49 protein-coding genes and 2 pseudogenes (2 of these 51 cut by a window edge) are annotated in these 56,494 nt (G+C 67.0%); 22 read left to right on the top strand and 29 right to left on the bottom strand.

All coding sequences use genetic code 11. From position 1 onward, the window contains the following. Window positions 1-297 carry the 5' end (the start) of a TetR/AcrR family transcriptional regulator gene (locus GSQ87_RS11460; RefSeq protein ID WP_158915568.1) on the bottom strand. Its footprint begins 933 nt before the window's first position, so 297 of the gene's 1,230 nt are visible here — the first part of the coding sequence; its start codon is at window positions 295-297; its stop codon lies off the left edge, out of view. Between the two features lie 168 nt (window positions 298-465). Here GSQ87_RS11460 and GSQ87_RS11455 point away from each other — a divergent pair, with 168 nt between their 5' ends. The 4 genes from GSQ87_RS11455 (at window position 466) to GSQ87_RS11440 (ending at window position 6,782) form a co-directional block, all read left to right on the top strand. Beyond that, window positions 466-2,514, top strand: a complete 2,049-nt coding sequence (locus tag GSQ87_RS11455) for a 3-hydroxyacyl-CoA dehydrogenase NAD-binding domain-containing protein (protein WP_254062894.1) — start codon at window positions 466-468, stop codon at window positions 2,512-2,514. 64 nt (window positions 2,515-2,578) lie between these two features. Further along, entirely contained in the window at window positions 2,579-4,375 is a 1,797-nt protein-coding gene (locus GSQ87_RS11450; RefSeq protein ID WP_158915566.1) for a class I adenylate-forming enzyme family protein, read from the top strand. Further along, entirely contained in the window at window positions 4,372-5,568 is a 1,197-nt protein-coding gene (locus tag GSQ87_RS11445; RefSeq protein WP_158915565.1) for an acyl-CoA dehydrogenase family protein, read from the top strand. The genes GSQ87_RS11450 and GSQ87_RS11445 overlap by 4 nt, the downstream gene beginning before the upstream one ends. 56 nt (window positions 5,569-5,624) lie before the next feature. Next, a complete protein-coding gene (locus tag GSQ87_RS11440; RefSeq protein WP_158915564.1) occupies window positions 5,625-6,782 on the top strand; it encodes an acyl-CoA dehydrogenase family protein in 1,158 nt (385 codons plus the stop codon). Between the two features lie 152 nt (window positions 6,783-6,934). Here GSQ87_RS11440 and GSQ87_RS11435 read toward each other — a convergent pair whose 3' ends face one another. The 3 genes from GSQ87_RS11435 to GSQ87_RS11425 all read right to left on the bottom strand — a co-directional run bounded on the left by GSQ87_RS11435 (window position 6,935) and on the right by GSQ87_RS11425 (window position 10,000). Next, window positions 6,935-7,660 carry a hypothetical protein gene (locus GSQ87_RS11435; RefSeq protein WP_158915563.1) on the bottom strand — a complete coding sequence of 242 codons (726 nt, stop codon included), beginning with the start codon at window positions 7,658-7,660 and terminating at the stop codon, window positions 6,935-6,937. Between the two features lie 275 nt (window positions 7,661-7,935). Next, window positions 7,936-8,532 carry a YcxB family protein gene (locus GSQ87_RS11430; protein WP_158915562.1) on the bottom strand — a complete coding sequence of 199 codons (597 nt, stop codon included), beginning with the start codon at window positions 8,530-8,532 and terminating at the stop codon, window positions 7,936-7,938. Between the two features lie 58 nt (window positions 8,533-8,590). After that, a complete protein-coding gene (locus GSQ87_RS11425; protein ID WP_158915561.1) occupies window positions 8,591-10,000 on the bottom strand; it encodes an MFS transporter in 1,410 nt (469 codons plus the stop codon). A 182-nt stretch (window positions 10,001-10,182) separates the two neighbouring features. Here GSQ87_RS11425 and GSQ87_RS11420 point away from each other — a divergent pair, with 182 nt between their 5' ends. Beyond that, window positions 10,183-11,427, top strand: coding sequence for an FAD-dependent oxidoreductase (locus GSQ87_RS11420; RefSeq protein ID WP_158915560.1), 1,245 nt, complete (start codon window positions 10,183-10,185; stop codon window positions 11,425-11,427). Between the two features lie 12 nt (window positions 11,428-11,439). Here the strand turns inward: GSQ87_RS11420 and GSQ87_RS11415 are convergent, their stop codons facing one another. Genes GSQ87_RS11415 through cyoA form a run of 7 tightly spaced genes read right to left on the bottom strand, consistent with a single transcriptional unit; the run spans window position 11,440 to window position 18,192 of the window. After that, entirely contained in the window at window positions 11,440-11,973 is a 534-nt protein-coding gene (locus GSQ87_RS11415) for a response regulator transcription factor (RefSeq protein WP_158915559.1), read from the bottom strand. Next, a complete protein-coding gene (locus GSQ87_RS11410; protein WP_216839235.1) occupies window positions 11,963-13,270 on the bottom strand; it encodes an ATP-binding protein in 1,308 nt (435 codons plus the stop codon). The genes GSQ87_RS11415 and GSQ87_RS11410 overlap by 11 nt, the downstream gene beginning before the upstream one ends. After that, complete coding sequence (locus GSQ87_RS11405) at window positions 13,267-14,040, bottom strand: SURF1 family protein (protein ID WP_158915558.1); 774 nt, start codon at window positions 14,038-14,040, stop codon at window positions 13,267-13,269. The genes GSQ87_RS11410 and GSQ87_RS11405 overlap by 4 nt, the downstream gene beginning before the upstream one ends. 28 nt (window positions 14,041-14,068) lie before the next feature. Next, window positions 14,069-14,458 carry a cytochrome o ubiquinol oxidase subunit IV gene (gene cyoD, locus GSQ87_RS11400; protein ID WP_158915557.1) on the bottom strand — a complete coding sequence of 130 codons (390 nt, stop codon included), beginning with the start codon at window positions 14,456-14,458 and terminating at the stop codon, window positions 14,069-14,071. Further along, on the bottom strand, window positions 14,455-15,048 hold the full coding sequence (cyoC, locus tag GSQ87_RS11395) for a cytochrome o ubiquinol oxidase subunit III (protein WP_371416694.1): 594 nt from the start codon (window positions 15,046-15,048) through the stop codon (window positions 14,455-14,457). The genes cyoD and cyoC overlap by 4 nt, the downstream gene beginning before the upstream one ends. Before the next feature lie 46 nt (window positions 15,049-15,094). After that, window positions 15,095-17,098 (bottom strand): cytochrome o ubiquinol oxidase subunit I, encoded by a 2,004-nt coding sequence (gene cyoB / locus GSQ87_RS11390; RefSeq protein ID WP_158915555.1) that lies wholly within the window; start codon window positions 17,096-17,098, stop codon window positions 15,095-15,097. A gap of 5 nt (window positions 17,099-17,103) precedes the next feature. Then, window positions 17,104-18,192, bottom strand: coding sequence for a ubiquinol oxidase subunit II (gene cyoA, locus GSQ87_RS11385; protein ID WP_158915554.1), 1,089 nt, complete (start codon window positions 18,190-18,192; stop codon window positions 17,104-17,106). Between the two features lie 212 nt (window positions 18,193-18,404). On the opposite strand from cyoA, the gene GSQ87_RS11380 reads away from it, so the two are divergent. From GSQ87_RS11380 to GSQ87_RS11365, 4 genes are all read left to right on the top strand, one after another. After that, window positions 18,405-19,736 carry an MFS transporter gene (locus GSQ87_RS11380; protein ID WP_158915553.1) on the top strand — a complete coding sequence of 444 codons (1,332 nt, stop codon included), beginning with the start codon at window positions 18,405-18,407 and terminating at the stop codon, window positions 19,734-19,736. A gap of 106 nt (window positions 19,737-19,842) precedes the next feature. Further along, window positions 19,843-20,883: a flagellar hook-length control protein FliK gene (locus GSQ87_RS11375; protein ID WP_158915552.1), complete on the top strand. Its 1,041-nt coding sequence runs from the start codon at window positions 19,843-19,845 to the stop codon at window positions 20,881-20,883. Continuing rightward, window positions 20,880-21,179 carry an EscU/YscU/HrcU family type III secretion system export apparatus switch protein gene (locus GSQ87_RS11370; protein ID WP_158915551.1) on the top strand — a complete coding sequence of 100 codons (300 nt, stop codon included), beginning with the start codon at window positions 20,880-20,882 and terminating at the stop codon, window positions 21,177-21,179. The genes GSQ87_RS11375 and GSQ87_RS11370 overlap by 4 nt, the downstream gene beginning before the upstream one ends. Before the next feature lie 71 nt (window positions 21,180-21,250). After that, a complete protein-coding gene (locus tag GSQ87_RS11365) occupies window positions 21,251-21,544 on the top strand; it encodes a hypothetical protein (protein WP_158915550.1) in 294 nt (97 codons plus the stop codon). 21 nt (window positions 21,545-21,565) lie between these two features. On the opposite strand, the gene GSQ87_RS11360 is transcribed toward GSQ87_RS11365, so the two are convergent. Next, window positions 21,566-21,778, bottom strand: a complete 213-nt coding sequence (locus GSQ87_RS11360) for an alkylphosphonate utilization protein (protein ID WP_254063139.1) — start codon at window positions 21,776-21,778, stop codon at window positions 21,566-21,568. A 271-nt stretch (window positions 21,779-22,049) separates the two neighbouring features. Between GSQ87_RS11360 and GSQ87_RS11355 the strand changes: the two genes are divergently transcribed. After that, entirely contained in the window at window positions 22,050-23,204 is a 1,155-nt protein-coding gene (locus tag GSQ87_RS11355; RefSeq protein ID WP_158915548.1) for a zinc-binding dehydrogenase, read from the top strand. Window positions 23,205-23,210: 6 nt separating this feature from the next. Here the strand turns inward: GSQ87_RS11355 and GSQ87_RS11350 are convergent, their stop codons facing one another. From GSQ87_RS11350 to GSQ87_RS11345, 3 genes and pseudogenes are all read right to left on the bottom strand, one after another. Beyond that, entirely contained in the window at window positions 23,211-23,915 is a 705-nt protein-coding gene (locus GSQ87_RS11350; RefSeq protein WP_254062892.1) for a LysR substrate-binding domain-containing protein, read from the bottom strand. Between the two features lie 33 nt (window positions 23,916-23,948). Then, a pseudogene (locus tag GSQ87_RS23100) lies at window positions 23,949-24,149 on the bottom strand (LysR family transcriptional regulator); the annotation flags it as partial. A gap of 260 nt (window positions 24,150-24,409) precedes the next feature. After that, on the bottom strand, window positions 24,410-25,060 hold the full coding sequence (locus GSQ87_RS11345) for a TetR/AcrR family transcriptional regulator (RefSeq protein ID WP_158915546.1): 651 nt from the start codon (window positions 25,058-25,060) through the stop codon (window positions 24,410-24,412). A 73-nt stretch (window positions 25,061-25,133) separates the two neighbouring features. Between GSQ87_RS11345 and GSQ87_RS11340 the strand changes: the two genes are divergently transcribed. Continuing rightward, a complete protein-coding gene (locus GSQ87_RS11340) occupies window positions 25,134-25,508 on the top strand; it encodes a darcynin family protein (protein WP_158915545.1) in 375 nt (124 codons plus the stop codon). Window positions 25,509-25,574: 66 nt separating this feature from the next. Here GSQ87_RS11340 and GSQ87_RS11335 read toward each other — a convergent pair whose 3' ends face one another. Together GSQ87_RS11335 and GSQ87_RS11330 are read right to left on the bottom strand one after the other, a co-directional pair. Then, window positions 25,575-26,396 (bottom strand): alpha/beta fold hydrolase, encoded by an 822-nt coding sequence (locus GSQ87_RS11335; RefSeq protein WP_158915544.1) that lies wholly within the window; start codon window positions 26,394-26,396, stop codon window positions 25,575-25,577. A gap of 187 nt (window positions 26,397-26,583) precedes the next feature. After that, window positions 26,584-27,450 carry an aldo/keto reductase gene (locus tag GSQ87_RS11330; protein WP_158915543.1) on the bottom strand — a complete coding sequence of 289 codons (867 nt, stop codon included), beginning with the start codon at window positions 27,448-27,450 and terminating at the stop codon, window positions 26,584-26,586. A 367-nt stretch (window positions 27,451-27,817) separates the two neighbouring features. Here GSQ87_RS11330 and GSQ87_RS11325 point away from each other — a divergent pair, with 367 nt between their 5' ends. Continuing rightward, window positions 27,818-28,732, top strand: a complete 915-nt coding sequence (locus tag GSQ87_RS11325; RefSeq protein ID WP_216839233.1) for an alpha/beta fold hydrolase — start codon at window positions 27,818-27,820, stop codon at window positions 28,730-28,732. A 44-nt stretch (window positions 28,733-28,776) separates the two neighbouring features. Here the strand turns inward: GSQ87_RS11325 and GSQ87_RS11320 are convergent, their stop codons facing one another. Beyond that, window positions 28,777-30,183: a M20/M25/M40 family metallo-hydrolase gene (locus GSQ87_RS11320; RefSeq protein ID WP_158915541.1), complete on the bottom strand. Its 1,407-nt coding sequence runs from the start codon at window positions 30,181-30,183 to the stop codon at window positions 28,777-28,779. 213 nt (window positions 30,184-30,396) lie between these two features. Between GSQ87_RS11320 and GSQ87_RS11315 the strand changes: the two genes are divergently transcribed. Then, window positions 30,397-30,840: a cupin domain-containing protein gene (locus GSQ87_RS11315; protein ID WP_254062890.1), complete on the top strand. Its 444-nt coding sequence runs from the start codon at window positions 30,397-30,399 to the stop codon at window positions 30,838-30,840. Between the two features lie 51 nt (window positions 30,841-30,891). Beyond that, window positions 30,892-32,037: a Gfo/Idh/MocA family protein gene (locus tag GSQ87_RS11310; RefSeq protein ID WP_158915540.1), complete on the top strand. Its 1,146-nt coding sequence runs from the start codon at window positions 30,892-30,894 to the stop codon at window positions 32,035-32,037. A gap of 6 nt (window positions 32,038-32,043) precedes the next feature. Here GSQ87_RS11310 and GSQ87_RS11305 read toward each other — a convergent pair whose 3' ends face one another. From GSQ87_RS11305 to GSQ87_RS11295, 3 genes are all read right to left on the bottom strand, one after another. Then, complete coding sequence (locus GSQ87_RS11305) at window positions 32,044-34,083, bottom strand: trehalase family glycosidase (RefSeq protein WP_158915539.1); 2,040 nt, start codon at window positions 34,081-34,083, stop codon at window positions 32,044-32,046. Between the two features lie 105 nt (window positions 34,084-34,188). Then, complete coding sequence (locus tag GSQ87_RS11300) at window positions 34,189-35,190, bottom strand: NADP-dependent oxidoreductase (RefSeq protein WP_158917585.1); 1,002 nt, start codon at window positions 35,188-35,190, stop codon at window positions 34,189-34,191. Window positions 35,191-35,299: 109 nt separating this feature from the next. Continuing rightward, complete coding sequence (locus tag GSQ87_RS11295; protein WP_158915538.1) at window positions 35,300-35,443, bottom strand: hypothetical protein; 144 nt, start codon at window positions 35,441-35,443, stop codon at window positions 35,300-35,302. A 300-nt stretch (window positions 35,444-35,743) separates the two neighbouring features. Between GSQ87_RS11295 and GSQ87_RS11290 the strand changes: the two genes are divergently transcribed. Further along, window positions 35,744-37,366 (top strand): NAD(P)/FAD-dependent oxidoreductase, encoded by a 1,623-nt coding sequence (locus GSQ87_RS11290; RefSeq protein WP_158915537.1) that lies wholly within the window; start codon window positions 35,744-35,746, stop codon window positions 37,364-37,366. Between the two features lie 10 nt (window positions 37,367-37,376). Here the strand turns inward: GSQ87_RS11290 and GSQ87_RS11285 are convergent, their stop codons facing one another. The 3 genes from GSQ87_RS11285 to GSQ87_RS22745 are packed head-to-tail and all read right to left on the bottom strand — an operon-like array spanning window position 37,377 to window position 43,133. Then, on the bottom strand, window positions 37,377-40,805 hold the full coding sequence (locus GSQ87_RS11285) for an error-prone DNA polymerase (protein ID WP_158915536.1): 3,429 nt from the start codon (window positions 40,803-40,805) through the stop codon (window positions 37,377-37,379). After that, on the bottom strand, window positions 40,802-42,295 hold the full coding sequence (locus GSQ87_RS11280; protein ID WP_254063138.1) for a DNA polymerase Y family protein: 1,494 nt from the start codon (window positions 42,293-42,295) through the stop codon (window positions 40,802-40,804). The genes GSQ87_RS11285 and GSQ87_RS11280 overlap by 4 nt, the downstream gene beginning before the upstream one ends. After that, window positions 42,246-43,133 (bottom strand): ImuA family protein, encoded by an 888-nt coding sequence (locus tag GSQ87_RS22745; protein ID WP_254062889.1) that lies wholly within the window; start codon window positions 43,131-43,133, stop codon window positions 42,246-42,248. The genes GSQ87_RS11280 and GSQ87_RS22745 overlap by 50 nt, the downstream gene beginning before the upstream one ends. Window positions 43,134-43,264: 131 nt before the next feature. On the opposite strand from GSQ87_RS22745, the gene GSQ87_RS11275 reads away from it, so the two are divergent. From GSQ87_RS11275 to GSQ87_RS11265, 3 genes are all read left to right on the top strand, one after another. Next, window positions 43,265-44,719, top strand: coding sequence for a deoxyribodipyrimidine photo-lyase (locus tag GSQ87_RS11275; RefSeq protein ID WP_158915534.1), 1,455 nt, complete (start codon window positions 43,265-43,267; stop codon window positions 44,717-44,719). 289 nt (window positions 44,720-45,008) lie between these two features. Beyond that, complete coding sequence (hpnI, locus tag GSQ87_RS11270) at window positions 45,009-46,256, top strand: bacteriohopanetetrol glucosamine biosynthesis glycosyltransferase HpnI (protein ID WP_158915533.1); 1,248 nt, start codon at window positions 45,009-45,011, stop codon at window positions 46,254-46,256. 20 nt (window positions 46,257-46,276) lie between these two features. Then, entirely contained in the window at window positions 46,277-47,383 is a 1,107-nt protein-coding gene (locus tag GSQ87_RS11265) for a lysylphosphatidylglycerol synthase domain-containing protein (protein ID WP_158915532.1), read from the top strand. Window positions 47,384-47,471: 88 nt separating this feature from the next. Here GSQ87_RS11265 and GSQ87_RS11260 read toward each other — a convergent pair. Together GSQ87_RS11260 and GSQ87_RS11255 are read right to left on the bottom strand one after the other, a co-directional pair. Further along, window positions 47,472-49,058: pseudogene (locus GSQ87_RS11260) on the bottom strand (ABC-F family ATP-binding cassette domain-containing protein); the annotation flags it as partial. 3 nt (window positions 49,059-49,061) lie between these two features. Next, a complete protein-coding gene (locus tag GSQ87_RS11255; RefSeq protein ID WP_158915530.1) occupies window positions 49,062-51,116 on the bottom strand; it encodes a DEAD/DEAH box helicase in 2,055 nt (684 codons plus the stop codon). Window positions 51,117-51,270: 154 nt separating this feature from the next. On the opposite strand from GSQ87_RS11255, the gene GSQ87_RS11250 reads away from it, so the two are divergent. Then, window positions 51,271-51,720 (top strand): YaiI/YqxD family protein, encoded by a 450-nt coding sequence (locus GSQ87_RS11250; RefSeq protein WP_158915529.1) that lies wholly within the window; start codon window positions 51,271-51,273, stop codon window positions 51,718-51,720. A 40-nt stretch (window positions 51,721-51,760) separates the two neighbouring features. On the opposite strand, the gene GSQ87_RS11245 is transcribed toward GSQ87_RS11250, so the two are convergent. Beyond that, the gene (locus tag GSQ87_RS11245) at window positions 51,761-53,302 is read right to left on the bottom strand and encodes a methyl-accepting chemotaxis protein (protein WP_158915528.1); all 1,542 of its coding nucleotides are present in this window, start codon (window positions 53,300-53,302) and stop codon (window positions 51,761-51,763) included. Window positions 53,303-53,543: 241 nt separating this feature from the next. Here GSQ87_RS11245 and GSQ87_RS11240 point away from each other — a divergent pair, with 241 nt between their 5' ends. The 3 genes from GSQ87_RS11240 to GSQ87_RS11230 all read left to right on the top strand — a co-directional run bounded on the left by GSQ87_RS11240 (window position 53,544) and on the right by GSQ87_RS11230 (window position 55,308). Then, entirely contained in the window at window positions 53,544-54,101 is a 558-nt protein-coding gene (locus GSQ87_RS11240; protein WP_158915527.1) for a sigma-70 family RNA polymerase sigma factor, read from the top strand. Beyond that, entirely contained in the window at window positions 54,098-54,796 is a 699-nt protein-coding gene (locus GSQ87_RS11235; RefSeq protein WP_158915526.1) for an anti-sigma factor domain-containing protein, read from the top strand. The genes GSQ87_RS11240 and GSQ87_RS11235 overlap by 4 nt, the downstream gene beginning before the upstream one ends. Before the next feature lie 155 nt (window positions 54,797-54,951). Continuing rightward, window positions 54,952-55,308, top strand: a complete 357-nt coding sequence (locus tag GSQ87_RS11230) for a VOC family protein (RefSeq protein ID WP_158915525.1) — start codon at window positions 54,952-54,954, stop codon at window positions 55,306-55,308. A gap of 26 nt (window positions 55,309-55,334) precedes the next feature. On the opposite strand, the gene GSQ87_RS11225 is transcribed toward GSQ87_RS11230, so the two are convergent. Next, complete coding sequence (locus GSQ87_RS11225; protein ID WP_216839229.1) at window positions 55,335-55,826, bottom strand: VOC family protein; 492 nt, start codon at window positions 55,824-55,826, stop codon at window positions 55,335-55,337. 212 nt (window positions 55,827-56,038) lie between these two features. Then, window positions 56,039-56,494: the 3' end of a cyclopropane-fatty-acyl-phospholipid synthase family protein gene (locus GSQ87_RS11220; RefSeq protein ID WP_158915523.1), read on the bottom strand. 777 nt of this gene lie beyond the right edge of the window; 456 of the gene's 1,233 nt are visible here — the last part of the coding sequence; the start codon falls outside the window, past its right edge; its stop codon occupies window positions 56,039-56,041.

The raw sequence follows: 56,494 nt of genomic DNA, 5'->3' as shown, positions 1-56,494 counted from the left end.
GGCGAAATAGAGCTCCAGGAAGCGGGTCAGCCGGGCCGGCGCGGACCCGGCGGGTTCCGCTTCCGTCACCAGGGCGTCCATGACATCGATGGCGCGCAGCAGGCAGGCGGCCGCCAGGTCCTCCTTCTTGCGGTAGTAGTAGGTGACGCTGGCGGTGGTCAGCCCCACGGCCTGGGCCACCTCCGCGATCGTGGTTCCGCCAAGCCCGCGCGCATTGAACAGCTTGGCCGCAGCTTCCAGCACGGCTTCCTGCTTGCGCTCGTAGCGCGAGGTCTGGCTGGGGACGGCAGCGGTCATAGTCTGGCGGACCTAACGTTCTTTGTATTTTCCATCAACGCAACATGGCCGGAAGCGACGTCGCAGGCTTGATTCGAACGTATCGTATGTTGCACTATCCTTTTCAATCAAGGATATCGGTCTACAATTAGGATTTCCACGATGCAAATTGGGTCGGAGTTGGCGAGCATGACGATTGTGGACGATGTGGCGGTCGTCACCCTGAATTCGCCCCCGGTGAATGCGATGTCGACGGCGGTTCGCCAAGGCATGGTCGACGCGCTCAAAGCCGCCGAAGCCGATCCCGCGGTGAAGGCCATCGTCCTGATCGGCGCCGGCCGGGTCTTCTCGGGCGGTGCGGATATCACCGAATTCGGCAAGCCTCCGATGTCGCCTACCCTGCAGGACGTGCTCGACACGGTCGAAGCCTCCGCCAAGCCCGTGATCGCCGCGGTGCATGGCGTCGCGTTCGGCGGCGGCTTGGAGCTGTCGCTGACCTGCACCCATCGGGTGGCGGCGCCCGACGCCAAGCTCGGCCTGCCCGAGGTGAAGCTGGGCTTGCTGCCGGGCGCGGGCGGCACCCAGAGGCTGCCGCGTGTGGTCGGGCCCGAGCGCGCCCTGGAGATGATCGTGTCCGGCGATCCGGTGAGCGCCAAGACCGCGCTCCAGACCGGCCTGGTCGACGAGATCGTCGAGGGGGAGCTCAAGGCGGCCGCGGTGGCGTTCGCCAAGCGGATCGTGGCCGAGGGCCGCCCTCTGGTGCGTACGCGAGATCGCGAGGACAAGATCGCTCCCGCCCGCGCCGACCTGGCCCTGTTCGACCGCTTTAAGGCCGCCAATGCGCGCCGCTTCCGGGGCTTCATCGCCCCGGCCAAGTGCCTGGAGGCGGTGAAGGCCGCCGTCGAACTGCCCTTCGACGACGGTATCGCGCTGGAGCGCAAGCTGTTCATGGAACTGCTCCGGGGCGAGCAGTCCGCGGCCCAGCGCTACGCCTTCTTTGCTGAGCGGCTGGCGGGCAAGGTTTCGGACGTGCCCGATTCCATCCAGCCCCTGCCGATCCGTAAGGTGGGCGTGATCGGCGCAGGCACCATGGGCGGCGGCATCGCCATGAACTTCCTCAACGCGGGCATCCCGGTGGTGATGGTCGAGGCCAAGGCCGAGGCGCTGGAGCGCGGCCGGGCGACCATCCGGCGCAACTACGACAACACCGCCAAGAAGGGCCGGCTCAGACCAGAAGACGTCGAGACCCGCATGGGCCTGCTCGACCCCAGCCTGGAGTTCGAGAAGCTGGCGGACTGCGACCTGGTGATCGAGGCGGTGTTCGAACTGATGTCGGTGAAGAAGGAGGTCTTCTCCCGGCTCGACCAGATCGCCAGGCCCGGCGCGATCCTCGCCAGCAACACCTCGTATCTGGACATCGACGAGATCGCGGCGATGACCTCGCGGCCCGAGAGCGTGATCGGCCTGCACTTCTTCTCGCCGGCCAACGTCATGCGGTTGCTTGAGGTCGTGCGCGGCCACAAGACTGACAAGGCGGTGGTCGCCACGGCCATGGCGCTGGCCAAGAAGATCGGCAAGGTCGCGGTGCTGGTCGGCGTCTGCCACGGCTTCGTCGGCAACCGCATGCTGTCGGCCCGCCAGCGCGAGGCCAGCAAGCTGATCCTCGAAGGCGCCATGCCCTGGGATGTGGACCGGGTGATGACCGACTTCGGCCTGCCGATGGGACCCTTCGCCATGGCCGACCTGGCGGGACTGGACCTGGGCTGGACCAAGGAACGCTCCACCAGCAGCAACGTGCGCGAAATCCTGTGCGAGAAGGGTCGCTACGGCCAGAAGACCGGTGGCGGCTTCTACGACTACGACGCCGACCGCAGAGCCACGCCCTCGCCGGTGGCCGAGCAGGCGATCCGTGCGTTCGCCGCCAAGTCCGGCGTGCCCCAGCGCGATATTTCCGACCAGGAGATCCTGGAGCGGCTGGTCTATCCGATGATCAACGAGGGGGCGAAGATCCTCGACGAAGGGATCGCCCAACGCGCCTCCGACATCGATGTGGTGTGGATCAACGGCTATGGCTGGCCGGTCTATCGTGGCGGCCCGATGTTCTATGCCGATAGCCTGGGCGCCAAGGCGGTGCTCGAGCGCCTGCGCGCCTATCAGGTCGAGGGCGGCGACGACTTCAAGCCCGCGCCCCTGCTGGAACGCCTCGCTGCGGAGGGCAAGCGCTTCCAGGACCTCTGACCTCAACGAAACAAGGCGAGGCCGCGCCGATGTAGCGCGGCCCGTTCCTCGGGTGGAAACGATCATGAGTCAGGCGACGCTTTTCTCGACTTCCCCGCACGGCGCGGCGGCGCCGCCTTGGCCGGCGATGAGCCTGGCCCAGGCGCACGCCCTGCTGACCGCCCCCGGTGCGACCTTCGAGATGGAGACGCTGGAGATCGACGGCCTCACGGTGCGCGCGTGGAAGAATGGGCCGAAGTCGCTGGTGGAGGTGTTCTACGCCGCCCATGCTTTCGGCGAGCGCATCTTCATCGTCCACGAAGACGAGCGGATCAGCTTCGACGGCTTCGCGCGCGCGGCCATGGCCTTCGCCAAGGACCTGATCGCGCGCGGCGTGCAGCCGGGGGATCGGGTGGCGCTGGCGATGCGCAACCTGCCGGAATGGCCGGTGGCCTTCTACGGCGCCGCCCTGGCCGGGGCGATCGCCACGCCGCTGAACGCCTGGTGGTCGGAGAGCGAGCTGATCTACGGGTTGAAGGACTCCGGCGCGACGGCGGCGGTGTTCGACGCCCAGCGTTACGTGCGTGTCCGCGACCGCCTGTCCGAGTGCGCGGACCTGCGCCAGGTCTATCTGTGCCGCCAGACCCCCGAGACCGTGATCGGACAGGGCGTGGTGGAACTGGAGCGCCTGATCGGCCGACCCCAGGACTGGGCGGCGTTGCCGGCGGTCGGCGAGCCACCGCGAACGGTTCAGCCCGAAGACGCCGCGACGCTGTTCTACACCTCCGGCACGACGGCCGAGCCCAAGGGCGCCCTGGCCTCGCACCGGGCCGCGACCACTGCGATCCTGGCCACCCTGCTGTCCCAGGCCAGGAGCTTCCTGCGGCGGGGCGAAACGCCGCCCGAGCCCGATCCCGACGCCCACAGATGCTATCTGGTCGGCATCCCCCTGTTCCACGTCACTGGCTGCTTCTCGCTGCTGAACCTCGCCATGGCGATGGGCGTGCGGTTGGTGCTGATGCGCAAGTTCGAGCCCGAGGCCGCAATGGCCTTGATCGAGCGCGAGAAGGCCACCTCCATCGGCGGCGTCCCGGCCATCCCGTGGCAACTGCTGGAGCACCCGGCGCGTGCCAAATACGACCTGTCGAGCGTGGAGACGGTGAGCTACGGCGGCGCGCCGGCGGCGCCGGAACTGGTGCGGCGGATGACCGACGCCTGGCCGCAGTCGCAGAGCGGTACCGGCTGGGGCATGACCGAGACCTGCGCCACCTTCACCCATCATATGGGCGAGGATTACGTCCACCGTCCCGACAGTTGCGGTCCGGCGACGCCCGTGGGTGAGATGAAGGTGGTGGACGCCGAGGGGCGCACCCTGCCGCCCGGCGGGATCGGCGAGCTGTGGGTCTTCGGCCCGCATGTGGTGCGGGGCTATTGGAACAAGCCCGCGGCCAACGCCAAGTCCTTCCAGGACGGGTGGCTGAAGACCGGCGACCTGGCGCGGCTGGACGAGGAGGGCTTCTGCTACATCGTCGACCGCATCAAGGACGTGATCATCCGAGGCGGTGAGAACATCTATTCGGTGGAGGTCGAGGACGTCCTCTACACCCACCCGGCGGTGATGGACGCGGCCCTGGTTCCCATACCTCATCACATACTTGGCGAAGAGCCTGGGGCGGTAGTGACCCTTAAGCCGGGCGCCGAGGCCGACGAGGCCTGCCTGCGAGACCATGTCCGCGCCCAGCTCGCCAGCTTCAAGGTTCCGGTGCGCGTGGTGATCCGGCGCGAGCCGTTGCCCCGCAACGCCAATGGCAAAATCATGAAATCCGAGCTGAAGCGCCTGTTCACGGCGCCCACCTCAACATCCGACGAGCGCCCCCGATGAACCTGGATTTCTCTCCCGAAGACCTGGCCTTCCGCGACGAGGTGCGTCGCTTCATCGAGGAGAACTACCCCGCCGCCGTGCGTTCCAAGCAGGAGAGCGGCGAGGAGCTGGGGCGGGAGGACTTTCTCGCATGGCACCGCATCCTGGGCGCGCGCGGCTGGTCCGCGCCGGCCTGGCCCGTGGAATACGGCGGCCCCGGCTGGAGCTCGATCCAGAAGTTCATCTTCGCCGAGGAGTTGGCGCGCGCCGGTACGGTCCCCATCCTGCCGTTCGGGATCAACATGGTGGCCCCGGTGATCCAGGCGTTCGGCACGCCCGAGCAGAAGCAGCGCTTCCTGCCGCCGACGCTGGCGGGCGAGATCTGGTGGTGCCAGGGCTATTCCGAGCCGGGCGCCGGATCGGACCTCGCCGGCCTGTCGACCCGTGCGGTGCGCGACGGCGACCACTACGTGGTCAACGGCCAGAAGACCTGGACCACCCTGGCCCAGTTCGCCGACTGGGGCTTTTTCCTGGTGCGCACCGATCCCGCCGCCAAGAAGCAGGAAGGCATCAGCTTCCTGCTGATCGACATGAAGTCGCCCGGCGTCACGGTGCGCCCGATCATCACCCTGGACGGCGCCCACGAGGTCAACGAGGTGTGGCTGGAGGACGTCCGGGTCCCGGTGGAGAACCGCGTGTTCGAGGAGAACAAGGGCTGGACCTGCGCCAAGTTCCTGCTCGCCCATGAACGCACCGGCATCGCCGGTGTGGCCCGCTCCAAGCGCGCCCTGGAGCGGTTGCGCGCGACCGCCGCGACCGAAGCCGGCGACGATGGCCAGCCCCTCGACCAGGACCCCTTCTTCCGCCGCAAGATGACCGAGCTCGAGATCGAGCTGATGGCGCTGGAATATACCGAGCTGCGCACCCTGGCCCGCGAGGCCCAGGGCAAGGGGCCGGGACCGGAATCCTCCCTGCTCAAGATCGAGGGCAGCGTGATCCAGCAGCGCCTGGCCGAACTGGCGCTGGAGGCGGCCGGCCGCTACGGCGCGCCCCACCTCAAGGATGATCCGCCGGGCGAGAACGCCCCGCCGATCGGACCCAAGTCCGCGCGCGGCGCCGCCGACGTCTACTTCAACATGCGCAAGACCTCGATCTACGGCGGCTCCAACGAGATCCAGCGCAACATCATCGCCAAGGCGGTGCTCGGCCTGTGAGGTCGGTACGCCCCAATAGTTTCGTATCCCAAGACCTTTAAGCGGGGATCGCGTCCATGGACTTCAGCTTCAGCGAAGAGCAGCGCCTGCTCCGCGATTCCTTGGCGAGCTTCCTCGCCGACACCTACAGCTTCGAGGCGCGCCGCAAGGCCATCGCCACCGAGGCCGGCTGGCGGCCCGAGATTTGGCGCGCCCTGGCCCAGGACCTGGGCGTGCTCGGCGCCGCCTTGCCCGAGGAGCTGGGCGGTCTGGGTGGAGGGCCGGTGGACAATCTCGTCGTCATGCAGGCGCTGGGTCAGGCCCTGGTGGTGGAGCCCTATCTGGAGACCGTGGTCATCGGGGCGGGTCTGCTCAAGCGCATCGACAGCCCGGCGGCCAAGGCGGCGGTGGAGCAGATCATCGCCGGCGAGCTGATCACCACCCTGGCCTGGGGCGAGCCGACCAGCCGCTACGATCCGGCCGACGTCTCCACCACTGCGCGCCGCGACGGAGCGGGCTGGCGGCTGGATGGGCGCAAGGCCGTGGTGTCGGCCGCGCCGTGGGCGTCCAAGTTGCTGGTCACGGCCCGCACGTCCGGCGCCCGCCGGGAGGGGCAGGGGATATCGCTGTTCCTGGTCGGCAAGGATGCGCCCGGCGTGACCTTGCGTGACTACCCCACGGTGGACGGCCGGCGCGCCGCTGAGATCACCCTGGACGGGGTGATGCTGGGCGCGGACGCTCTTCTCGGCCAGGAGGGCCAAGCCCTGCCGGGGATCGAGGCGACGCTGGACGAGGCGCGCGCGGCCCTATGCGCCGAGGCGCTGGGAGTGATGGGCGAGATGGTCCGCCAGACGGTGGACTACGCCAAGCAACGCCGCCAGTTCGGCCACGCCATCGCCGACTTCCAGGTGCTGCAGCACCGGATGGTCGACATGTTCATCCGCCAGGAACAGTCGGTGTCGATGACCTACATGGCCACCCTGAAACTCGACCTGCCGCCGCTGGAGCGGGCGAGGGCGGTGTCGGCGGCCAAGGCCCATGTCGGGCGCGCCTGCACGGCGGTCGGGCAGGCGGCGGTGCAGGTCCACGGCGGCATCGGCCTGACCGAGGAGCTGGCGCTCAGCCACTACTTCAAGCGCGCGGCGATGATTGAGCAGGCGCTGGGCTCGTCGGACTTCCATCTGCGCCGGTACGAGATGCTGGATCGATCCGGGGAGTTGGAAGCTGTGGGGTGAGCCCGCCTACGGTTTTGAACGTCCAGTTTGCGTTGCGCTATGCTTAGCTATCTCCCGAAAGCGGACTGAAATGTCGGCAGCTACGGGTGGGAAGCTGACCGTGCGAACATGACCGCGCCGTTTATGCAGCGGCGCGGTCCGGGTCTAACTTCCTACTCGTTTTCGCTAGGATTGTACCTGTGGGTCTTCGTTCCCTCGTGCCCTCCGCTTGGAAATACCGAGCAGAAGCAGTTGCAAGCGGTCAGCCAATGTTTCTTCCCGTCCCCATCGATCATGTAAGAGGCGTGCCACTTCGTCTTCGCGCTGTTGGTGAACTCTGCGCTATTGCGGTCAACGAAGCGCACCACATTCGCTACGTTCTCGAAATCAGTTTTCTCCAGCAGCGCGGCACTGGATGTCGGCGCACATGCTGAAACGGAGGCACTGTAGTTCAGGCACGGCCCGAGCAGATTCGATGTTCCCGTACTTCTAAGTGCCGCTCCAATTCGCGCAAGAGCCGCTTGGAGCGCGTCAGGTGGTATGTCTTCATTGACAAGAGATCGTTGGGAGTACTCGACGGGGACAAAACGTCCCGCCACTTCACGCCAGCTGTTTGGGACAGCGTCTGCAACCTCCCCGCACTTCAATCTCCGCGTACTTAGGCAAAAACCTTCATCATCAATTTCCGCTGTCTCGACCATCAACTCATCGCAATCAGTATCGTTGTGCTTATGAAGCAAACGAATTCCCAGTTGCTCTTCTAGTCCCATGGCAGCAATTATGCTAAGGAGCCGATCAACCACGCGATCTCCCTGGATGCGTTTGTACTCCCTACTAGCCGCCGCAATAGGCAGCAGTTCATTGTATGACTCAGCAGGTACGTATTCGCCCGGAATCATGGTGCGTCTCCGAAAGCTGCATCTCCGCGTCGAGCGCGGCAACCTAGCTGACTTGCGCGTACAGATTGAGTCAAGATCACATGATCGCCCGAGCGTCCCTCAGTGGCGCTCTGCCCCCGCGCGCCTTTCATCTCCGCGCAGAAAGACCGCTTTGGGTCGACATTTGTCGTTCGTCCCAACGCTGAGAGCGGACCCCGATCGAGCGGCGGTACAGGACGGTGACCCGACGTTTCGCCTACTCTTGACGTAGGCGCCGACCTGGACTGCAGGCTAGTTCACTTCACCTGCGTCAGGGCGAGGCGGCCGGCGACATAGTCTTCCGCCTTGCGGCTGCGCGTGCGGGCGACCGGGGGCAACTGGTCGAGCACGGCGGCGACGAACGCCCGCTCCTGCTGCGCGTCGGTGAAGAAGCGGCGGGGAACGAAGTAGATTTGCGCGGCGACGTAGACGAACCAATAGTTCTTCTCGGTGGTGATCTCGCTCACGAACGGCCAGTGCAGGATGGTCGTGGCGGTTTCGGCCTCGATGCGGAAGCCTTCGTCGCTGATGCGGACCATGAGTTGGACGTTGTGCGGCGTGCCGCGCGCGTACCATCGCTTCAGGCTGACCTGGCGTATCAGTCGCCGCGTTGCGAAGGCGGCGGCGAGCAGGACGACGACGTAGACCGAGACCGGAGCGAAGGTCCATTCCGCGGCCGAAGGCGGAAGGTAGATCATGACGAGGATGGTCGCCGCGCCCAGGACCAGGATCGCCACGATCAGCAAAGGTCTGGCGAAGCGCCAGGGCCCAAGGATCAGCCGGCTCGCCACCTTGCCCATAGACAGGCCTTCGAAGAACGGGCTCTCCCCGCCGACCTCCGCCGTCTGCGTCATGGTGTTTGACCCTGCAAAGCCTTGGTGGAGGCGAACCTAGCCGCCGACGGCCCGGAGGTCACCCGCCGACGACAGGCGTCAGGTCCTTGCGCAGGTCCCGCGCGGCCAATGCGTAGTGGACCGCCGCCCATAGATAGATCGCCGTGCAGACCACGATGGCCCAGCGTACCCCATAGGCCGAGGCACCATGGCAGGCCGCATTCAGCGCCGCCGGTGCGCTCGCCGCCGCTTTGCCGCCGGGGCAAAGGGCGGTGAAGGCCCCGACGGCCCCGGCGTGGGCGGTGAAGTGGTGGGCGGCGAACAGGTCGCTGGCGACCCCGACCAGGGTCGGACCGAAGCCGAGGCCGATGAAGTTGATCATCAGGAACAACAGTGCCGTCGCCGTCGCGCGCATCCGCGGGCTGACCATGTTGTGCATGACCCCGAAGCTGGGGCCGAGATAGCTGTACTGGAAGATCGGCGGGAAGATCAGGATGAACACCGCCAGCGGCCAGCTCGGGGCCAGATAGCCCGCGACATACAGTGGGGCGGCGATCACCAGCCCGATCGCGGGAACCCAGACGTACCAGCGCTGGTCGCGCCGCGCCGCCCGATCGGTCACCAGACCGCCGCCCAAGGTCCCGACCCCGGCGGCGACGCCGCTGATCAGGCCCAGCACCAGACCCGCCTGGGTCAGGTTCAGGTGGAAGGTGCGGATGAAGTAGGGGGCGGAAAAGGCGCCGATGCCGTAGCTGGCGAACGAGGTCAGGCTGGCGCCCAGCGCGACATGCAGGAACGACCGGCGGCTGCCGAGCCGCTGAAGCACGTCGCGAAAGCTTGGGACGGGTGAACCGGCGAGCTCGCCCCCTTCGGAATGACCGCGCGGCGGCTCCTTCAAGGTCAGTTGGGTGAGCAGGGCGAGCACGAGGCCGGGTATGCCCACGATCAGGAACGCCGGCCGCCAGCCGTAGCGCTGGGCGATGACGCCGCCTAGCACCGAGCCCAGCAGCACGCCGATCGGAATGCCCAGCGAATAGATCGACAGCGCCGTGGCCCGGCTGCGCGGCGGGAAGTAGTCGGCGATCAGCGAATGCGCCGGCGGGCTGGCCCCGGCCTCCCCGACGCCCACCCCCACGCGGAAGGCGAACAACGACAGGTAGTTGTTGGCCAAGCCACACAGGGCCGTCATCGCCGACCAGACCACCAGGGAGGCGGTGATGATGGTCTTGCGGCTGCGGCTTTCGGCCAGTCGCGCGATGGGAACGCCCAGTGTGGAATACAGGATGGCGAAGGCGAAACCGCCCAGCAGGCCCAACTGGCCGTCGGAAAGCTTGAGGTCCTCCTTGATCGGTTGCTGCAGCACCGAAAGGATCGTCCGGTCCACGAAGTTCGACGTGTAGACGACGAACAGCAGCGTCATCGCCCAGATCAAATAGCCACGGGAATACCGTGGCGCCGGCGGCGAGCCGAGCTCAAGGTCGATCGACATATTGCCTCCCTGCGCCGGTCTCGTTCCGTGGACCGCGCTTATCGTATGGGGGAAGCGTTTCGCGTATTGGGCGAGAAAGCAAGCGAACAAAGCTTCAAATCGACGGCGTGCTTGGGTACGAACGCTATCGGCTGTGCTGTCCGCAAAGCTACAGCTCTACGGTCGCCGCGAAGGAGTTCGCCTTGTCGTCTCGTGAGACCACGTCGCTGGATCGGCGCCGCCTGTTGCGCGGGTCCGCGCTGTTCGGAGGGCTGGGTTTGCTGGGCCTGGGCGGATGTGCGACCGCCTCCGGCGCGTCAGGTCCCGCGGCCAGGCAGGCGAACGCCGGCCCATCGCATTTCGACCCCGTACCGCCCTTGGCGCCATTGCGGGCCCATACTGATCGCCTGTTCGACCTCACCGTCTGCCTGCGGCCGTTCCGGGCGGCGGGGCCGAGACTCGACACCGAGCAGATCGGCGACACCCTGGTGGTCCACAACTACGGGCACGGTGGCAGCGGCTGGTCGCTGTCGTGGGGCTCCGGCACGATCGCGGTGCGCAAGGCCATGGCCAACAGCCCGCGCGAGGTGGCGGTGATCGGCTGTGGGGCGCTTGGCCTGACCTCGGCCATCCTGGCCCAGCGCGCCGGGGCCAAGGTGACGATCTACGCCAAGGACCTGCTGCCCCAGACCCGCTCGTCGCGGGCGACCGGCGCCTGGACGCCGGACTCGCGCATCGCCCTGACCCAGGCGGCGGGCCCGGCCTTCGGCGAGCTGTGGGAGCAGATGGCGCGGACCTCGTTCAAGACCTATCGGAGTTATCTGGGGCTTCCCGGCACGCCGGTGGAGTGGGTCGACCAGTATTCGATCTTCGATCTCTCGCAAGAACAACGCGACGCCATCGGCGACCGGCCCGATCCGCTCGGTTTCGCCAGCTATCGCTCCAGGATCCGGGACCTGACCCCGCGCGAGGAACTCTTGCCGGCCGGAAGCACGCCGTTCCAGGACCCCTACGTCTATCGTTCCGAGATGATGATCTTCAACATCGCCGACTATGGCCATACGCTGATGGCCGACTTCCTGGCGGCGGGCGGCCAGATCCGCCAGCGCGAGTTCCATGCACCGTCCGACCTGACCCAGCTTCCCGAGAAGGTGGTGATCAACTGTCCCGGCTACGGCGGGCGGGCCCTGTGGAAGGATGAGACGATCACGCCCGTGCGCGGCCAGATCGGCTGGCTGATCCCGCAGCCGGAGCTGAACTATGGGCTGTACTACAACGGCGTCAGCGTGGTGCCCCGGCGCGACGGCATCGTCGTGCAGGCGGTCCATGGTGGCGACATGAAGGGCTATGGCGACCTGAACGAAACCACCGACCGGGCCGAGTCGGAGCAGGCGGTGAGCGTCCTGGCCGACCTGTATTCGAGGTTCCGCGCGCCGCATCAGGTTTGAAGGCGGCCAGCCCTACGTGACCTGCCGCTTCTCCAGCTTCCGCGCCAGGGTGCGCCGGTGCATGCCCAGTCGCCGCGCGGTCTCGGAGATGTTGAAGCCGGTCTCGGCCAGGGTCTCGTGGATGCGTTCCCACTCCAGGGTCTTGATCGAGGTGGCGCGCTCGGTGAGCGGGGCGGTGGCGTCGCCCGCCGCCCGGCCGAACGCGGCCTCGATATCGTCGGTGTTGGAGGGCTTGGCCAGGTAGTGGCAGGCGCCCAGCTTGATCGCCTCCACCGCCGTGGCGATGCTGGCGAAGCCGGTCAGCACCACGATCAGCATGGCCGGATCGTGCGCATGCAGCGCCTGGACGCAGGCCAGGCCCGACGAGGCGGCGAGCTTCAGGTCGACCACGGCGTAGTTGGGCGAACACACCCCGAGCAGTTCGGCCACATCCTCCTGGCTCGCCGCGAGCACGACCTCATAGTCGCGACGCTCGAAGGACCGCTTCAGCGTGCGGGCGAACTTCTCGTCGTCCTCGACGATCAGCAGCAGGCGATCAGCCGGCATGGGGGCTTCCCCTGTCGAGGGCCAGGGCGGCGAGGGGCAGGGTGAGGGTGACCGCCGCTCCGCCACCGGCGCGGTTGCGCGCGGCCACCCCGCCGCCGAGCTTGCGCAGCACGTTGAACACCAGGAACAGGCCCAGACCGCCGCCCAGCCGCCCCTTGGTGGAATGGTAGGGCTTGCCGAGATTGGCCAGCATCTCGGGCGCGAAGCCCTGGCCGGCGTCGCGGACGGCGAGCACCAGGGCCTCGTCCTCGCGCGTGGCCGAGAAGCTGATCCAGCGTGGCGAGGCGTCGGCCGCGTTGTCCAGCACGTTGCAGATGACCTGCTTCAGTGCGGAGTCCGAGACGATCTGCAGGTCGTCGCCAAAGGCGTTGTCATAGGCGAACTCCGCCACCTGCCGGGTCGCGCGCCAGTCCTGCACGATGTCGTCGAGGAAGGCTTTGACGGTGGTGACGACCGGCGCCTCCCCACGCGCCTCGCCGGCCGACATCAGCACGCCGGTGACGATCGCCTTGCAGCGCTGCACCTCGGCTTCCATCTCGTCCAGCTCTTGCAGCAACTCGGCATCCGCCGCCAGCACCGGCATGCGTCGCCAGTCGTTGAGGATGACCGACAGGGTGGCCAAGGGCGTACCCAGCTCGTGCGCGGCGCCGGAGGCGAGTAGGCCCATGCGCACGATATGATCCTCCTCCGCCGCCTGCTGGCGCATGTCGGCCAGCCGCGCATCGCGCGCGCGCAGGTTGCGGCCGATGCGCACCACGAACACTACCAGCAGCGCCGCGTCGAGCACGAAACAGACCAGCGTCCCGCGAATATGCAGCTTGAACAAGTCGTGCAGATGGGGGTGGGGAAGCTCCAGCGGGCGGAAGATCACGATCAGGCCGGCGAAGCAGACGCCCGTCATCACCACCATCACCCAGGTGGACCAGGCCTCCAGGAGCACCGCGCTGAGCGTCACCTGCAGTAAATAGAGCGAGATGAACGGGTTGGTGGCCCCGCCGCTGAGATAGAGCTGTCCGGTCAGGGCCAACACATCCAGGACCAGCGCGAGAAGCAGTTCTCCGTTGCTGACGCTGGCGCGGGCCTTCAGGCGCAGCAGGCTGGCGATGTTCAGCAGCACCAGGAAGGCCAGCAGCATCGCCATCGGAACGAGCGGCAGCTCGATCCCGAACAGCCAGCGCACGCTGGCGATTGTCACCACCTGCCCGACCACGGCGATCCAGCGGAGCTGGATCAGCTGCAGCATGTTCTTACGGCCAGTCGCGTCCTCCGGCGGGGCGAGGACGGGGTCGGTTCTCAAGGCGGGCTCTCCGACGCACGGCGTTCGCGGCGCGCTTTCCACGCCAGATAGGCCGACGCGCCGGCCAGCATCAAGGCCAGCCCGTACCAGGTGATGGCGTAGACCAGATGGCTGTTCGGAAAGGCGATCACTGTCAGGCCGCCGAGGGGCCAGCCGCCGGGGTTGGGATGTGCGTCGGCGTCGATGAAGTAGGGCGCCACGTTCGGTAGGCCATGCGTCGCCGCGATGGCGCTCACGTCGCGCGAATACCAGCGGTTCCCGGCGGGGGCGTTGGCGCGCAGGAAGCCCCCCTTGGGCTCGCTCATGCGCATCAGTCCGACAACCGTCGTCTCGCCGGCGATCTCTCCGGCTGGCCGGGTGGCGGGGTCGCGTCTTTCGGGGGGAACGAAGCCCCGGTTGACCAGCACCAGGAAGCCTTGCGGGGTGCGCAGCGGCGTCAGCACCCAGAAGCCGGGGCCCTGTTCGGTGACCGCCTGAACCAGGGTCTCCTTGTCGTTGAGCAGTACGCCGCCGACGCGCACCCGCCTGTAAGCATCATGGTCGGCGCTTATCTGTGGCCAGGCCGATGGTCCTGGCGCGGGGAGCGGGACGGCGTGGACGCGTTGCTGCACGCGCGCGATCAGGTCCAGTTTCCAGACCCGCCGTTGCAGTTGCCATGTGCCGAGCGCCGCCAGCCCGGCGATGGTCGCCAGGATCAGCACCGTCAGGGCGGCGAGAGCCGCAGGAGATCGCCGTCGTGAGGCCGCCGCGATCCCGGACGTCGTGGTCACGCGGCGCGGCGCGTTTCGGTCCCGGCCGTCATGGCGCGTTGCGCATGTCGTGGGCCGACATCGGCGTCATGTTGGCGTTGAGGTGGAACATCACCCACACCGATCCGGTCAGCGCGATCGTCACCACGACCAGCGTGAAGATCAGCGCCAGCATCGACCAGCCGCCCTCCGACTTGGTGTTCATGTGCAGGAAAAAGACCATGTGCACGAAGATCTGGGCCACGGCCAAGGCCATGACCGCCAGGGTGGTGGCGACGGCGGTGGGCAGCACATGGTTCATGACCAGCCAAAACGGGATGGCGGTCAGGATCACCGACAGCACAAAGCCAGTCACATACCCGGCCAGCGAGCCGTGAGCCGCCTCCTCGCCGTGGGGCGATCCCGGCGGCGCGTGGCCGTCTTGCGTTCCCGCGCTCATCGCAGAGCTCCGATCAGGTAGACGAACGAAAAGACGCCGATCCAGACGACGTCCAGGAAGTGCCAGAACATGCTGAGGCACATCAGCCGCCGCTTGTTCTCGGGGATCAGGCCCCGCTGCTTGACCTGCACCATCAGCGTGATCAGCCAGATGATGCCGACGCTAACGTGCAGTCCATGGGTGCCGACCAGGGCGAAGAAGGACGACAGGAAGGCGCTGCGCTGCGGCCCCGCGCCCTCGTGGATCAGGTGGGCGAACTCCGACAGTTCCAGCCCGACGAAGGCCATGCCGAACAGGCCGGTGATCGCCAGCCAGACCAGGGCAGGCGTCTGCTTGCCCTTCTCCACCGCCAGCATGACGAAGCCATAGGTGATGGAGGACAGCAGCAGCATGGAGGTGTTCAGCGCCACCGTCGGCAGCTCGAACAGGTCCGCCCCGGAAGGACCGGCGGCGTAGTTGCGGCCGAGCACGGCGTAGGTCGCGAACAGGACCGCGAAGACCAGGCAGTCGCTCATCAGATAGAGCCAGAACCCGAGCAGGGTCCCGTTCTCCGGATGATGGCCGTGCTCTTCGGCGACGTAGAAACTCACCGGCTCGGAGCCGGCGGGGGCGATGTCCAGGGAGGTCGACACGGCCTTACGCCCCTTCCGTGAGCAGGCGGGTCCGCTCGGCTTCGGTCCGAACGACCTCCTCCGTCGGGATGTGGAAGTCGCGCTTGTAGTTGAAGGTGTGGGCGATGGCGAAGACGATCAGGGACACGAAGCTCACCGCCGCCAGCCACCAGACGTACCAGATCATGCCGACCGCGATGGCCACGCTGAGGCCGGCCAGGATCACGCCCGCGTCGGTGTTCTTGGGCATGTGGATCGGATGGAAGCCTTGGATGGGCCGGGTGTAGCCGCGCTTCTTCATGTCCCACCAGGCGTCATGGTCGTGGATGATGGGCGTGAAGGCGAAGTTGTAGGCGGGGGGCGGCGAAGCGGTGGACCATTCCAGCGTACGCCCGTCCCAGGGGTCGCCGGTGACGTCGCGCAGCTGTTCGCGCTTGATGAAGCTGACCACTAGCTGGACGATGAAGGAGATGATGCCGATGAAGATCAGCAGGGCCCCGAAGGCGGCGATGACGAACCAGATTTGCAGCGACGGGTCGTCGAAGTGGTTCAGCCGGCGGGTCACGCCCATCAGCCCCAGGACGTAGAGCGGCATGAAGGCGAAGTAGAAGCCCACCACCCAGAACCAGAAGGACATATGGCCCCAGAACGGGTCGAGCTTGAAGCCGAAGGCCTTGGGGAACCAGTAGGTGATGCCGGCGAACATGCCGAACAGCACCCCGCCGATGATCACGTTGTGGAAGTGGGCGACCAGGAACAGGCTGTTGTGTAGCACGAAGTCCGATGGCGGCACCGCCAGCATCACCCCGGTCATGCCGCCTATCACGAAGGTGAACATGAAGGCGAGTGTCCACATCATCGGCAGCTCGAAGCGGATGCGGCCCCGATACATGGTGAACAGCCAGTTGAAGATCTTCGCGCCCGTCGGGATCGAGATGATCATTGTGGTGATCCCGAAGAACGAGTTCACGCTGGCGCCTGAGCCCATCGTGAAGAAGTGGTGCAGCCACACCAGGTAGGCCAGGATGGTGATGACTATTGTGGCGTAGACCATCGACACGTAGCCGAACAGGCGTTTGCCGCAGAAGGTCGAGACCACCTCGGAATAGACGCCAAAGGCCGGCAGGATCAGGATGTAGACCTCCGGGTGGCCCCAGATCCAGATCAGGTTGACGTACATCATCGGGTTGCCGCCGAACCCGTTGGTGAAGAAGTTGGTGCCGACGTAGCGGTCCAGCGACAGCAGGGCCAGCACCGCGGTCAGCACCGGGAAGGCGGCCACGATCAGCACGTTGGTGCATAGCGAGGTCCAGACGAAGATCGGCATCCGCATCAGGGTCATGCCCGGCGCGCGCATCTTGATGATGGTGGCGATCAGGTTGACCCCCGACAGCAGGGTCCCGACGCCGGCCACTTGGAGCGCCCAGATGTAATAGTCCACGCCCACGTCCGGGCTGTAGGCGATGCCCGACAGCGGGGGATAGGCCAGCCAGCCGGTGCGGGCGAAGACGCCGACGAACAGCGACATCATCACCGTCACCGCGCCGCCGACCGTCATCCAGAAGCTGAAGTTGTTCAGGAAGGGAAAGGCCACGTCGCGCGCGCCGATCTGCAGCGGTACGACGAAGTTCATCAGGCCCGTGACCAGCGGCATGGCCACGAAGAAGATCATGATCACGCCGTGGGCGGTGAAGACCTGGTCGTAGTGGTGCGGCGGCAGGTAGCCCTGGTTGTGCCCGAAGGCCAGCGCCTGCTGTGCACGCATCATGATCGCGTCGGAGAAGCCGCGCAGCAGCATGACCAGGCCAAGCACGATGTACATCACCCCGATCCGCTTGTGATCGACGCTGGTGAACCACTCGGTCCACAAATATTTCCAGGCTTTCAGGTAGGTGATGGCCCCGAGCAGGGCGATCCCGATCACCGCCACCCCGATGAAGGTATAGATCAGGATCGGTTCGTGCAGGGGAAGCGCGTCCAGCGTGAAGCGGCCGAACACGAACCTCCAAAAGTCCGCATTGAAGGTCATTCGGGCTACCTGTCGTTCAAAAGGCGGGTCTGCGGGCGGGTTTGCGCAAGGCGACTCTTCAGGTCCGCCGCCCCCGGGATTTCGCAGATGGACGCCACATAGGTTCTGGCGCGTCGACCGTCTCGCCGGCGCAGGCTTTCGTAGTCGGTGGCGACCAGGTTGCGGCCGCCGGGCAGGCCGAGGCCTCCGTGGGCGTCGATGCGCATCATGTCGCTCATGCACATCTTGGAGCTGTCCACGCACTCGTTGAGGATGGCCTCGTAGAGGTCCGGCGCCACGACAGCGTAGCGATGGACCGGGTCACGCTCGCTGGGCATGGCCAGCCGCAGGTAGTCCGCGCGATTGAGCGCGCCGCCGCCGCCGGCCTTCACCGTCTGGACCCATCGCTGGAAGTCCGCGTTGCTCATGCCATGGAACTTGAAGTGCATGTCGGAGAAGCCTTCGCCGCTGTAGTTGGCGGAGAAGCCCTCGTATTCGCCGGGCTTGTTGATCACGGCGTGCAGCTTGGTCTCCATGGCCGGCATGGCGTAGATTTGGCCGGCCAGCGCCGGGATGTAGAAGGAGTTCATCACCGAGGACGCGGTGATCTTGAAGGCGATCGGCGTATCCACCGGCGCCGCCAGTTCATTCACCGTGGCGATCCCGAGGTCCGGGTAGATGAACAGCCATTTCCAATCGAGCGCGACCACCTCCACCGTCAGCGGCTTGATCCCCTGGGGGACGGCCTGGGTCGGCGAAATCCGCGCGATCGGCCGGTAGGGGTCCAGCACGTGGGTGCTGATCCAGGTCAGCGCGCCGAGCGCCACGATGATCGCCAACGGCGCGGACCAGATCGCCACCTCGAGCTGGGTGGAGTGATGCCATTCGGGATCGTAGGTCGCCGCGGTGTTGGACTGCCGGTAGCGCCAGGCGAACAGGGCGATCAGCAGCATGACTGGAACGATGATCAGCAGCATCAGCAGGGTCGATGCGATGATCAGATCGCGCTGCTGCACCGCCACGTCGCCGGACGGGTGCATGGTGACCATGTTGCAGCCGGCCAGGAGGCCGAACACGGGGAGCAGGAGGATGGGTCGCGAGCGTCTCAAATGCATACCGGTCTGCTGACGATGGTGCAGTGCAGCGACGTGCAATTATCAAAGCCGGCGCGCCGACTGGATTGGACCGTTTGTCCAAGGGTGCACGCCTTGGACCGTTTGTCCAATAGTGCGGCTATGCGACGGCCGTTTAGGGACTACAATGACGGTCGTGCGTCGTGGGCGCCGGCTACCATCGCCCCTGGCCGCCAAGCAGCGAGGTCGAGATCATGAGCGGCGATTTCACCCTGCCGTCCTCGTCAGGGCTGGAGCGGGACGCCAGACGCGTCTCCTCCCACCAGGACAGGGTGTCTCCAGGCGAGATCGCCATCGGCGTCGTGATCGGCCGGATGTCGGAGTTCTTCGACTTCTTCGTCTACGCGATCGCTTCGGTGCTGGTGTTTCCCCAACTGGTGTTTCCCAGCTTCGATCGGCTGACGGGTACGCTGTATTCGTTCGCCGTGTTCGCGCTCGCCTTCCTCGCCCGCCCGCTGGGGTCGGTGATCTTCATGGCGATCGACCGCCGGCACGGGCGCGGGGTCAAGCTGACCATCGCCCTGTTCCTGCTCGGCGGCTCTACCGCGGCCATGGCCTTCCTGCCGGGATTCTCCCAGCTCGGCTGGGGCTCGGTGGCGCTGCTGTGCTTCTTCCGCATCTGCCAGGGCGTGGCCCTGGGCGGCGCGTGGGACGGGTTGTCGTCCCTGCTCGCCCTGAATGCGCCGCCCGCGCGTCGCGGCTGGTACGCCATGATGCCCCAGCTCGGCGCGCCGCTCGGCCTGCTGCTGGCCAGCGCCCTGTTCGCCTTCTTCGTCATCAACCTATCCTCGGCCGACTTCTTGGAGTGGGGCTGGCGCTATCCCTTCTTCGTCGCCTTCGCGGTCAACGTGGTGGCGCTGTTCGCCCGTCTGCGGCTGGTCATGACCAACGAGTTCGCCACTCTGCTGGAGCGCCGCGAGCTGGAGCCGACCCGGGTGAGGGAGATGTTCAGGGCGGAAGGCCGCAACGTGATCATCGGCGCCTTTGCGCCCCTGGCCAGCTTCGCCCTGTTCCACATGGTCACGGTGTTCCCGCTGTCCTGGGTCTATCTGTTCACCAAGGAGGGCAGCGGCAATTTCCTGATTCTGGAGATGGCGGGCTGTGCGGTCGGGATCGTGGCGATCGCGGCCTCCGGGCTGATCGCGGACAAGATCGGGCGCAAGCGCCTGCTGGCGATCTGCGCGGGCCTGATCGCAGTGTTCAGCGTCTTCGCCCCGGTCCTGCTGGGCGCGGGCGGCGTGGGCGAGATTGTCTTCATGGTGCTGGGGTTCGCCCTGCTGGGTCTGTCGTTCGGCCAGGCCGCGGGCGCAGTGACATCCAACTTCTCCAGCCGGTATCGCTACACTGGCGCGGCCCTGACCTCCGATCTGTCCTGGCTGGTCGGCGCCGGTTTCGCGCCGCTGGTCGCCTTGGCCCTATCCAGCCATTTCGGCTTGATATCCTCGGGCGCCTATCTGCTTTCCGGCGCCGTCTGCACGGTGATCGCGCTGACCATCAACCGCAAGCTGGAGCTCCAGGACGGCTAGCCGCCGGACCTGCCCCCGTCTCCCCCGCGCGGCTGCGAGGACTTAAGGACCAGTTCATAGGCCGAGCCTAGGCTCGATCCATGTCTCGATTCGCCGGATCAAGATCGTGACGACCGGGCCGCTCCTGCCGATCACTTCGCGCGTGTCGATCGCGGGGGACGGGGTCGCTGTCAGCGCATCGCGTCCAGGCGGCGACGCTCCGGCTCAGTCGCCGGCCGGCGCTACGTTGGCGCAGATTGTCGCCCAGCCCTCGGCGCTGCAAGCCGCGATAAGCGCCGCCGTCGGCCAGCAGGGCGGTCTGGCCTCGCTGCTCGCGGACTTGAGCGCGGCGTTGGAGTCCGTGGACCTTCCGGACACGGTGCAGGCGACGGCGCAGCAGGTCCTGGCGCTCCAACTTCCCTTGGAGCCGCCGCCCAGCGCCGAAGACCTGCAACAGGCGGTGGCCCAGTCCGGTCTGTTCCTGGAGGCGCAACTCGCCAACGCCGACGCGCCAACGGACGGCGACCTGAAGGCCGCTCTGCTCAGCCTAGGCCAGGCGCTGGCGACGTCGAATAGCGGGTCCAACGTGCGCGCCGCCGCCGCCGGCCCAGCTCCGGCGCCGCCCTATCTGGGCGGTCCGACGCGTGGCCAGCCGGCCGTCGTTTCCAATCTCACTCAGGACGTGGCTCCCGACGTGGCGATGGCGCGCCTGGCCAAGGAGACGGGCGCGGCGATCTCGCGCCAGGTGCTGATGCAGGCGGCGTCCGCCCAGAGCGGCGCTCGGGCCCCGGGCGACGCCGCCGAGCGCGGCTGGCTGTTCGAAATCCCGCTCGCGACGCCCCAGGGCGCTTCCATCGCCCAGTTCGAGATCGACCGGGACGGCGCCGCCGACGGCCAAGACGAGGACGAGCCGGTCTGGCGCGCGAAATTCTCGCTCGACGTCGATCCCATGGGCCCGGTGCACGCCAAGATCGCCATGAGCGGCGGCAAGGTCCGCGTCGCCTTGTGGGCCGAGGACGGCGAGACCCTCGACCGCCTGACCCAGCGCCAGGCGGAGCTTTCCGATATTCTGGAGGAAGAGGGTCTGTCCGCCCAGGTGGCGGTCTTTCCCGGCGCTCCCAGCGCCGCCGTCCGGCCGCCGGGCGGGTTCACGGATCGGGTGGTATGAGCGAGACGTCCAAAGGGCCTCTGGCGGTCGCGCTTTTCTACGAGAAGCCCCACGCGCCCAGGGTGGTGGCCAAGGGGCGCGGCGACGTCGGGCAGGCCATCGTCGACACCGCACGCCAGCATGGGGTGCCGTTGGAACAGAATCCGGCCCTGGCCGAAGCTCTCTCGGCGATCGAGCTCGATCGCGAGATTCCCAAGGAGCTCTACCAGGCCGTGGCCATCGTGATCGGCTTCGTGCTCCGCGCCTCTGGACAGATCGGCCCCGCGAAACGGCCCAGATCGGCGGCGAAGCGCTAGGTCGGCGAGGCCGGGGCGGGTAGAAGCTCGCGGGGGCGGGCTGGCCCTGCGAAAAGCGCGGATTGAAAAGCATGGCGGGAGGTTGGCTGGTGGGGGTGCTGGTCGAGATCGACCACGCCGTTCCGCTACGTCACTTCTACGCCGTCGCCCAGGACGACCAGGCCAGGGCCGAATGGGCCGCCGCCGATCGCGCGCTCGGCGCCGGCGTCATCGCGTCGAGCCCGCATGGGGGCGTCGAGCCGGTCGAAGGCATGTGTCGGCTTTCCCCGGCTGCGATCAAGTCGATGGGGTTGGCGGCTGGTCAGGTGAAGGCGCTGGGCTGGAAGTGGCCCCGGCGGTGGTTGCTCCTCGCCGGCCAAGCCTAGGCGTTCGTCCGGCGCGTCGAGTTAGGACTTCTTGACGAATTCCGCGCGCAGTACCAGGCCCTTGATGCCCTCGTATCGGCAGTCGATTTCCTGTTCGTCGCCGGTCAGCCGGATCGACTTGATCAGCGTGCCGCGCTTGAGCGCCTGGTTGGCGCCCTTCACCTTCAAGTCCTTGATCAGGACCACGCTGTCACCGTCCGCCAGCAGGTTGCCGACGGAGTCGCGGACCACCACCCCGGTCGGAGCCGCCGAGAGGGCGACCACTTCGCCCGGGTTGATCCATTCGCCCGTGACCTCGTCGTAAACGAAGTCCTCGTCGCTTCCCGCGCTCATGCCGTTCCTGTTCGAATGCAATGTCGTCAGCGGCTTAGAGGCTGCCGGGGGCAAGGGCCAGCGAAGTCCGCCCCTGGAGTGGATTGGCAATGCGCTCCGGTGCGCCTGACGCACCCATTGACGCGGCGGCTGACGGGCCTCACCTCAGCATTAAACAGTGAAGAGCGGGTCCATGGCCAACGCGACGAACCTATCCGGGCTTGAGCTACGGTCGAAGATCACGTCGAGCGGCACGCTCGAACTCTCGCTCGAGCAGGTGACGCTGCCGGTCCTGGCGGCGGACGAGGTGCTCATCCGGATCGAGGCGTCGCCGATCAATCCATCCGATCTCGGCCTGTTGCTGGGCCCCGCCGACGTATCGACCATCCGGGTCGGCGGGACCGTTGACCGGCCGACGGTGACGGCTTCCATTCCGCAGGCGCGAATGGCGGGGGTGGTGGCGCGGCTCGACCAGTCCATGGCGGTCGGTAACGAGGGCGCCGGCGTGGTCGTTAGCGCCGGGGCCGGTGTCCAGGCGTTGCTCGGGCGTATGCTCGCGACACGCACCTTCGGCATGTACGCCCAATATCGCGTCGCCAAGGCGACCGATTGCCTGGTGACGCCGGAAGGGACCACGGCGAGGCAGGCGGCGTCCGCCTTCATCAATCCACTGACCGTGCTCGGCATGATCGAGACCATGCGCCGAGAGGGTCACACCGCGCTGGTCCACACCGCCGCCGCGTCGAACCTTGGGCAGATGCTGAATCGGGCCTGCCTCGCTGACGGGATCGCGCTGGTCAACATCGTCCGAAGCGCCGAGCAGGCGGCCATCCTGCGCGAGATCGGCGCCCGGCACGTGCTCGACAGCACGACCCCCGCCTTCGTCGCCGACCTGACCGAGGCGCTTGTGGAAACCGGCGCGACCCTGGCGTTCGACGCGATCGGCGGCGGGACCCTGATCGGGACCATCCTGGCCTGCATGGAGGCGGCTATCGATCGTAAGGCGACGACCTACAATCGCTATGGTTCGTCGGTCCACAAGCAGGTCTACATCTATGGCGGGCTTGACACCCGGCCGACCGAGATCGATCGCAAGTTCGGCATCGCCTGGGGCGTCGGGGGCTGGCTGATGACCTGGTTCATGGAGAAGATCGGTCCGCAGGACGCCCAGCGGTTGCGCGATCGGGTCGCCGCCGAGCTGACGACGACATTCGCCAGTAAATATGTAGCGGAGATATCGCTGGCCGAAGCGTTGTCGCCTGACTTGATCAGGGCCTACAGTAGGCGCGCCACGGGCGAGAAGTACCTCATCGTACCGCACAAGGACATGGAAGGCGGTCGCGTTTAAGTCGCTTCAGGCGGCGATGGCGGAAGTCATCAGGACGGGCTGGCAGGCGGCGGATGCTGCGAGGCTGGTGAATGTTCCCCGCGTCACCCGGTAGAACCAATCCACCAGGCGCCGGATTTCCGGCAGGTTCTCGTCTTCGCTACGCCAGTAGGCGCGATAGGGCGACGGTCTGGGCAGCATGGTCTGGGAGGCGATGGCCAGTGCGCCGCTCTCGAGTTCGGGCAGGGCGAACACCGGATTGATCAAGGTTATGCCGAGCCCTTGGGTTGCGCAGCGGATGCGCAGGCTCTGTTCGGACATGATGATCGTCCGCATCTTGATGTCGGGGTCGACGCCGGTCGCTTCGAACCAGTTCCTCCAATAGATGGCGTTGCCGCAGATCAGCGGCGCCTGGACCAGGTCGGCGGGTGAGTTGAACGCGAAACGATCGAGCAGGGTCGGCGCGCAGACCGGCATCAAGACATCCCGGAACAGTTCCGCCGACGCGCTGAACTTTCGGCTCAAGTCCGAGCGGCTGATCACCAGGCTCTCGGGTCCATGGGTTTCGCGGGCGCCGACCACCACGTTCGGAAACTCGGCGATCAGCGAGGCCGTATGGTGGCTCAGCCAACCGTTGGCGAAAGCCTGATCGACACGGATACGGAAGCTGTTTTCCGCGGGCTCGGACTCGGCGGAGGCGACGCTTCTGGCCAGGGTGCTGGTCGCGCGCAAATATCCCGCTATGAGCGCCTTCGCCGCTGGCGTCGGCCTCCAGTCGCCCTTGCCTCGGCGGTTTAGAAGCTTGCCGAAGCGGGTCTCCAGGCCCGTGATCGCCTGACTGACGGCGGCGTGGCTTACGCCCAGCTCTTTGGCCGCTTGAGTGACGCTACCGAGGCGACAGGCTGCTTCGAGATGGCTCAGAGCGGCGAGGGACGGAAGCTTCTGGATTGTAGGTGACGACTCCATGATTGCCGACTGCGGCAGCCTCCCAGGCCATGCTGCAAATGTTTAAACTCACAACGCCAGCTAGGTACTCAATCACGACCCTAGACTGGACGCATTTATGGCCAAGCTCCAGTCGGCGAATAGTCGCATGCGGGGCCTCTGTTCAAGATTTACGCGAGAACGGCCAGTTTGCTGAGTTAAATTTTATACATGCGTGCAGAGAGTGTCGGCTTTGACCTGATCTAAGTTAATTTGTGTCCGAATTTGCCTGAATTTCAACATCATTTCTTGAAAAATGAAGCTGCTTGGGCAATTTCATCCAATTGCATCTGTAGGTAGCCAAATACGGCTCGGCCGACACGCCGCTCAAGACTTTCCATGGCGGTCTCGCCACGCTCTCCGGCGCTGTCCACCATGCCTTTCGTGAGGGCCAGCAAGTCGCGCGCAACGGTGGCCGGATCAGATTGCGCGGGCAGGTCGGGCCTGCCCAGGAGATCCTCCAGGATCGAGCAGATCGTATCCGAGACGTTGGCGACGTCGGCGTCGAGAGGCAGGCGGCGTTCCTCGAAATCGAGCAGGCGGGCGAGCGCGGGACGCCTGAGCTGATGCATGACCGCAGCCTGGATCAACCGTCTCAAGCCTGCACGACCGCTCGGTTCGGCGCCCAGGTCGGCGATCTCGTTCAGCAGGATGGCCGTCTCCCGCTGGATCAGCGCTCGCGTGATCGCCTCCTTACGGGGGAAGTACTGGTAGAGCGAGCCGACCCCGACCCCGGCGCGCCGGGCGATCTCATTGGTCGTGTAGGCCTCGAAGCCGCGCTCCTCGAGAATGCGAGCCGCCGCCTCCAGGATGACGCCGACGGTGGCGGCCGATCGCGCCTGGGCGGGGGATTTGCGCGGTTCGAGGCGGCTTGGGTCGAGAGGTTTGGCCATGGGGAAAGACGAGTATCGGATGTGAGCGATTGCTCACATTCTAGCGGACGTCAGAAAGATGCAAGAGAAACCCATGTCCGCTCAAACGACCCCTCTCGCTGAGAAAGCCAAGCCCGAGATCACCGTGTTCATGCTGGTGAAGAGCCTGCCTGAATGGCTGGCGTTTCCGCCCGATGAACGTTTCCGCCTGCTCGGCGAACATGTGGAACCGGTGCTCAGGCAGTATGCGGACGATGTCCGGTTGCGCTTTTACGATGTGGAGTTCTATGCGACCCGCGTGACCGATGTCTGGGTCTGGGAGGCGACGAACCATCACAGCTACCAGCTTCTAGTCGAGGCGTTGCGTGAGACGCCGTTCTGGGATCGCTATTTCGCGATCGTGGAAATCCTGCCGGGTGTGGAGAACGCCTACGCCGTCAATTATGGGCGCCAGCCGCTGGCGGCGTAGACCGCTTTGAGGCATTCCAAGAGCCAAGCCCCGCTGCAGGTCGCCCTGCAGCGGGACAGCCCTGGGTCAGGCCTTCAGGAAGGCCAGCAGGTCGGCGTTGACCTTGTCTTTTTCCGTCGTGCACATGCCGTGGGGGGCGCCTTCGTAGATCTTGAACTCGGCGCCCTTGACCAGTTTGGACGACAGCATCGCCGAGGCGGCGATGGGCACGATCTGATCGTCGGAGCCGTGCAGGATCAGGGTCGGCACGTCGAACGCCTTCAGGTCCTTGGTCAGGTCGGTTTCCGAAAACGCCTTGACGCAGAAGTAGGAGGCCGGGAAGCCCGCCATCATGCCCTGTAGCCAGAACGAGTCCCGCACGCCTTCCGAGACCTTGGCTCCCTTACGATTGTAGCCGTAGAAGGGCATGCTGAGCTCCTTCCAGAACTTCGAACGGTCGGCGACCACCGCGTCGCGGATCTGGTCGAACGCTTCGATCGGCGTGCCTTCGGGATTGGCTTCGCTCTTGAGCATCAGCGGCGGCACGGCCCCGATCAGCACCGCCTTGTCCACACGCTTGGTGCCGTGACGGCCGATGTAGCGGGCGACTTCGCCGCCGCCGGTGGAGTGGCCCACGTGGACGGCGTGCTTCAGGTCCAGCGCCTTGACCAAGGCCGCGAGGTCGTCGGCGTAGGTGTCCATGTCGTTGCCGGTCCAGGGCTGGCTGGAACGGCCGTGGCCCCGGCGGTCGTGGGCGATGCAGCGAAAGCCCTGCGAGGCCAGGAAGAACATCTGGTCTTCGAAGGCGTCGGAGCTGAGCGGCCAGCCATGGCTGAATACGACCGGCTGGCCGGCGCCCCAGTCCTTGTAATAGATTTCCGTGCCGTCCTTGGTGGTGATCGTGCCCATGACGGGTCCTTTCTGATCCCAGAGGGGAGGAAATTCGGCCGCCGTCCTGGCCGCCGCCGACAAGCATACAGCGAGAGGCGGCGATCAGAGGAATATCTTCAGGTGCTGTCGGTCGCTTCGTCGGCGGGGTGAATGCAAACGGCGCGGGCCGTCCATCCGGCCGACCCGCGCGTTAAGCTCGATAGCTTCAGCTCTTCTTGGCGAGCCGGTCCAGAGTCTGGAACTCCTGGTCTGTGAGCTGGATCTGGGCGGCGGCCACGTTCTCTTCCAGGTGGCTGACTTGGCTGGTGCCGGGGATGGGCAGCATGACCGGGCTGCGCTTGAGCACCCAGGCCAGAGCGATCTGGCTGACCGCCGCATTGTGGGCCTTGGCGATGAGGTCGAGCTCGCCCCCCGGCTTGGCCAGATCGCCGGCGGCGAGCGGGAACCAGGGGATGAAGCCGATCCCGTTGGCGGTGCAGTGATCCAGCACAGCCTCGTCGGTGCGGTCGGCGAGGTTGTAGCGGTTCTGCACCGTAGCGACCTTGAACACCTTGCGGGCGGCTTCGATCTCCTCGACGCCGACCTGGCTGAGGCCGGCATGGCGGATCAATCCTTCCTTCAGCATGTCGGCGATGACGCCGAACTGCTCGTCGCGCGGAACCTTGGGATCGATGCGGTGGAGCTGCCAGAGGTCGATGACGTCCACCTTCAGCCGGCGCAGGCTCATTTGCACGCATTGGCGCAGGTATTCGGGCCGGCCGACCTGTTCCCAGATGTTCGGGCCGGAACGAGTCAGGCCGCCCTTGGTGGCCACAAACAGCCCATCGTAGGGATGCAGCGCCTCTGCGATCAGGTCTTCGCTGACAAAGGGGCCGTAGCTGTCGGCGGTGTCGATGAAGTCCACACCGAGCTCGGGCAGGCGCTTGAGCACACGGATCGCTTCGGCGCGGTCCTTCGGTTCACCCCAGATGCCCGGGCCGGTGAGGCGCATGGCCCCGAAGCCGAGGCGCACAACCGGGGCGTCGCCGCCGATCGAGAACTGGCCGGAAGCGCGGGCGTTGATGTCAGTCATTCTACGATCCTTGAGGTTGGGCGGGGCTGAGCCGACTTAAGCATCGGCCCGCGACGGCGGTAGGGGCGCGGCTGCCGGGAAGGGCGCATGTCCGCGCCAATTTTGAATCCAGCCGAAGGGAGCGAATGGCGGCGAAATGTGTTCCGCAATCGCAGCGGCTCAATTGGCTGGGATCGTGCAAGATCATGAAGTTGACGGCCACGCCTTTGGATATTGCTGTCGCGGTTTGCAGGCTTGCCAGGATGGCGGCCTCGTCGCCGTCAGGTGGCGGGCGTCCGCAGAGCCTGGGTGCTTAACGATGACTAGCGCCAGACGGTGGCTCCTCGGCGGGGCGAGCCTAGCTACGGTTATCGGCGGAGGCCTCGCGTTGTTTTCTGGAGGCGCGGCGCGGTGGATCGAGAAGGCTGCGCCGCCTCAAGGTCGCTTCATCGACGTGGATGACGTGCGGCTGCACTACCTTGATGTCGGGGCGGGTCCCGCCATCGTCATGATCCATGGTCTGGGCGGCCAGATGGGCGATTTCACCTACGCCCTGGTCGACAAGCTGAAGGATCGCTACCGGGTCATCGTTGTGGAGCGTCCCGGGTCCGGTTACTCCAATCGAGGCGCCCATAGTTCTGCGCGATTGGGAAGCCAGGCGAAGACCATCGCCGAGTTCATCCAGGTGCTTGGCTTGGATAGTCCTCTGGTGGTCGGGCATTCCCTTGGGGGCGCGGTGGCGTTGACGGTCGCCCTCGACCATCCCGAACATGTCGGCGGCCTGGCCTTGATCGCCCCGCTCACCCACCCGCAGACCACCGTGCCGCCGCTGTTCAACGGCCTGGTCATTCCGTTCCCCTGGTTGAGGTGGATCGTGGCCTGGACGATCGCGGCGCCGGCCGCCATCACCCAGCAGGAACCCGCGGCCAAGATCCTGTTCGGACCCGAAACGCCCCCGGACGACTTCGCGGGCAAGGGCGCGGAGTTGCTCAGCTTGCACCCGCGAACCTTCTACTCGGCGTCAACCGATCTGATGGCCTTGGGCGAAGACCTGCCGGGTCTGTCGGAGCGCTACGCCTCGCTGGACATGCCGGTGGGCGTGGTGTTCGGCACGGGCGACCGTATCCTCGACCCCGCGCTGCACGGCGAAGCCATGGTCGGCAAGATCGCCGGGCTCGAGCTGGAGCTGATCGCAGGCGGCGGCCACATGCTGCCCGTGACCCAGCCCCAGCGCACTGCCGACTTCATCGTCCGAATCGCTCAACGGGTCAGCCCGCCGGTCGCGGAGAGAATGCGGGCCTGAGCGAACGTCCGGGAGCGCGCCGGCTGCGGGCTCCCGGACGCGGCCTACTGGCCGTACAGCTTCACCAGGTCGAACAGGTAGTCGCGGCCCTCATACAGCGTCTTCACGCCGATCCGCTCGTTCAGCCCGTGGATATGGCCGCCGTCCGGCTCGTGGAAGAAGCCGCTGACGCCGTAGGTCGGGATGCCGACGTCGCCCATGAACACCCCGTCTGTGGCGCCCGCGAGCAGGGTCGGCACCACCGGCACGCCTGGATAGTACTTGGCGGTGATGGTGCGGATCGGCCCCATCACCTCGGGCGCCATCGGCGTGGGCTTGGCCAGCGGGCCGCGATGGTCGGGCAGGGTGATGACCACCGCCGGATCGGCCACGATCTCGGCCAGCTTCTGCTGCACGGCGTCGGTGGAGACGCCGGGGAAGATGCGGCAATTGACGTTGGCCACGGCGCGCTGGGGCAGGGCGTTGGTGGCGTGTCCGGCGTTGAGCAGGGTCGCCACGCAGGTGGTGCGCAGCGCGGTGTTCCAGCTCGGGTCGGCGGTGACGATGGCGGCCGCCTTGGCGTCGTGCGGATCGGCCATCAGGGCGGTCATCGCTGCGCCCTTCTCGCCACCGACGATCTTGGACATGGCGGTGAAGTAGGCGCGGTTGGCGTCGTTGAACTGGATCGGGAAGTCGTACTGGCTGACGCGCATCAGGGCTGCGGCCAGATGATAGATGGCGTTGTCCTTGACCGGACGTGAGCTGTGGCCGCCGGGATTGGTCACCGTCAGGTCGTAGTTCTGCGGGGTCTTTTCCGCCGCCTCCACCGACAGCAGCAGCCGCTTGCCGGATTCGTCGAGTTGTCCGCCGCCGCCCTCGTTCAGGGCGAAGGCCGCGTCGACCAAGGGACGCTCGTGGGTGGCGAGCCAGCCGGCCCCGTTGAAAGCGCCCTCGGTCTCTTCCCCGCAGGTCAGCGCCATCTTGACCGTGCGCTTCAGCTTGATGTGCTGGGCCTTGAGGCGGGCCATGGTGTCGACCCAGACCGCGGCCATCGCCTTGTCGTCGCTGGAGCCGCGCGCGTAGAAATAACCGTCCTCCTCGACCAGGGTGAAGGGGTCGCGCGCCCAGTCGGCCCGCTTGGCCTCCACCACGTCGATGTGCGCCAGCAGCAGCACGGGCCGGGCCTTGGGATCGGTCCCCGGCAGCACGGCCACCAGCCCGCCTTCCTTGGGATGGTCGGGGGCGGCGAAGGGGTGCAGGTCGGCGGCGGGATAGCCGGCCTCGGTCAGGTGCGCCTGCATCTTGGCCGCCGCTTCGGTGCAGCTTCCGACCGACAGGGTGGTGTTGGTCTCCACCAATTCCTTGTAGAGCGCGCGAAACTGCGTCTGGTCCGGCCGAAGCGCTTGGGCCGATGCGCCGCTCGCGGCCAGCAGGCCCGTCCCCATCATCAGGCTGCAGATCAAACGCTTCATGTCGTTCCCCTATTTCGTAGGGGATCGGAGCCGATCTGTCCGCGATTGACAAGGGCCGTGGGCGACATGGCGGGGGAGGGACTGTCGTTGCGAGCGGCTTGGGCGCCCGACGGCCCGTTCCATTCGACTGTTCCGCCGGGGTCGACCCCTCTTGCCAAAGGCGAACGCCCGGCTGAAGGTGGGCCATAATCAAGAAACGCAGGGAGTAGGGTGTTGAAAAATGGTAGCGCTACCGTCGGTCTGGCCATCGGAGCGGCGGTCTTCGTCGGAGCTATGGCGGCGCAGGCGCAGCCCAAGATCATCGGGCCGTCGGTCTATGACTGGAGCGCCGGCCGCGACCAGAAGACCGACGTCGGCGCGTTCCGCCAGGTGATGAAGGGACCCACCGCGACGCTCGACGAACTGGAGGTCCATGTCACGAGGCTAGACCCTGGCAAGTTGTCCCATCCGCCTCACCGTCATCCCAACGAGGAGCTGGTCATCATCCGGCAGGGGACCGTCGAGACCTTGTCCGGCGGCGTGTGGAAACGCCTGGGGCCGGGGTCGGTGATCTTCAACGCTTCCAATTCCCTGCATGGGCTGAAGAACGTGGGCTCGGTCCCCGCGATCTACGACGTGATCAACTGGAAGGCGCCGCCGAAGACCGGACGGCCTTAGCGGCCGGGCAAGTCCTCGTTCCGAATGGCTGCAAGCATAGGCGTTGAAAAGATGGACGATCTGAGCCGGCGGTCCCTGCTCATGGCCACGGGGGTCGGGGCCACAAGCCTTTTGCCGGGTCTGCCCGACGCAGCGTCGGCGCAGGCCGTTTCCGCGGGTCCGGGGCCGAGCTTGAAGCCCACCCATCGTATTCGCTTCGCGGTGATCGGCCTGGACCATCCCCACATCCTGAGCATGACGGCGACGGTGCTCCGGGGCGGCGGCGAGCTGGTTTCGGTCTACGCCGTCGACCCCAAGCAGATCAGGGATTTCCGCGCCAGTTTCGGGGACGTGAAGCTCGCTCGCAGCGAGGCCGAGATCCTGGAAGACACCTCGATCCAGCTTGTCGCCGGCGCCCCGATCCCCGATCAGCGCACGCCGCTGGGCCTACGGGTGATGCGGCATGGCAAGGATTTCCTCAGCGACAAGCCGGGGATCGTCACCCTGGATCAACTGGCCGAGGTGCGCCGGACGATCGCGCAGACCGGTCGGAAGTTCGCGATCATGTATTCCGAACGGCTGGAAGTCCCGGCGGCGGTCAAGGCGGGCGAACTGGTCAAGGCCGGCGCCATCGGGCGGGTCGTACAGACGATCAACATCGCCCCGCACCAGATCAACGCGCCCGCCCGACCGGCCTGGTTCTTCGACAGGGCGCGCTATGGCGGCATCCTCACCGATATCGGGTCCCATCAGGCCGATCAGTTCCTCTACTATACAGGCTCGAAGTCGGCCCAGGTGCTGTCGTCCCAGGTCGCCAACGTTTCCCACAAGGCTCATCCTGAATTCCAGGACTTCGGGGATATGACCGTGACGGGCGACGGCGGCGCCGGTTACATCCGGGTGGACTGGTTCACCCCGGACGGCCTCGGGACATGGGGCGATGGGCGACTGTTCATCCTGGGGACCGACGGCTACATCGAACTGCGCAAGTTCGCCGACCCGGCGGGGCGCAAGGGCGGCAATCACCTGTTCATCGTCGACAAGAAGCAAGCGCTCTACATGGATTGCAACAACGTCGCGTTGCCGTTCGGCCCACAGTTCGTCGCCGATATCGTCAATCGCACCGAGATCGCCCAGGATCAGGTGCAGGCGCTACTGGCGGCCGAACTTGTGCTGACGGCGCAGCAGAACGCCAAGCCGGCGCCGTTCGCGACCTGAGCTAATTCAGAACACCTTCAACTCGACAAGGCGCAGCGCCTTCCTCGGCGCCGGCGTGAAGACGACGCGCAATTTATCGGTGACGAGCGGTCTCCAGGCGATGCGGTTCACCCCGCCCGCGACGGGGCGTCTGGGCCGGGAGAGCAGCACCACGTCCGTCCATCGTCCGTCGCGCCAGACCTGGACCCGGAGGTCGTTTGGCGCGGCGAGCCCCGTCTGGTTCGCGAAGAAGCTCAGGTCCGCGGAACTGAGGTGCACGGGATGTCCGAAATCGACGGCGTACCAGTCCTGTGGGTGGGAAGAGCCCACGGTCGACCAGCCGTTCGGCATTTCGGGGAAGAACCAGACGCGCCCGTCGATGGCCTGGTGCAACATGGTGGGATCGTTGTTGACGGAGGCGGTCGCCCTGGGAAAATCGGTCTTCACCAGGTTCACGGCGAGATCGATCCGACGCTCGACTGGCTTTGGAGGTGCCTGGGCGAGGTGTGCGGTTAGCTTGCCCAGTCTTGACGAATTCGCCGCGCGCCGTCCGTCGATATAGATCGAAAGGCCGGCGCCACGACCATAACGGCGACCGTCGGCATCGAACACGACCGACACCAGATGCCCGTGATACGGCGCGTCCTGCAGTGCGAAGTAGGGCAGGAAGTCCGGATCGCGGGGATCGGCGGGGACCAGGGGGTTCACTTCGAGCACGTCATCGGCCCGAGGACGCAGTCCGACCAGTCCGCTGATGATCAGGTCGTCGAAGCCGGAGTGGTTGTAGTGATGGCTCCGTGGCAGTCCAACGATGGGCTTGCCCGTATCCGGGTCGTAATCTTCCTGAAGATCGGGCCGGGCGTCCTGAAGATGCAGTCGTGCATATTGCCTCAATAGGCTGACATAGTCGGAGGCGCTCACGATGTCCTGATTGTAGTCGTTCAGCAGGTTGGCCATCGCCACCAGGGCCTGCGTGGTCTGGAACGGCCAGGCTGGACCGTTCCATTGGCACTCGCGCAGGCCGGTCGCCTTGTCGTAGCGATACTGCTTCATGTAGTTCGGGTAGGACGGCTCGTTGGTCCGCAGGCCGAATCTGCCGCCGAGTTCGTTCGAAGACAATAGATGCCGCCATGCCTGCGCGTAGATGTGCTCGTCTCGCGCCAGTTCCGTGTACCAGGGTAGATAACCGACCAGTTCACGCCCTCGGATCGGCGTCCAATAGTGTATGAAGGCGTTGTCGATCTTGTAGCGATCGATGAAATGCTGGAGGGCGTCGCTCCACAGGCTCGCCTGGACGGCGTTGCGCAGGTCGTCGGCGCGTTGGGCGTAGAGGGCCGCTGTCGCCGTATCGCCCTTCAGCGCCGCCAGGCGGCTGATCGCGCGGGCGTTGGCGAACATGTAGCTGTTGATCGACGGACGGAACGCTTCGCCGCCGGTGAAGCCGTCACGTCCGCCGCTCGCGTCGATCGAGGCGATCGTGTATTCGGTAGCGTCGAGCAGCGGTTCGATCCAGTATAGTTTCTTACCGGCGTCGTAATGATCGTCCCAGAGCCCGTATATGTGCTCCATGCTGTTCAGATGTCGGACGGCGAAAGCTGCATCGCCGTCGACGAGGTAATGGGCGTAAACGGCGTCGGCGATCGACTCGCTGAAATGGCGGTCGTTTCCGCCGCCCGAGTACATGTAGTCGATATAGTCGTCGGCATAGCGCCGGTCGCGCAGCCAGCGCCCCTCGTAGATATGGAATGCGGTGGCGTCGTTCAGGCTGGCGTACGGTTCGCGCTGCCAGCCGACGTCGTCGAGGAATTCGGTGGAGATATAGCCGCGTGCGCCCAGGTCCCGCTGATGGGCGCGAAACACCTGCCAGCGATAATAGTAGATCCGGTTCAGCGTCGGGTCGGCGGAATCGAAGAACGGGATGTTTCCCGCGTACCAGTCCGCATCGGCGCCGAAGCGGGCGCGGGCGATCTTGCTTTCATTAAGTGGAAGGCCGGTTCGGGCCTGGGCCTGTCCGGTTGCGAGCGCCGACGGGACGCAAGCGGCCAGGCCCAGGACGAGCCCGATCAATCCGCCGGCGATCCCTCGCGTGGAACTCGTTTTGAATATGCCCATGCAGTCTTGGCTTGGCGGAGATATGGAAGCGAATAGCCGACGGATTTCGTGCTGGGCCGCTCAGTCCAACTTCACCAGCATCTTGCCGATGTTCTCCCCGGTGAAGAGTTTCAGGAAGGCGTTGGGCGCGGCCTCGATGCCGTTGTCGATGCTCTCGCGCCACTTCACCTGGCCGGCCCTGATCCAGGCGGTCATGTCCGAGACGAAGGCGTCGGTCTGATCGAAGTAGTCGGAGACGATGAAGCCTTGCAGGCGAAGCCGCTTGCCCACCGCCATGATGATGTTGGACGGGCCGGGCTGCGGCTCGGTGTCGTTGTAGTTCGAGATCATCCCGCACAGCGCGAAGCGGGCGAAGGGCCGTGCGGCGTTCAGCGCCGCGACCAGATGCTCGCCGCCGACATTCTCGAAATAGACGTCGATGCCCTTCGGCGCGGCGCGGCCCAGGGCGGCGGTGAGATCGGGCTCGGCCTTGTAGTCGATCACCTGATCCACGCCGAGGTCACGCAGCCACGCGCATTTCTCCGCCCCACCGGCCGACCCGATCACGGTCGCGCCTTTCAGCTTGGCGATCTGGCAGACGATCTGGCCCACCGCGCCCGCGGCGGCCGAGACGAACACGGTATCGCCCGCCTTTACGCCCGCGATCTTGGTCAGCCCAGCCCAGGCGGTCATGCCGGTCATCCCAGCCGCGCCCAGGAAGGTTTGCGGCGGCAAGCCCTGAGCGTCGATCTTCTGGAGGTACTGTGGTGGGGCGTTGAACGCCTCGCGCCATCCCAGCATGGAGCTGACGAGGTCGCCGGGCCGAAACGCCGCGCTGTTGGACGCGCAGACCTCGCCGACGGCGCCGCCCTGCAGGGCTTTGCCGATCTCGAATGGCGGCACATAGCTCGGCCGGTCGTACATCCGGCCGCGCATGTAGGGGTCGACCGACATGAACAGGTTCTTGACCTGGACCTCGCCTTCGCCAGGCGGGGGCAGGGGCGTGGTTGCGATCTCGAAATTGGCGGCCTGCGGCAGGCCATGCGGGCGCGACGTCAGGCGGACCTCGCGCGATTGGGTCATGGGTGAGTGTGGCATTGGCGCTTCCTCCGAACGCTTCTTGCCGTCCACCGTAGCCCCTAAGCGGGCGCGAACAACCCGACGTCTTTCCCGCTGAGCGCGAGCCGGATCTTTAGGCCCGGTTCAGGCGCGGCGTCAGCCAGACCATAATCCGCGAAAAGCGGTCGCCGCTGCAGGGGAAGGGCTTGGTCGCCGCCTTGGCCGCAAAGGCGGACGCCTGTTCCGCCGTGCGACGTTCGCTCTGGGGAAGCGACATCCATTCCCGGATGAGGGCTCGGCGTGAATTATGCTCAGGCTTCATAAGAAAAGTCTTTCCAGCGCGGATGGCGCGGTTTTTAAGGCGAAGACATTTGCGCTTAAATTTGTTCGCAGTCATTCGATTAAATATTTTATTCGAACATAAATATGAAATACGAATATTTTGGTTTTACATAAATGTTCGCAAAGGCGGCTCCCGTGTCACCTGCTCGATGCGGCGACCCGTGAAACGTCGGCACGTTTGAAGATGCGAGCGCGACGGTGGCGTTCCAGGCCAAGGCTCCGCTAAAAGCCGGTCATGTTGCGACTGACCGAACTGAAGCTGCCGCTCGACCACGCGGCCGAGGCGCTCCGGGCCGCCGTGCTCGAACGCTTGGGCGTGGGCTCCGACGATCTGCTCGACTACGCCGTCGTCCGCCGCGCCCACGACGCGCGCCGCAAGTCGGCTATCCTCATGGTCTATTCGGTCGACGCCGCCGTGCGGGACGAGGCGGTGGTGCTGGCGCGGCTGGACGGCGACCACAGGGTCCAGATCACGCCAGACACCGCCTATCGATTCGTTGCGCGCGCGCCGGAAGGGTTGACCTCGCGCCCCGTGGTGATTGGCGCGGGTCCGTGCGGCCTGTTCGCCGGTCTGATCCTGGCCCGGATGGGGTTTCGGCCGATCATCCTGGACCGCGGCAAGGTGGTGCGCGAGCGCACCAAGGACACCTGGGGCCTGTGGCGGCGGGGCGTGCTCGACCCGGAGTCCAACGTGCAGTTCGGCGAGGGCGGGGCCGGCACGTTTTCGGACGGCAAGCTCTACAGCCAGATCAAGGACCCACGCCATCTCGGCCGTAAGGTGCTGACCGAGTTCGTCCAGGCCGGCGCCCCGCCGGAAATTCTGACCGAGGCCCACCCCCACATCGGCACCTTCCGCCTGGTGACCATGGTCGAGCGCATGCGCTCGAGCATCGAGGCGCTGGGCGGCGAATACCGGTTCCAGAGCCGGGTTGAGGACCTGGACGTCGAGATCGCGTCCGACGGCGGGCGGCGGGTGCGCGGCGTGGTGCTACAGAATGGCGAGCGGATCGCGGCGGATCATGTGGTGCTGGCGGTTGGCCACAGCGCGCGCGACACCTTCCAGATGCTGTACGATCGGGGCGTGCACATCGAGGCCAAGCCGTTCTCGATCGGCTTCCGCATCGAGCACCCGCAGTCGCTGATCGACCGAGCGCGGTTCGGTACCTGCGCCGGCCATCCCGACCTGGGGGCTGCCGACTACAGTCTGTCGCACCACTGTTCCAACGGCCGCAGCGTCTACAGTTTCTGCATGTGCCCCGGCGGCACGGTGGTGGCGGCGACCTCGGAGCCTGGCCGGGTGGTCACCAACGGCATGAGCCAATATTCGCGCAACGAGCGCAACGCCAACGCCGGCCTGGTGGTGGAGATCACGCCGGCCGACTATCCCGACCATCCGCTGGCCGGCGTCGCCTTGCAGCGGCATTGGGAGGCACAGGCGTTTGTCGCGGGTGGCGGGACCTATGCGGCGCCGGGCCAGCGGGTCGGCGACTTCCTGGTGGGGTGGCCCTCGACGGCCTTGGGTGCGGTGACGCCTTCGTACAAGCCGGGTGTCCATCTGACCGACCTGGCGGGCTGTTTGCCTGACTACGCCATCACAGCTATCCGCGAGGCGCTGCCGGTGTTCGGGCGCAAGATCCCTGGCTACGACGATCCCGACGCCATGCTGACCGGGGTGGAGACGCGCACCTCGTCCCCGATCCGCATCGTGCGGGGCAAGGATTTCGAGAGCCTCAACACGCGTCGGCTGTACCCGGCGGGTGAAGGCGCCGGCTACGCGGGCGGCATCCTGTCCGCCGCCGTCGACGGCATCAAGGTGGCCGAGGCGGTGGCGATGAGCATGCTGGGCGGGGCGGGCTGACCGCAGCCGCTCAATGGAAGTCGCGCGACGGCGGCATGATGCGGACGTTGCGGGGGTGGACGCCGGCGCGGCGGGGAGCCGAGGGTTTGCGGGTCGGCGCTGCGTCGCCGAACATCAGCTCGCCCAGGTCCAGTTGCGGCTCGGCCAAGCCCTTCAGCCCCGCGCTGCGGTCGCACAGCCGGTGGACCAGGACGTGGATCACCTCCTTGGCGTCGGGCGCGCGTTGGATGCGGCCGTGGGCCTCGATCAGGCGGGCGGACATGATGGTCTTGCGGAACAGCTCGAACACCTTGGGCAGCACCACCAGGTTGGCCACCCCGGTCTCGTCCTCGATGGTTATGAAGCAGACCTCGCCGGTTCCCGGTCGCTGGCGCACCAGCACCACCCCCGCCACGCTGGCGGCTGAGCCGTCGTCCATCGAGGCAAGCCCGGCACAGGGCAGGATGGCCTTGGCGGCGAACGAGGCGCGCAGGAAGTCCATCGGGTGGGCCTTCAGCGACAGCCGCGTGGTCTGGTAGTCGGCCACCACGTGCTCGCTCGGCGCCATCCGGGGCAGGTGGACGGTGGGTTCGGTATCGGGCAGGGCGGTCAGCAGCGGCGCCGGCGCAGCGCGCGACAGACCCCGCACCCGCCACAGCGCGGCGCGCCGGTCCAGCCCGATGGAACGCATGGCGTCCGCCTCGGCCAGGGTTTGCAGGTGCGAGGGCGTCAGGCGGGCGTGGCGGACCAGGGCGTCGAAATTCTCGAAAACCGCATGATCGCCTGCTGCGCGCGGCAGGCGCCCCCGTGCCGTCTCCAGAGCCTTGGCCGCATCTTCGGGAAAGCCGTCGATCCGGCCCAGGCCCAGCCGCAGCACCGGCCGATCCCGGGCCTCGCCTGGCTCCAGGGTGCAGCCCCAGTTGCTGAAGTTCACATCGGCCGGGCGCACCTCGACATCGTGCTCTCGGGCGTCGCGCACGATCTGGGCGGGGGCGTAGAAGCCCATGGGCTGGGAGTTGAGCAGGGCGCAGGCGAAGGCCGCGGGATGCAGGCACTTCAGCCAGGATGAGACATAGACCAGCTTGGCGAAGCTCACCGCATGGCTTTCCGGGAAACCGTAGGAGCCGAAGCCCTCGATCTGCTTGAAACAGGCCGCCGCGAAGTCCTCGGGATAGCCGCGCGCGATCATGCGGCTGGTCATCCGCTCGCGGTACTTGTCCATGCCGCCGGCGTTGCGGAAGGTGGCCATGGCGCGCCTGAGCCCGTCGGCCTCGGTCCCGCTGAATTCCGCCGCCACCATGGCGATCTGCATCACCTGTTCCTGGAACAGGGGCACGCCGCGGGTGCGCTTGAGCACCTCCTTCAGTTCGTCCTTCTTTCCGAACCCCTCACCCGGTTCGGGATAGTCGATCTGGTCTTCCGGAAGGTGGCGGCTCTTCAGGTAGGGATGCACCATGCCGCCCTGGATCGGCCCCGGCCGCACGATGGCGACCTCGATCACCAGGTCGTAGAACACAGTCGGTCTGAGCCGGGGCAGCATGTTCATCTGGGCCCGGCTCTCGATCTGGAACACGCCGATGGTGTCGCCCCTGGAGACCATGGCGTAGACCTTGAGAGCCTCTTCCTGCTTGCGGCGCGTCAGTTCGCCAGGCTCCACGCTATTCTGATCTTCAGGGGGATCGCCCGCCTGTTCGTCGATCTCGGCCATGTCGGTCACGTCCGACAGGTCATGCCGGTTCAGCAGGTTCAGGGCGCGCTTGATGCAGGTCAGCATCCCCAGGGCCAGGACGTCGACCTTGGAGATGTCCAGCGCGTCGATGTCGTCCTTGTCCCATTCGATGAAGGTGCGGTCGGGCATGGCGCCGTTGAGGATCGGCACGGTGTCGTCCAACCGGTCTTGGGTCAGGATGAAGCCGCCGACGTGTTGGGACAGGTGGCGAGGGAACTCGATCAGTTGGCGGGTCAGGTCTACTGCCTGTAGGATGGTCGGGTTGGTCGGATCGAGCCCGGCCTGGCGGATGTGGCCGTTGGGCGGCATGTCGCCCCAGCTGCCCCAGACCATGCCGGCGAGCGCGGAAGTCACGTCCTCGGTCAGGCCCAGCGCCTTGCCCACCTCGCGGATGGCGCTGCGCGGGCGGTAGTGGATCACCGTGGCGCAGATGGCGGCGCGCTCGCGGCCATAGCGGTTGTAGACGTACTGGATCACCTCCTCGCGCCGTTCGTGCTCGAAATCCACGTCGATGTCGGGGGGCTCCAGCCGCGCTTCGGAGAAGAAGCGTTCGAACAGCAGGTTGAACTTCTCCGGGTTCACCGAGGTCACGCCCAGGCAGTAGCAGACCACGCTGTTGGCCGCCGATCCGCGCCCCTGGCACAAGATGCCCCGGTCGCGGGCGAAGCGGACCAGGTCGTGCACGGTCAGGAAGTAGCTGGCGTAGTCCCGCGAGGCGATGAAGGCGAATTCCTGGGCCAGCATCGCCTTGACCTTGTCCGGCACGCCGTCCGGATAGAGGTGCGGCGGATAGCGCCAGTCCGCGCCCGCCCAGGCCAGCGCCTCCAGATGCTGTTGCGGCGTCTTGCCGGGTGGAGTGGGTTCGCTGGGATAGGGCGTGCGGACCTGCTTGAGATCGAAGTCGCAGAGCGCCAGCAGGCGCTGGGTCTCAAGGATAGCGTCGGGATGGTCGCGGAACAGGCGCGCCATCTGCTGGCGGGACTTCAGATGGCGCTCGGCGTTGGGTTGAAGGTGGCGGCCGGCCTGCGCCACGGTGACGTGCTCGCGGATACAGGTCATCACATCCTGCAAGGGGCGGCGTTCATGCGCGTGATAGAGCACGTCGTTGACCGCCAGCAGCGGCGCGTCCGCGTTTTCCGCGAGCCTCGCCAGGGCGTCGAGGCGGCGCGCGTCGGCGGGGCCGTAGCCCATGGCGGCGGCGAGCCAGACCTGACCGGGATTGGCCTCGACCAGCCGCTCCAGCGTCGCGCGGCACGTTTCCATCGGGCCGGCGGTTGGCGGAACCAGCGCCAGGGACAGGCCGCGGCTCTTGTGCAGCAGGTCGTCCAAGACCAATACGCAGTCGCCCTTCTTCACGCCCGGCTTGGTGTTGGCGTGGGTCAGCAGGCGCGATAGCCGGCCATAGGCCTCGCGGTGCTGGGGGAAGGCCAGTACGTCCGGCGTCCCGTCGGCGAACACCAGCCGCACGCCCACGACGTATTTGAAGGCTTCGAGCCGCTTCAGCGCCTCCGGGTCGGCCTCGTCGGAGCCTTCCGCGTAGGCCCGTATTAGCTTCTTGATCCGGGAGAAGGGCCGCACCACGCCGGCCAGGGTGTTGCGATCCGCCACCGCCATGCCGGTGTGGCCGAGCGCCAGCGCCCTCTCCAGCAACTCCTCTGGATGGGACGCGCCGCGCAGGAAGGAGAAGCAGGTGGAGACCGCGAACTCCGCATAGTCGGGCGCGTCGTTCATCCGAACAGGCCGTGCAGGCGCCATGTCGGTGTAGGCGGCGGCTCGGGCGGCGCATCCTTATCGAGCGGCGGCTTTCCCGGCCTTGCGGCGGGCGACGCGTCGTAGCGATGCTGGCGGAACACCCAGTAGCGGCGACCGGTCTCGTCCTCCAGGCGGTAGTAGTCGCGAACGGACGCGTCCGCATCGTCCAGCGCCCATTCCGGTTCGATCCGCTCGGGACCTTCGGCGCGGACCACGGTGCGGACCACGCGCCGCCAGGTGAAGCGGCGCGGTGGGCCTTCAGGCGCCTCGGCCATGGGCACGTCGATGCGCTGGGGCGGGGTGAACAGGCGCAACGGCCGTAGCGGCGCGCTTTCGAACCGGGCGGGGGCTTCGGCGCTCCAGTCCACGGGTGCGCCAAGGGCGACGGCCTTGCAGGCGCGTTTCGGCCGGTGGGCGTCGCCCGGCGCCAGGCGCACGATCCGGGCGCCGGTGCGTGCGGCCAGGCGGTCGGCGAGATCGGCCAGGGCCTCGGTCCCGCCGGCGAGGTCGCCTACGTCCAGCAGGTCGGCGGCCTCTGGCCTCAGGGCGTCGGCGACCTCGGCGGTCAGGCGGAGTTGGTCGAAACCGAAATCCGCCTCCAGCCCCTCGTTAAGCCCTGCCAGCCGCTCGGCGAACAGGGCGGCGATGCGGCGGGCGTCGCTGAGCGGTGCGCCGGTCGCCACTCCCAGCCGTTTCACCGCCCCGTCGACCCGGAACAGGTCCAGCCGGAACCGGCGACCGCCCATCCCACGCGTGTCCAGGGCTGTGACCAGGTCGGCGGCCAGATCAGCGGTCACTTGCAGCACCTGGGTCTCGTCGGCGATCGGCTCGAACATCCTGCGCTGGGCCATGAAGCGGGGCGCCTCAAGCTTCAGGTCGAGCGGACCGGCGCGCAGGCCCATCGCCTCGTCCAGCCGGTGCAGCGCCGCCTCTCCCAGGCGGCGGCCCAGGGCGGCGCGGGGTATGTCCTGGATCTGGCCGATGCGCTTGAGGCCCAGGTGGCGCAGCACCTCGACGCTGTCGGCTTCGATGCGCAGGGCGGCGATGGGGAGATCGGCTAAGGCTTCGGCTCGCACGCCGATGGGGACCACGCCGCCGCGCCCGAACCGGGCTGTGGCGTAGGCCAAACCCGGCGTGTCGGCCACCGCCAGGCGCAGGTTGAAGGCGAACCGCGCGGCGATCTCGGCCAGCAGCGCCGCCTCGCCGCCGAACAGGTCCGCGCAGCCGGTGAGGTTCAGGTCGATCCCGTCCGGCGCGTGCAGAGCCAGCGCCGGGGTGTAGCGGCGGCAGGCCTCCGCCAGCCGCTCCAGCAGGGCGAGGTCGGCGGCCGGGTCGGCCTCGACCATCCGCAGGCCCGGCGTGCGGGCGCGGGCGTCGGCCAGGGTCATGCCGGCGCCGAGGCCCTCGCGTTCGGCCGTCCTATCGACCGCCGTGAGCCGCAACGCGCCCTTCTGCTTCTCCGCCAGCACCAGGGGCGCGGTCGCCGGGGAAGGCCGCGAACGGTGCGTCCGATTGGTGGACAGGCGTGAGAACCACAGGTGGGCGTAGCGGCGTGGCAAGGCGGAAAGCTTCATCTTCGCTGCTCCATTCCAGGGTCCAGCGCCCCGGCCGGCCGAGACGATTGCGAACAAGTTCGAGGTCGAGCGTGGGGCCGCCAAGATAGCGGCGTGGCGCGCGGCTGGGCGCGGTGGCGACGCGCCAGCGGCTCATGGCGGCGCTGGTCCCGTCCAGGTCTGGGGTGAGCAGCAGGGTCAGGGTCGAGGTCTGCTGGGCGTGGACGTTGAGCCGCTGGGTCAGGGCCAGGTCGAGCTTGCGGGCGCCGCGCCGCAGGTCGCCCACCACCGCGCAGACCGCGCCCGAGCGGGTCGCTTCGTCCACGATCCTCAGCGCCTCCGCCCCGTCGCGAGCCGAGACCAGGGCCAGCCGGCCGGGATCCAGGCCCAGCGCATGCAGGCCCGGGCCGTACAGCGCGCCATCCTCCTGCAATGTCTCCGCCTCCTGCACCAGCAGGGCCGAACGGTCGGGCCACGCCTTGAACAGGCGCGCCAGCAGCAGGACGGCGAAGACGGCCACAGCCGTCCGGTCGCCCGGCCCCGCCGCAGCCTGATGCGCCCCGAACGCCAGCCCGCCCAGGCCAAAGCGTGTGTCCACAGCCTCTGGTCCAAAGCTCAGCGCGCGTTTGAGACCCGCCGCGCCGATGTCTTCGGCGCGCAGCCCGCCACGCGCCCTGCGCCCGCTTTTGAGCGTATTACGTTCGATGGCCGAGATACGGCCGCGCAGATCGATAAGGTTGGGCGGCTGGAACATGGGAAAGGTTTGTTCTCTTTTCGTTCTTGATAGATTCCGAGTCCGGACCTCGGAGTCAACAGGCGAATCGGAAGGCGGGAGATATCGGCGGCGATGCGCGTTAGGGCTTGCGGACCTGAACCGGAGTCTGGATGACCGCCCACGACGCTTCTCCCGCCATCGTCTGGTTCCGGCGCGATCTCAGGCTCACCGATAATCCGGCGCTGCACACAGCAGTGCAGTCGGGGCGGCCGGTCATTCCGGTCTTCATCCTGGACACCCATAGTCCCGTGCGCGGGCCGGGCGCGGCCTCGTCCTGGTGGCTCGACAAGTCGCTCAAGGCCCTGGCCAAGGACCTGGCGGCGGCGGGGGCGCGGCTGGTCCTGCGCAAGGGTGATGCGGCGGCCTTGCTGCCCAGGCTGGTGCGCGAGACCGGGGCGGGGCTGGTCTGCTGGAACCGCAGCTACGAACCCCAGCTCGAACAGCGCGACGAAGAACTGGCCGATGGGCTCGGCCAGCACGGGATCGAGGTGCGGACCTCCAACGCCACCCTGCTGCAGGAGCCGACCGATGTGCGGACCAAGACCGGTGGTCCCTACAAGGTGTTCACGCCGTTTTGGAACACGGCCTCTCCCCTGGTCGGGGACATCCACCTCCATCGCGCGCCGTCCAAGCTGAAGCCGCCCGGCGCGTGGCCGGCCTCTGACGCCCTGGAGGATTGGAAGCTGCATCCCTCTGGTCCCGACTGGTCGACGGGGTTCGAGGACTGGACGCCGGGCGAGGCGGGAGCCAAGGCGCGGCTCGACGCCCTGCTATCCAAGGCGCTGGAAGGCTATCCCGAGGGCCGCGACCGCCCGGCGATCGAGGGTGGGTCGCGCCTGTCGCCGCACCTGGCCTGGGGTGAGATCGGCCCGCGCCAAGTCTACACCGCCGTCGAGCGGGCCGGCGCCGTGCATCCGAACCTGAAGCCCCAAGCCGACAAGTTCCTGGCCGAGATCGGCTGGCGGGAGTTCAACTACAACCTGCTCGACCAGCAGCCGGAGCTGGCCGAATGCAACTTCCGCAGCAACATGGACGGTCTGAAGTGGCGGCGCAGTCCGTCGGCGCTTAGGGCCTGGACGCAGGGTATGACCGGCTATCCGATCGTGGACGCCGGCATGCGCCAGCTCTGGATCACCGGCTGGATGCACAACCGGGTGCGGATGATCGTCGCCTCCTTCCTGGTCAAGCACCTGCTGATCGACTGGCGGCAGGGGGAGGGGTGGTTCTGGGACTGCCTGGTCGACGCCGATCCTGCCAACAACACCGCCAACTGGCAGTGGAGCGCGGGCGTGGGCGCGGACGCCCAGCCCTTTTTCCGCATCTTCAACCCCATGGCCCAGGGCGAGAAGTTCGATCCGGGCGGCAACTATGTCCGCCGGTGGATTCCCGCGCTCGCCAAGCTGGACCGGCGATACATCCATGCCCCGTGGACGGCCCCCGCGGATGATCTGCGCAAGGCTGGAATCAAGTTGGGTGAGACCTATCCCGGGCCCATCGTCGAGCACGAGGCGGCCCGAAAGCGGGCCCTGGAGGCGTTGCGCAACGCGCGAGGCGGCCACGCCTGAGCCATGACGAGCCGTCCCGTTCCACGCAAGCTTGGCCGGATACAAGTGGGCGCTGAACGCAAGATCGTCATGAACACGCCCTTGTGTCGCATGAGTTTGCGCGCCTAAACTGGGTTATCGTCGCGCGGGGCGTACAAATCTGTCGCCGATTCCGTGTTCAAATCTCTTTTCCAGCACCTTGCCAGATAGGGCGTTCGCCGCGGCCGAAGCGCCGCCGTGTTGGTCGCGATACTCTGGGCTTTCTTGCAGAACTCGATCGTGAGGACGGCGCGGTTTGGCGGAACATGGCGTGAGCGAGGTCATCACGGCGATCGGCTGGGCCCTGTTGGCCTTCTCGCTGATCGGCGCCCTTTACACCTTCGCGTCGGGCTGGGCCGTCGGATGGTTCTTTTCGCGCCAGCCGGCGGCTGAGGCCAGCCTTCCCCCGGTGACGATCCTAAAGCCGCTGCATGGGGACGAGCCGGGGCTGCGCGCCTGCCTGGAGGGCTTCTGCACCCAGGACTATCCTTCTCCGATCCAGATCATCTTCGGCGTGCGCGACCCGTTCGACCCCGCGATCCAGGTCGTAAGGGCGCTGGCCGCCGACTTCCCCCGCCTCGATATCGAGATGGTGATCGACGACCGGGTCTATGGCGCGAACCTGAAGATTTCCAACCTGGTCAACATGGAGCGTTTGGCCAAGCATCCCGTGATCGTCGTCGCCGACAGCGACGTCAGCGTCAGCCCGGACTATCTCCGTCGATTGGCGGCGGCGCTCTCGCCGTCCGAGGTGGGTTACGTCTCCTGCGCCTTCGTGGGCGTGCCGACCGGGACCTTGTGGTCGAAGCTCTCCGCCATGGCGATCAACTATCACTTCCTGCCGAGCGTGGCGTTCGGGCTCGGCATCCGGCTGGCCAAGCCTTGCTTCGGGCCGACCATGGCCTTCCGCAGGGACGTGCTGGACCAGGCGGGCGGCTTCATTCGCTTCGTCGACCATCTGGCGGACGACTATGAGATCGGTCAGGCCATCCGTGATCTCGGCTACGGCTTCGCCATTCCTCCGATGACCATCGGCCACGGATGTCCGGAGCGGAGCGGTCGCAGCCTGATCACCCACGAGCTGCGGTGGGCGCGCACGATCCGGTTGATCGACCCGGCCTCCTATGCCGGCAGCATCGTCTGCCACCCCGCGATCTCCGTTCTGGCCGCCGTCCTGCTGTTGCATGGCTCGGTTGCTAGTCTGGTCGCGCTTGGGGTCGTCTGCCTGTCGCGAATCTATGTGATGGTGATGGTGGACCGCGCCTTGAACGCCAAGCTGGGTCTTTGGTGGATGGCGCCCATAAGGGATCTCCTCTCCGTGGCGATCTATCTGTCGGCCTATGTGGGGAAGACCGTGATGTGGCGAGGCCGTCGTTTCCGGATCGGCACCGCTGGCAAGCTGATCCCGCACGATCGCAACCCGGCCCTCGCGCGACGGGCTCCGGTGTTGACGGTGGAGAGCGTCCATCACGCCGTTGATCGCCATGTCGTGTCGCAGGAGCCTTCGTTTCCCGCGTGATTGCGCCTGACGCTGACCGCTTGTCCGCCGAGGACCCGGCGCAGACAGGTTGCGAGGCGGATTCCGTCGACCCTTCCCCCGATACCAAGGCGGGCGGACGAGCCTATCTTCGCCTCCTTTTCGCGCTGCTGATCTTCGTCGGTGCGCTGGTCGTCCTGGCGCTGTTCGCCCATTTCAGCTGGCGTGCGGTCGCCGCGTCCCTGGCGACGCTGGGGCTCGGCGGCTTTGCGCTGTACTGCGGCTACACTCTGGCGATCTTCTGCCTGCTGGGTTGGTCCTGGTACGTCATCGTGCCGGCCCTGCCGCTGCGCCACCTGCCGGCCTTCATCTTCGGGCGCCTCATGCGCGAGGTCGCCTCCGACATCCTGCCCTTCTCCCAACTCGGAGGGTTCGTCGTCGGCGCGCGCGGCGCGACCGTCCTGGGCGCGCCGCTGGTGAGTTCGGTCGCCTCCTCCATCGTCGATCTCGCAGCCGAGATCGTGGGCCAGCTGATGTTCACGGCGGTGGGCGTGGTGATCCTGGCCGTCGACGCGCCGAAAGGGTTTCCCCACAAGCTGTTGGATCCGATCCTGGCGGTCGGGCTCGCCGTGGGCGTGATCACCGCGACGCTTTTCATCTTTTCGCAGCGGCTGGGTCTGGGACTGCTGAACAGGTTCAGTTCGAGCTGGCCCAAGGCGATCCGCAACAGCATCTCCTCGATCCAGGTCGCGCTGAAGGACCTCTACGCCCATCCGATGCGCGTCGTCGCCTCCATCCTGCTGCACTTCGCCGCCTGGATCGGGGCTGCGGGCGGTGTCTGGTGGGTGCTGGGCTGGATGGGTTCGCCGCTGAGTTTCCCATCGGTGATTGCGATGGAGAGCCTGATCTACCTGCTGCGCAGCGCGGCCTTCTTCGTGCCGGGCGCGGTGGGCGTGCTCGAGGGCGGCTATGTCCTGCTCGGGCCCGTGTTCGGTCTGAACGCCGAAGTGGCGCTCAGCCTTTCCCTGATCAAGCGCGGTCGCGACCTGGCGATCGGGTTGCCCGCGGTTCTGGTCTGGCAGGTGCTCGAGGGACGGCGCTTGCTCGGGCGGCGCAAATCCGCGGACGGTCGCGAGGAGCGCCTTAAAGCGTCCGCGATGGTGAGGTGAGAGCGGAAGGTTTAAGTTGGTAAGCGAGGACGGCCTACGCGTCTTCGCTCGCCATGACCTTGGCCCGCTTGGCCTTCTTGCCGCCGCCGAGCTGGGTCGGGCGCGCGCCCTGTTTGGCGCGGTCGAGCACGAACTTGGCGTAGTCGTCCATGTCGCCGTCGAACGGCTTCACCTGTCCGTCGGCCGCCAGCCACAGCCGGTCGGCGACCAGTTCCATGAGGGAGCGGTCGTGGGTGATCAGGATCACCGCGCCCTCATAGTCGTTCAGCGCGTCGAGCAGGGCGCGGCGGCTGTCGATGTCGAGGTGGTTGGTGGGTTCGTCCAGGATCAGCATGTGCGGCGCGTTCATCGCCACCAGGTTCAGCAACAGGCGCGCGCGCTCGCCGCCGGACAGGTTCTCGACCGTGGTCTCCTGCTTGTCGAAGCCCAGGCCGAACTGCGCCAGACGCGAACGGCGGGCGTTCTCGGTCGCCTCCTTCATTTCGCGGCGGATGATCTCCAGAGGGGTGTCGGTGGGGTCGAGCGCCTCGATCTGGTGCTGGTGGAACCAGCCGACCTGGATGCGGCGCTCGCGGTGCATCTGGCCCGACATGATCGGCAGGGCGCCGGCGACCATCTTGGCGAAGGTGGACTTGCCCGCCCCGTTGACGCCGAGCAGGCCGATGCGGTCGTCCACGTCCATCCGCAGGTTCAGCCCGCGCAGGATCGCCTCGCCGCCATAACCCACCGAAGCGTCGTCCAGCTTCAATAGCGGCGGGGCCAGCGGCCGGGCCGGCGAGGGTAGGCTGAAGGGCGCGACGCGGTCCGACAGCATCTCGGCGATGGGTGCCAGCTTGGCCAGCCGCTTGACCCGCGACTGGGCCTGGGCGGCCTTGCTGGCCTTGGCCTTGAAGCGGTCGATGAAGCTCTGCAGGTGGGCGCGCTCGGCCTCCTGCTTGACGCGGGTGGCGGCCTGCAGCCGGCTCTTCTCCGCCAGCCGGCGTTCGAAGTCGTCGTAGCCGCCGGTGTACAGCTCCAGCTTGCCGCCCTGGATGTGCAGGATGAAGTCGACCGAGTTGTTCAGCAGCTCGCGGTCGTGGCTGATGATCAGGGCGGAGTGGGGATAGCGCTTCAGCCGCGCTTCCAGCCACAGGGCGCCTTCCAGGTCGAGATAGTTGGTCGGTTCGTCCAGCAGCAGCAGGTCGGGTTCGGCGAACAGGGCCGCCGCCAGGGCCACGCGCATCCGCCAGCCGCCGGAGAACTCCGACATCGCCCGGTCCAGGTCGGCGGTGGAGAAGCCTAGCCCGCTGAGGATTTCCGCGGCGCGGGCGGGCGCGCGGTCGGCGTCGATCTCGATCAGCCGAGCCCAGATCTCGCCGATCCGTTCGGGCTCGGCGGTGTCGAGTTCGGCATAGAGCCCGCTGCGCTCCAGATCGGCGGCCAGGATGGTCTCGATCAGGCTGACCGGCGTGGCCGGATGCTCCTGCGCCACCGCCGCAATGCGGGCGGTGCGCGGGATCTCGATGCTGCCCCCGTCCGACTGAAGTTCGCCCAGGATCAGCTTGAACAGGGTGGACTTGCCCACCCCGTTGCGCCCGGCCAGGCCGACCTTGGCCTTGGGCGGGATCGAGACGCTGGCCTGGTCGAAGAACCGGCGGCCCCAGGCGTTGAAGACGAGGCTATCGATCTGCAGCATGGATCAACCGTTCCAGGGTTTGCCATTGGGTTTGCCGTTCGGCTTGGCCTTGCGCGGCTTGCCGCCCTGCAGCTTGGCGTCCTGGCGCTTGGAGGTCTGCGGGCCCGCGCCGCCATGGGGCTTGGCGTAGGGTTTCGCATAGGGCTTGCCCTGGGGACGAGGCGCAGGCGCCGTGCGGACCTCGTCGGTATCGTGGAAGGGCAGCGGCTCGGACCGGGCCTGCGGCTTGGCGTACGGCTTGGCGTGGGGACGCGGGCTGGGCGCCGGGTGGGCGTCGCCCCCATTCCTGAACGGCTGCGGCTCGTGGGCCTTGGCGTAGGGCTTTGCGTACGGTTTGGACTGCGGGCGAGCGCTGTGCGCTGGGCGCGTATCGTCCCCACCCCGCGATTGCGCAGACGCGCCCTTGGCTTGATCACCGTAGGCGCGCTTGCCGGCGGGCGCGCGGTTGCGGTCGCGGGCGGCGGGCAGGTCGGGCTCGGCCAGGGGCTCGACATTGACCCCGGCGTCCGCGCCGGCCGCCTGGACGGCCGCGAAGAAGCGCTCCGCCGCCGTGCTCAGGATTTCGAAGCGGGTCTCGCGGTCGAACACCCGGATGGCGCCGATGTCGCTCTTGGTGATGTGGCCGAGCCGGCAGATCATCGGCAGCAGCCAGCGCGCCTCGGCGTTCTTGTTGCGGCCGATGTCGATCTTGAACCAGGACGTGTTCTCGAAGCCGGGCCGGGCGGCCGGACGCTCGACGCGCTCCGGCTCGTTGTCCACCAGGTCTTCCGCCGAGGGCAGGCTGGCGCGGCGGGCGCGCACCAGGGCGGCGACCACCTGTTCGGCGGAGGCGTCGGCCAGCAGGGCCTGGGCGATGGCGATGTCCTCTTCAGCCGCCTCGCCGGTGGGGCGGAGCTGTTCCAGCAGCCGCTCCTGGTCCTTGGCGCGGATCTCGTCGGAGGAGGGCGGGGTCATCCAGGTGGCCTGGACGTTGGCGGTGCGGAACAGCGCTTCCGCCCGGCGGCGACGGGGATGGGGCACCAGGATGGCGGAGACGCCCTTGCGCCCGGCCCGGCCGGTGCGGCCCGAACGATGCTGCAGGGTCTCCGCGCCGGTGGGCAGATCGGCGTGGATCACCAGCTCCAGGTCGGGGATGTCGATGCCGCGCGCGGCGACGTCGGTGGCCACGCAGACCCGGGCGCGATGGTCGCGCAGGGCCTGTAGGGCGTGGGTGCGCTCGGTCTGGCTCAGCTCGCCCGACAGGGCCACCACCGAGAAGCCCCGTTCGACCAGGTTGGCGTGCAGGCGCCGCACCGCCTCGCGGGTGGCGCAGAACACCAGGGCCGCGTTCGGATCGAAATAGCGCAGCAGGTTGACCACGGCGTTCTCGGCGTCGCTGGGGGCGATGCGTACGGCGCGATAGTCGATGTCGGAATGGCCCTGCTCGCCCGTCGCCACGGTCAGGCGAAGGGCGTCGCGCTGGTAGCGCCGCGCCATGGCCACGATGGACGAAGGCAGGGTGGCGGAGAACAGCAGGGTGCGGCGCTCGGTCGGCGCGGCGTCGAGGATGGCTTCCAGCTCCTCGCGGAAGCCGAGGTCCAGCATCTCGTCGGCCTCGTCCAGCACGGCGGCGCGCAGGCTGGTGAGCCGCAGCTGGCCACGCTCGATGTGGTCGCGCAGGCGTCCGGGCGTGCCGACGACGATGTGCGCGCCGGCGGACAGCGCCCGCTGTTCGCGGCGAGGGTCCATGCCGCCGACGCAGGAGACGACGGTCGCGCCGGCCGCGGCGTAGAGCCATTCCAGCTCGCGCTGGACCTGCAGCGCCAGTTCGCGCGTCGGGGCCACGATCAGCGCCAGGGGTTCGCCCGCGCGCGGCATCCGCTCGTTTTCACCGAGCAGGTCGCCTGCCAGCGCCAGGCCGTAGGCCACGGTCTTGCCCGAGCCGGTGCGGGCGGAGACCAGCAGGTCTCGGCCGGCGGCCTCGGGCTGGGTCACCGCGAGTTGGACGGGCGTTAGGTCTGCGTAGCCGCGCGCGGCGAGCGCCTGCGCCAGCGCCGGGGGAAGGGTTGGTATGGACATTGTCATTCTTGAAAGCGGCGGCGCATGGAGCGGCCTTGAGGCCGGGCGCGCCAAACAGGGCATGTAGCCCGATACGCCACTTTTCACAAGACGACGGCGGCGAACGGATCGACGCGGTCTGTTCGATAAGGGGGAAGATGGGGTAAGCGGGCCTATGACCACCCTCTACATCGACGCCGACGCCTGCCCGGTGAAGGACGAAGTCTACCGCGTGGCCGAGCGTTACGCCCTGCCGGTGTTCGTGGTCTCCAACAGCTGGATACGCATCCCGCGCGATCCTCGCATCACCTCGGTCGTGGTCGACGAGGGGCCCGACGTGGCCGACGACTGGATCGCCGAGCGCGCGGTCGGGGGCGACGTGGTGATCACCGCCGACATCCCCCTGGCCGAGCGGGCGCTGAAGGCCGGCGCCCAGGCGCTGCATCCCACCGGCCGGGTGTTCACCCCCGACAATATCGGCGGCGCCTTGGCGTCGCGTGCGGTGGGCGAGCACCTGCGCTCGGTGGGCGAGATCACCGGTGGCCCGAAGCCGTTCTCCGCGCCCGACCGCTCACGTTTCCTCCAGGCGCTGGACACGGCGGTGGTGAAGGCGCGGCGGCGCTAATCCCGGTCTTCCACCTTCTGCGCCCGTTCCTGGGGGCGGGTCAGAAATCTTCCCAGGTCTCCACCGCGCTCGCCACCCGCTCGCGCAGCATCGCGACAGGACCGCCGCCCGACGAAGCGACAGCTCGGCGCGCGGGACGAGGGGGCTGAGGCTTGGCGGCCTGGGGCCTGGATGGCGTGGCGGTGGATGCAGGAGCTTCCGCGCTGACCTGGAAGCGGGCGAGCAGGCGACGCAGTTCGTCGGTCTCCTGGGTCAGGTTGTGGCTGGCGGCGGTGGACTGTTCCACCATGGCCGCGTTCTGCTGGGTCACCTGGTCCATCTGGTTGATGGCGGTGTTGACCTGATTGAGGCCGCTGGCCTGTTCCTGGGCCGAGATGGCGATCTCGGCCACCACCGTGTTGATTTCCGCCACCTGGGTGACGATCCGCTCCAGCGCCTGGCCAGTCTCGCCGACCAGGCTGACGCCCGCCGTCACCTGTTGGGCCGAAGCCTGGATCAGGCCCTTGATCTCCTTGGCGGCCTCGGCCGAGCGCTGGGCCAGCGCCCGCACTTCGGAAGCGACCACCGCGAAGCCGCGACCCGCATCTCCGGCCCGAGCGGCCTCGACCCCGGCGTTGAGCGCCAGCAGGTTGGTCTGGAAGGCGATCTCGTCGATCACTCCGATGATATTCCCGATCTGGCGGGAGGACTGTTCGATCCCGCTCATGGCCGCCACCGCTTCGCGCACGACAGCGCCCGACCGCTCGGCGTCGGTCTTGGTCGCGCCGACCACGATTCGGGCGTGGGTGGCCCCTTCGGCGGTCTTCTTCACCGTGGCGGTGATCTGATCCAGGGCGGCGGCGGTCTCTTCGAGACTGGCGGCCTGCTGTTCGGTGCGGTTGGACAGGTCGTCGGCGGCCGAGGTGATCTCGCCGGCGCCGAACCGGATCGCGGCGGCGTTGACGCCCACCACCTGGATCGCCTGATCGAGCTGCTCCAGCGCCGAGTTGAAGTCGTGGCGAAGCTTTTCGTAGGCTTCTGGGAGAGCCTGGTCGAGCCGGAAGGTGAGGTCCCCGGCGGCCACCCGCTCCAGCCCCGTGCCGATCGAATTGGTCACCAGCACCTGTTGCTGGGTGATCGCCGCCTCTTCGGCGCGTTGGCGGTCTTCCCCGGACTGCCGCTGCATGTCGAGCGCATCGGCGTCGGCCTTGATCTTGGCGGCGGTGTTGTCGCGGAAGGTGAACATCGCCTTGGTCAGGCGGCCCACGCAGTCGGCGTAGTTGGTGTACTGGATCGGACTGTCGAGGTCGCCTGCCGCCAGCTTCTCCATCCGCACGACGGTGCCGACATAGGGCGTGGTGATGATCTTGTTCAGGGCGTATCCAAGCCCGAGGGAAACGGCGATCACCCCGACCGAGGCCCAGGCGAGTTCGGTCTGCGCCTGCGCCAACACTCGAGCACCGCCAGGCCCGACGGCGCCGGCGAACTGGGAAAGCGTCCACCAGCCGACCCCGAGCGGTACGACGGTCAGGGCCGTGGTCAGGCCGAAGCTTATGGTCAGCTTGCGCTTGATCGGCGCTCGTTCACGAAACCAGGTCAGCATTTTCGCAAGCCCCCAAGATCCCGGCGATCGCCGTGGCGCGAAGCGTATTGCTTGCAAAAGCCAGGCTTTGGCAATTTCGCCCCCATAGGTTGCATATGAATCCCTTAATTCCGAAATAACCCTTAACGATGATCCGGGCGGCGGAGACGCGCCCCGGCTTTCGGCCGCCTTGGTGTGAACCAAGGGGGCGTGTAGAGCCTTTGGACAACAGGACTGAACTTGGGAGCGGAGCGCTGCATTCGTGGACGGTGAGACGGATCGACAGCGACTGAGTCTGGCGCTCGTGCAGGTGGGCGGAGGCGACAAGGCGGCGCTCCGGCGGGTCTACGATCAGACCTCGGCGAAACTATTCGGCGTCTGCCTTCGTATCTTGAGAGATCGGAACGAAGCTGAGGACGTCTTGCAAGAGGTCTATGTCACTGTTTGGAGGCGCGCAGGCTCGTTCGATCCCGAACGCGGCGTCAGCCCGATCACGTGGCTGGCGACCCTGGCCCGCAACCGCGCCATCGACCGGCTGCGGGCGAGCAAGGCGCATCTGAGCCGGCCGCTGGAACTGGCGGCCGAGGCCCCCGATCCCGCGCCGCTCGCCAGCGCCAGCCTGGAGCGGGACGAGGCGCACCGCCGCCTGGCCGTCTGCCTGGGCGAGCTGGAGCCCGAGCACGCGGCCTATATCCGCGGCGCCTTCTTCGATGGCCACACCTACGCCTCGCTGGCGGACGCCGCGGGCGCGCCGCTGGGCACCATGAAGAGCTGGATCCGTCGGGCGCTGCTGCGCCTGCGGACGTGTCTGGACCAATGAGCGGTCGCGACGAGAGCCTGGGCGAAGACGGCGACATGACCGCCGCCGAGCACGCCCTGGGCGTGCTGGAGGGAGCTGAACGCCAGGCCGCCGAGCATCGCCTCGCCGCCGATCCCCATTACGCGCGCGACGTGGGCGCCTGGGAAACCCGGTTGACGGGACTGATCGACGAGGTCCGGGCTGAGCCGCCGCCGACCGGCCTGTGGGCGCAGATCGTGCGCCGCCTGGAAGGTGGGGGCGCCGTGGTGGAGCTTCGCCTGCGCCGCAGCCTCGCCCTGTGGCGCGGCGGGGCGCTGGCGGCCATGGCCGTGGCCGCGACCCTGGCGGTCGTCGTGGTCATGCCGCACCCGCAACCGGCCGCGGCCCCGGTGCTGACCGCGCGGCTGACCGGGACCAAGGGGCCGACCGTGTTCGTCGCGGTGTTCAATCCCAACCAGCACGAGATCATGTTGATGCCGGCCACAGTGACCGCATCCCCCGACCGTTCGCCGGAGCTGTGGCTGATCCCGGTGGGCGGAAAGCCGATCTCGCTCGGCGTCGCGGCGTTCCAACGCGCGGTCAAGCTGAGCTCGGACGCCCGTATCCAAGGGTTCGGTAGCGGCACGCTGGCGATCTCGATCGAGCCCAAGGGCGGTTCGCCGACAGGCCAACCGACGGGTCCGGTCGTCGCAACGGGCCAGCTGGAAAAGCTCTAGGGCGCGTCCTCATCGAGGATGGGTCGAGGCTCGTCACGGACGCGGACGCGCCGGTTCAGCAAGCGGACGTTCTGAACTTGGGAGAAGGGTGGAAACCGGTCCTTGCCCTTCACCTGGCAGGTAGTAGTCTGCCACGACTTCGCGCGGGGGGCGTCATGGCTGTGACTGGCATTGGTGGCGTGTTCTTCCGCTCGGCCGACCCCGACGCACTCACGCAGTGGTACAAGGACCATCTCGGAGTGACCATGGAGGGCTATGAGCCGTGGCGGCAGGCCGCCGGACCTACGGTCTTCATGCCGTTCGCGGAAACGACGGATCACTGGCCAGACAATAAGCAGTGGATGATCAACTTCCGCGTGGATGACTTGGATGAAACCCTATCCAAGTTGCGGCAGGCCGGCATAGCCATCAAAACAGATGCTAGCTGGGACAGTCCCGAGGCGGGCCGCTTCGCGCGCATCTTCGATCCCGAAGGAAACTCGATCGAACTTTGGCAACCGCCGCTCGAGTAAAGCGGTGAGATGCGAAACTTGTACTTTTACTGACCTGCCGACGTCGGCTGCCAGAACTCGATCTTGGTTCCATCTGGATCGAGCACCCAGGCGTACTTGCCAAGCGCGTCCTGGTCGCGCTTGAGGATGGGCACCCCCTTTGCGGTCAGCCGGGCGATGAACAGGTCCATATCGTCAACGGCCAAGTTCAGCATGAAGTCGCGGGTCGAGGGTGTCATTTCATCGCTGTTCTGGGGCAGCGGCGACCAGACCGCCACCGGTGGGTGACCTGGCGCTGCATAGGACAGCTTCGCTCCGCCCCAGGGCTTGATCTCCAGGCCGAGGACATCGCGGTACCAAGCAGACAGAGCCTTCGGGTCTTTGCTTCTGACGATGACGCCCCCGATCCCTGTGACATGACCGGGGGGTTGCGCCGACGCTGGCGCTGTGGAGAAAAATGCCCCGCTGATCAGAGCTAGAGCAAGAACGTGTCGCAGCTTCATTGCGCGCCCCAAGCTCGGCAGCCGCACGGCGGCCACGAAGTTTCCCCAGTGACAGAGCTTACGCGATGGTCGGTGCGCGACAAGAGTGGGTTCGGAGTCCGCAAGGGGTCGAAACCCGTCATCGCGGTTCGCCCAGACGCGGGCACGACCTGGATCATGGGTATACGCCCTAGATCGCCATAACCGGGCGAGGACGCCGACTTGCGCGGCCGGCGCTCCGTCTCCGCTTCAACGTCCAACGGGCTGGTTCAGCCCTTGGTCAGGCCGAGCTGGATCACGTCGGTGCGTTCCGTGCGGAAGCCCGCCTCGCAATAGGCGAGGTAATAGCGCCACAGCCGGTCGAAGCGGACGTCGAACCCTTGCGCATGGATCTCGCCCGCTTGCGCGCGATAGAGCCGCGCCCATTCGGCCAGGGTGTCGGCGTAGTCCTGGCCGAAGCGGCGGATATTGGCCCATTGCAGGCCGGCGCGGTCGGTCTCCTGGCGCAGGCGCGTCTCGCTGGGCAGCATGCCGCCCGGGAAGATGTGCAGCTGGATGAAGTCCGGCCGGCGCCGATAGTCTTCGAACAGGGTGTCCTGGATGGTGATGATCTGTAGTGCGGCGCGACCGGTGGGCGTCAGCAGGTCGCGCACGCGGTCGAAGTAGACCGGCCAGTAGGCCACGCCCACCGCCTCGAACATCTCGATCGAGGCGATCCGGTCGAA

The organism is Caulobacter sp. S45 (assembly GCF_009765965.1).
Taxonomy (GTDB): Bacteria; Pseudomonadota; Alphaproteobacteria; order Caulobacterales; family Caulobacteraceae; genus CAHJWH01.
Note: the sequence above shows the minus strand (reverse complement) of the source record. Positions and strands in the feature narration are given on the sequence as shown.

Bases quoted from the DNA above. Each gene is read 5' to 3' on its own strand.
- GSQ87_RS11345 (WP_158915546.1), bottom strand. From the start codon at position 25,060: ATGGCCAAACCTCTCGACCCAAGCCGCCTCGAACCGCGCAAATCCCCC.
- GSQ87_RS11250 (WP_158915529.1), top strand. From the start codon at position 51,271: ATGACCACCCTCTACATCGACGCCGACGCCTGCCCGGTGAAGGACGAA.
- GSQ87_RS11455 (WP_254062894.1), top strand. From the start codon at position 466: ATGACGATTGTGGACGATGTGGCGGTCGTCACCCTGAATTCGCCCCCG.
- GSQ87_RS11430 (WP_158915562.1), bottom strand. From the start codon at position 8,532: ATGACGCAGACGGCGGAGGTCGGCGGGGAGAGCCCGTTCTTCGAAGGC.
- GSQ87_RS11355 (WP_158915548.1), top strand. From the start codon at position 22,050: ATGGCCAACGCGACGAACCTATCCGGGCTTGAGCTACGGTCGAAGATC.
- cyoB (WP_158915555.1), bottom strand. From the start codon at position 17,098: ATGACCTTCAATGCGGACTTTTGGAGGTTCGTGTTCGGCCGCTTCACG.
- GSQ87_RS11340 (WP_158915545.1), top strand. From the start codon at position 25,134: ATGTCCGCTCAAACGACCCCTCTCGCTGAGAAAGCCAAGCCCGAGATC.
- GSQ87_RS11235 (WP_158915526.1), top strand. From the start codon at position 54,098: ATGAGCGGTCGCGACGAGAGCCTGGGCGAAGACGGCGACATGACCGCC.
- GSQ87_RS22745 (WP_254062889.1), bottom strand. From the start codon at position 43,133: ATGTTCCAGCCGCCCAACCTTATCGATCTGCGCGGCCGTATCTCGGCC.
- GSQ87_RS11285 (WP_158915536.1), bottom strand. From the start codon at position 40,805: ATGAACGACGCGCCCGACTATGCGGAGTTCGCGGTCTCCACCTGCTTC.
- GSQ87_RS11275 (WP_158915534.1), top strand. From the start codon at position 43,265: ATGACCGCCCACGACGCTTCTCCCGCCATCGTCTGGTTCCGGCGCGAT.
- GSQ87_RS11310 (WP_158915540.1), top strand. From the start codon at position 30,892: ATGGACGATCTGAGCCGGCGGTCCCTGCTCATGGCCACGGGGGTCGGG.
- GSQ87_RS11415 (WP_158915559.1), bottom strand. From the start codon at position 11,973: ATGCCGGCTGATCGCCTGCTGCTGATCGTCGAGGACGACGAGAAGTTC.
- GSQ87_RS11335 (WP_158915544.1), bottom strand. From the start codon at position 26,396: ATGGGCACGATCACCACCAAGGACGGCACGGAAATCTATTACAAGGAC.
- GSQ87_RS11425 (WP_158915561.1), bottom strand. From the start codon at position 10,000: ATGTCGATCGACCTTGAGCTCGGCTCGCCGCCGGCGCCACGGTATTCC.
- GSQ87_RS11380 (WP_158915553.1), top strand. From the start codon at position 18,405: ATGAGCGGCGATTTCACCCTGCCGTCCTCGTCAGGGCTGGAGCGGGAC.
- GSQ87_RS11445 (WP_158915565.1), top strand. From the start codon at position 4,372: ATGAACCTGGATTTCTCTCCCGAAGACCTGGCCTTCCGCGACGAGGTG.
- GSQ87_RS11230 (WP_158915525.1), top strand. From the start codon at position 54,952: ATGGCTGTGACTGGCATTGGTGGCGTGTTCTTCCGCTCGGCCGACCCC.
- GSQ87_RS11245 (WP_158915528.1), bottom strand. From the start codon at position 53,302: ATGCTGACCTGGTTTCGTGAACGAGCGCCGATCAAGCGCAAGCTGACC.
- GSQ87_RS11295 (WP_158915538.1), bottom strand. From the start codon at position 35,443: ATGTCGCTTCCCCAGAGCGAACGTCGCACGGCGGAACAGGCGTCCGCC.
- GSQ87_RS11435 (WP_158915563.1), bottom strand. From the start codon at position 7,660: ATGATTCCGGGCGAATACGTACCTGCTGAGTCATACAATGAACTGCTG.
- GSQ87_RS11450 (WP_158915566.1), top strand. From the start codon at position 2,579: ATGAGTCAGGCGACGCTTTTCTCGACTTCCCCGCACGGCGCGGCGGCG.
- GSQ87_RS11365 (WP_158915550.1), top strand. From the start codon at position 21,251: ATGGCGGGAGGTTGGCTGGTGGGGGTGCTGGTCGAGATCGACCACGCC.
- GSQ87_RS11330 (WP_158915543.1), bottom strand. From the start codon at position 27,450: ATGACTGACATCAACGCCCGCGCTTCCGGCCAGTTCTCGATCGGCGGC.
- GSQ87_RS11370 (WP_158915551.1), top strand. From the start codon at position 20,880: ATGAGCGAGACGTCCAAAGGGCCTCTGGCGGTCGCGCTTTTCTACGAG.
- cyoD (WP_158915557.1), bottom strand. From the start codon at position 14,458: ATGAGCGCGGGAACGCAAGACGGCCACGCGCCGCCGGGATCGCCCCAC.
- GSQ87_RS11255 (WP_158915530.1), bottom strand. From the start codon at position 51,116: ATGTCCATACCAACCCTTCCCCCGGCGCTGGCGCAGGCGCTCGCCGCG.
- cyoA (WP_158915554.1), bottom strand. From the start codon at position 18,192: ATGCATTTGAGACGCTCGCGACCCATCCTCCTGCTCCCCGTGTTCGGC.
- GSQ87_RS11300 (WP_158917585.1), bottom strand. From the start codon at position 35,190: ATGACCCAATCGCGCGAGGTCCGCCTGACGTCGCGCCCGCATGGCCTG.
- GSQ87_RS11440 (WP_158915564.1), top strand. From the start codon at position 5,625: ATGGACTTCAGCTTCAGCGAAGAGCAGCGCCTGCTCCGCGATTCCTTG.
- GSQ87_RS11320 (WP_158915541.1), bottom strand. From the start codon at position 30,183: ATGAAGCGTTTGATCTGCAGCCTGATGATGGGGACGGGCCTGCTGGCC.
- GSQ87_RS11290 (WP_158915537.1), top strand. From the start codon at position 35,744: ATGTTGCGACTGACCGAACTGAAGCTGCCGCTCGACCACGCGGCCGAG.